Origin of the sequence: uncultured Roseibium sp. (assembly GCF_963675095.2) — a bacterium.
GTDB lineage: Bacteria > Pseudomonadota > Alphaproteobacteria > Rhizobiales > Stappiaceae > Roseibium.
On the sequence record NZ_CAXXSJ010000057.1, the window covers coordinates 1 to 57,671 of the forward strand.

Genomic DNA, 57,671 nt, shown 5'->3' on the forward strand with positions numbered 1-57,671 from the left:
ATTGCAAATCCGTCACGAACACCGCTTAAATCTCTCCGTTGCTTTTTCAGTATCCTTGACGGGAGATTTCGTTTGCTTTCCTCTTCAGCCTCGATTTCCGGCAGCCAGCCGGGCCGGTCTCAGAAACCCCGCACGCACGTTTCCCGCTACGCGGCAGCAGCTTGGATGGGTGTCGCCCTCGCCCTGCCGGCCACATCCGCTTACGCCCAAAGCGCAGCCGAAGAAGCGTACCAGGCTTATCCTGACAGCCTGAAAAAGCTCGGCATCGAGGTCACCAGCGACCCGATTCAATACGACAGTGCTACGATACGGTGACCGTTCCAAATTTCCGGATGAGCTTCTCCGGCTCCGCTGACTTCGCCATTCCGAGAAAGACCGGAACGACCGAACCGGGATCCCCGGAGGACAGCGGTAAGCAGCATCTGGAGTATTCGCTGGCGATGTCCAGTCCCGCCATGGCTTTTACCGGCCTGTCGCAAACCGGCGACGGCATTCACGCGGACACCGTGCGCTATCCTGACGGCGCCGGTTTATCGGTCAATGTGACGCTTAACGGTGAAAGCCTCATCCAATCGAACTCACCATGACCGGCGTTCGGGCAAACAATTATACCATCGTCCTGCCTGAGCTGCCCGCCGAGGATCCGCAACACCCGGCAAGCCGTTGGCTGCCGGTTCTTTCTTTCTTAAAGCGGTTCCTATGACAGCATCGAAACGGATGAGATCAACGGGATTGTTTCGGTCACATTGCACACTGGCATGGTAGTACCCCGATTACAGGAAACAATACGATCAAGGTGACAGGGTACCGTGCCCTCAATTTCAAAGATGGCGTCATCGGCGAGTATTCCACCGAAGGCGTTACATACGACATTGAAGTCACGGTCGCCGGCGAAAGCGCGGGAAAGAGATCTCCCGTCAGGGCCTCACGGTCTATAAGGACATCAACCTCGGCAATTTCCTGGCGCTTCTCGACCCAAGTGTTCCGGAAACCGGAGATCCGATGCCGCTTATGAGCTCCGCGCATGCCCAAGACTACGAGATCCATCGGAACTTAGCTCCGGCTCAGCCGTATGACATGACTGTCGCAGTGTCGATGTCTCGGGTTTGACAGCCACGAAGCGCAACTTCGATTTCCTCGGCCTTCTTGACGGCCTGTTTTCCGGCAAGAAGCCGACCACTGAGGAGTTCGTTACCGCCGCGTTCCAGGCCTACCGGTCCTTTGGCATGTCGGATGCCGCTATACGTGATATCGAGGTCGCCCTGCCGGATATGGAAGGCCAGGGGCAGCCGGTCACCTTTTCGATAGGCGAGATCGGTTTGGCCGACATGAGCTCCGACAAGATTGGCGAGATCCGCGTCTCCGACATGAAAGCACCCTCTCTTCCCAACGGCGGGTCTTTCAGCCTCGGACGGGCTCACCTCGGCAATATCGAGTTCGCGCCCTATGGCCCGATGACCGATCTCATTCCGACCCTCATCAAGGAGGCCGGCAAATCCAAACCGGATCCGATGCGGATCGCCCGGGTGTTTACGCCCCGGTCGATCTCCTACGGCCTGGAAAACCTGCATGTCGTCGCGCCGGATGAAGGCGAAATCACCATCGGCAAGGCCGAACAGGCGTTCTCGACCACCGTCGCCCCGATCCCGACGAACATTTCCACCAAGACCGAGAATGCGTCGATCCCCGTGGATGGCCTGGATAATCCGCAAGCCATTGCGTTCCTGAAAAGCCTCGGCCTGACGAATGTCACCTGGTCTGACGAAACGCGGCTTCACTGGGACGAAAATACGCTCGAACTGACGCTGGAAAAGCTGATGATCGACGTTCAGGGGATCGGCCGCGCGGAAGCCACCATGAAGTTCGCCAATGTGCCGAAGGCCCTGTTTGAGGATCCGCAGACCCAGGCGCAGATCGCACTGGTTTCCTCCGCCTTCGTCGGTGCCGAGATCAGCTTTGCCGATGCCGGTGTGACAACGAAAGCCGTTCAGAAGATGGCGCAGGATGCCGGCGTTCCCGAGGAAGCCTTTGCCCAGGCGCTTGTGGCCCAGGCGGAAGCCGCGCTGCGGCCGGTCAACGATCCTGCCTTTACCAAGACGGTGACCGATGCGGTGGCGGATTTCCTCGGCGACCCCGGCACACTCCGGGTCGTCCTGGCACCTGTGAAGCCGGTCCCGGTCGCCCAGATCGTCGGCAGCATGGTCACGCCGCAGGTCCTGCCGGGGCTGCTGAATGTCCAGGTGACCTCGTCGCACTGACCACCGAACGGCAGGCGGAGCGCTTCCGTCTGCCGCCCTCGCGTTCCAGATCGCAACGCCCGTCTGACACGACGGAGCGACCCGTTTCCCGAAAGAGAGTTCCCGCTTGCCCGTTTCATCACTCTCAGGTTCCAGCAGGCTGAAAGATCGGGTTGATACGGGGATATCGCACCTCCTGCGCCCTGTTGCGGCACTGGTGGCCTGTGCCTGTGTTCTCCTCCCGGCCGGGTCCGCGAGCGGCCAAAGCGTGGCGGGGGATGCCTTTCAAGTGATCGTTCAGCGCCTCGAAGACCTTGGCGCAAAAGTATCCTACGGCCCCCTGGCCTTTGACGCGGCAACGGACACGCTCACAATTCCCAATCTGGTCGTCCGTTTTTCCGGATCGCTCGGGAGTATTACGCCCGGCTTCCTGGCGTATACCGAAACGCCTGCGTCATCGACACCGCGTGAACTGTCCTATTCCGCCGACATCTCCTTCGGAACGGAAACCGTCAAAGGCCTGCACATAGAAAACGGAGATGTCGTAGCGCAATCCATGGCGTTTTCCGGCACATCCAGCTTTACCTTCGACGTCAAACTCGAAGGTGTCGGCAGCCTCCGGACGAACGGCACATTCGAAAACATATCGTCACGTGACTTCAAAGGCCCTCTGCCGGCGCTGACCAGGGCCGACCCGGAACACCTGTTCACCGGCAGATGGCTCCCGTTTCTGAAGTCGTTGGCGGGAATGTCCGTGCAAGAATGGACCGCGGACAAGGCTTCCCTTTCCTATCATGTGTACCGGCAGGACCGTGACCGCATCTCCATCGTCACGACCGATACCAATGAAATGAACGGCTTCTACATAGAAGACCTGAAAGACGGCCGCATCGGACAAACCGGGTGGCTTTCCCGCCGGGAAACTGCTGCTACGCGGGATGGCGAAAAATGGGACATGATCCCAACAAGCGAGCAGGAAGGAACAGCCGTTTGGAAGGCGCTTAATCTCACGTCTCTTATCGCCCTGATAGATCCCGACGTTCCTGAAACCGGGAATGAAATCGCGATCCTGGGTTCAACCAATGCTGTGGACATAACGACTTCCTATCCGTTCCTTTTCGGAAAACGCATCTACTTGACGATCGGGGAAGAAACCGTCTCCGATATCGGCGCCGTCAAAAGAAAAAACGATCTTGCGACGCTTCTCGATCAAGCCTTTTCAAAGCGGCTCCCTGATACGAAGGAACTCATCGACAATGTCGCTCAACTGATCCGTTCGTTCCGAATCGGAAGTGCCACAAATTCCGACTGGCAGGCGATATACATCGCTCCGATACGGGACATGACTTGCAAGGTCGAGGACCTTCGTTACACGGACATAAGTGCTGACGGGATCGGTGAAATTTTGAGTTCCGGAATTAGCTGTCCGTATTTCCTCGACGGTACGGATATCCAACTCGGCCAGTTGAAAATCCATAATGTGACCTTCGCCGATTTCGACTATCTGAAGCCGATACTGCCTTCCCTGTTTGCCGAAACCCCAGCCTCGATTCCGGAGCCATTGGAGTTGGCACGCGCATTCATGCCGCAAGCAATTTCAATTGCCTTGGAGGATCTCAAGATCGGCCTGGACGGGCAATGCGTGATCACGGTCCGGCAGGCAGAACATATCCATTCCACCTCAACCGCTCCGACACCAACCAGCCTTTTCTCCAGGATCAACAATGTTGCGATTACGGCGGCTTCGCCGAAAGATGAAGAGACCAAAACTTTCCTGAAAGACATCGGTCTCGAAGCTATCATATGGACCGAGGAAACGAGGCTTCACTGGGACAAGGATACGCTCGAGCTGACGCTTGAAAAGCTGATGGTCGACGTTCCGGGCCTTGGCCGCGCCGAAGCCACGATGAGGCTCGCCAATGTTCAGAAGACGTTATTCGAAGATCCCCTCAATCAGTGGCAAACCGCGCTTGTCTCAGCGTCCTTCATCAATGGCGACATCCGTTTTGTCGATGCCGGGATGACGACGAAGGCGATTCAGTGGGTGGCTAAGGATGCCGGCTATCCGGAAGCGACCTTGGCCGAAGCGCTGGTGGCCCACGCGGAGGCAACTCTTCAACCCGTCGTCCAACCGGCCTTTGCCAAGACGGTCAGCGATGCGGTGGCGGACTTCCTCGCCAATCCGGGCATCCTTCGGGTCGTGCTGGCCCCGCAGAAACCGGTGCCGGTCGCCCAGATCGTCGGCAGCATGGTCACGCCGCAGGTGCTGCCGGAGCTTTTGAACGTCCAGGTGACGTCGTCCCATTGACGATCAGACGGCAGGCGGAGCGGTTCCGCCTGCCTCTCGTCCACCCGCCCTATTCGGCTGCTTCCGCCATCGCCGGTCTGATCCGGGCCGCGCAGAACTTGAACTCCGGGATCTTGCCGAAGGGATCGAGTTGCGGGTTGGTCAGCATGTTGGCCGGGGCTTCCGTGTAGCAGAAGGGAATGAACAGCATTCCAGACGACACGTCCCGGTCAGCGCGCAGGGTCAGGGTGATCGCACCGCGCCGGGTTTCCACCGTGACCTGCTGGCCAATCGCGAGCCCAGCGCGCCCGATATCCTTCGGATGCATGGAGACGACCGGTTCCGGCTCGATGGCGTCGAGCACGGTGGCCCGCCGGGTCATGGCACCGGTATGCCAGTGTTCCAGCATGCGGCCGGTGGTCAGCACCAGCGGGAAGTCGTCGTCGGGCAGTTCGTCCGGCGGCACGAGATCGGTCGGAACGAGCCGGCCGCGGCCGTCGGCGGTCGGGAAAGACTGGCCGAACAGGATCTCGTTGCCCGGTGTGTCGTCGCCGTCGGCCGGATAGGTGACCGTGCCGTCGCGCTCCAGCCGGTCCCAGGAGATGTGATCCAGCGAGGCCATGTGCGAGCACATTTCCTCGTAGATTTCCGGCACGCCGCCATAGGACCAGCCGAGGCCGAGCCGGTTGGCAAGCTCCACGATCAGTTCCCAGTCCGCCCTTGCCTCTCCGGGCATGGGCACGCAGGGGCGGCCGATCTGGACCTGGCGATTGGTGTTGGTGTAGGTGCCGAGCTTTTCCGCGTGGGCCGAGGCCGGAAGGACCACGTCCGCGTGCCAGGCGGTTTCGGTCAGGAAGATGTCCTGCACGACGAGATGCTTCAGGGTGGCCAGCGCCTTGCGGGCATGGGCCTGATCCGGATCGGACATGGCCGGGTTCTCGCCCAGGATATACATGGCCTCGATACCGCCGGCGAGGATGTCGTCGATGATCTCGACCACGGTCAGGCCGCGCACCGGATCGAGCGTCCGCCCCCAGGCATCCTCGAACTCTGCACGAATGTCCGGATTTTCCACCGAACGGTAATCGGGGAAGAGCATCGGGATCAGGCCGGCATCGGAGGCGCCCTGAACGTTGTTCTGGCCGCGCAAGGGGTGCAGGCCGGTGCCCGGACGGCCGATCTGGCCGGTGGTCAGCGCCATGGCGATCAGGGCGCGGACATTGTCCGTGCCGTGGACGTGCTGGGAAACGCCCATGCCCCAGAAGATGATCGACTTGGCCGAGGTGGCGTAAAGCCTTGCGACCTCGCGCAGGGTGTCCGCGTCGATGCCGCAGACCGGCGCCATGGCTTCCGGCGTGAACTCCGCGATCTTCGCCTTCAGCGCCTCGAAGCCGTCGACGTGGGCGGCGATATACTGCCGGTCGTAAAGCTCTTCGGAGATGATCACGTTGAGGATGGCGTTCAGCATCGCCACGTCGGTGCCGGGCTTGAACACAAGACCGTAGTCCGCGTGACGCATCAGGCCCTGGCGGCGCGGGTCCATGACGATCAGCTTCACGCCGTTCTTCGCCGCCTGCTTGATGTAGGTGGCGGCGACCGGATGGTTCTGTTCCGGCCGGGCGCCGATCACGATCATGCAATCCGCATCGAGCGCCGCGTTGAAGGGCGCGGTCACCGCGCCGGAGCCGATGCCTTCCATCAGGGCGGCCACGGAGGAGGCGTGGCAGAGGCGGGTGCAGTGGTCGACGTTGTTGGTGGCAAAGCCCTGGCGGATCAGCTTCTGGAACAGATAGGCTTCCTCATTGGAGCCCTTGGCCGAGCCGAATCCGGCGATGCCGGCACCGCCTTTTACGTCAAAGCTGGCCTTCAGGCCGGAAGCCGCCCGGTCCAGCGCTTCATCCCAGGTCGCCTCGCGGAACACCTCACGCCAGTCCTTCGGATAGAGCGCCATGTCGCCGTACTTGGGAGCATCGTCGCGGCGGATGAGCGGTTTCGTCAGGCGCTCGGGGCTGGAGACATAATCGAAGCCGAAGCGGCCCTTCACGCAGAGCCGGTTCTCGTTGGCCGGGCCGTCGCGGCCCTCGACCTTGACGATCCGGCCGTCCTTGACCGAAACGGAGGTCAGGCAGCCGACGCCGCAGAAGGGGCAGACGCTGTCGATGGTCTCGTCCGGATAGACGGCCCGTGTCTTCGCCGTCTCATCGAGCAGGCTCTTTTCGAACAGCGCGCCGGTCGGGCAGGCGGAGACGCACTCGCCGCAGGCGACGCAGGTGGACAGGCCCATGGGGTCGGCCAGGTCGAACACCGGGGCCGCATGGTGGCCGCGCCAGCCCATGCCGATCACGTCGTTGACCTGAACCTCCCTGCAGGCCCGTTCGCACAGGTTACAGGCGATACAGGCGTCGAGATTGACCGCAATCGCCGGATGGGAAATGTCCTGGGCGGGCTTTTCGCCCGGCGCGTAGCGGCTCGAGGTCACCCCGACCGTTTCCGACCAGTGCCAGAAATCGCTTTCCGGATCCGGATGGCTCTCCCGTGGCGGCTGGTCGGCGACCAGCAGCTCGAACACCATCTCCCGGGCCTTGACCGCCCGTTCCGAAGCCGTCTTGACCACCATGCCGTCGGCAGGTTCGCGGACGCAGGAGGCGGTCAGCGTCCGCTCGCCCTCGATGTCGACCATGCAGGCGCGGCAGTTGCCGTCGGAGCGGTAGCCGGGCGCATCCTTGTGGCACAGATGGGGGATGGCAACGCCTTCGCGCTTGGCAACCTGCCAGATGGTTTCGCCCACATCCGCGATGACTTCGCGTCCGTCAAGGGTAAAGGTAACCGTCTTCGTCATACCCGATCCTCCTCGGCAAAGAACTTCAGGACCGAGGCGACCGGATTGGCTGCCGCCTGTCCCAGACCGCAGATGGAGGCGGTGCGCATGACCGCGTCCAGGTCGGCGATCTTGTCCGTGTCCCAGGTCTTCTCCTGAAGCAGCGCGACCATCTTTTCCGTGCCGGACCGGCACGGCGTGCACTGGCCGCAGCTTTCGTGCCTGAAGAAGCGCATCAGGTTGAGTGCCACGTCGCGCATGTCGTCTTGATCGGAAAAGACGACCACGGCATGGCTGCCGATGAAACAGCCGTGCTTTTCCAACGTGCCGAAATCGAGCGGTTCATCTGCGAGCGTGGCCGGCAGGATGCCGCCGGAGGCCCCGCCCGGCAGATAGGCCTTGAAGCTATGGCCGTCCTCCATGCCGCCGCAAAATTCGGCGATCAGCTCGTTCATGGTGATGCCGGCCGGCGCCAGTTTCACGCCCGGTTCCTTCACCCTTCCGGAAACGGAGAACGAGCGGAAGCCCTTGTGGCCGCGCCGGCCCTGGCTGGCAAACCACTCCGGTCCCTTTTCGACGATGTCGCGGATCCAGTAGAGCGTCTCGATATTGTGATTGAGCGTCGGACGGTTAAACAGGCCGACCTGGGCGATATAGGGCGGGCGGTGGCGCGGCAGGCCACGCTTGCCTTCGATCGACTCGATCATCGCGCTTTCCTCGCCGCAGATATAGGCCCCGGCGCCGCGGCGCAGTTCGATGTCGATGGTTGTGATGATGCCCGCGTCGCGCAGGGCTGCGATTTCCCGGCGCAGGATTTCCAGGACAGCCGGATACTCGTCGCGCATGTAGAGATAGATCCGCTCCGCCTCAATGGCGTGGGCGGCGATCAGCGCCCCTTCCAGCATCCGGTGCGGATCGCGTTCCAGATGGAAGCGGTCCTTGAACGTGCCCGGCTCGCCCTCGTCGCCATTGACCGTCAGATATTTCGGGCCGGGCAGGTCGTGAACGATCTTCCACTTGGAGCCGGTCGGGAACCCGGCGCCACCGAGGCCGCGCAGGCCCGCTTCCAGCGCATGATCGGCAATCCCGGCCACATCGAGATCACCGGTGCGAACCCGCTCAAGCACCTTGTACCCGCCGTCGGCGCGATAGGCGTCCAGACCGATGTAGTCCGGGATCTGCGGTTCGGTTTCGCCTTCGAAGATCGCGGCACGGACGGAGAGTTCGCTTGCCCCATCCACCGCCCGCTTGCCGACCTGCACGGCCGGGGCGGCGGCGCAGCGGCCGATGCAGGGTACTTTCTGGACCCGGACCTTCGCCGGGTCGAGCCCGGTCTGAAGCGCTGCCGCCAATGCGTCGGCCCCTTTCAGGGAACAGGCAATGCTGTCGCAGACGCGCACGGTCAGGGGCGCAGGAGCCGCCTCGCCTTCGCGTACGATATCGAAATGGTGATAGAAGCTGGCGACCTCGAACACCTCCGCCTGGGAGAGGCGCATTTCCTCGGCCAGGGCGCGCAGGTGTTTCGCCTGAAGGCAACCGAAGGCATCCTGGATCTTGTGCAGATGCTCGATCAGGAGATCGCGGCGGCGCGGTTCGTCACCGAGCAGGCCCCGCACCTCCTCAAGCGCGGTTTCCTCGATCTGCCGGCCTTTTGGCTGGGACGGCTTTCTGGAAAGCCCCTTGCCGAATGTCATGATGATTGCGTTCCTGACTGACGTTGTTCCGGCCAGAAAACGCCGAAGCTTCAATCAACGCAAATTGCATTTTTCGATTGTTTGATCAGCTGGGGCTATCAAACTTGCCGTAGAGTGATTTCGACAGGTTCCACAGGGCAGCCGTCACCGGCAACATCGGCTCACGGTGCGGCACCACCAGCCCAACCAGGGAACGAACTTCCGGCTCGACGAGGTTCAGGACGACAAGACCCTCCGTGTGGCCGACGCCGGCCTGTTCCTTCGGCAACACCGCGGCATAGGCCCCTTCCCTCAAGAGCGACAGGATCGCGTTGAAGCTGTTGGTCTCGAAGCGCGGCCCGGGCCGTTTTCCCGTCGCCGCGAAGGTTTCGTCGATGATCCGCCGGTTCTGCATGTCCGGTGTCAGCAGGCAAAGGGGCAGGTCCGCCGCGTCATGCCAGGACAGGCTCTCGTTCTTGCGACCGCCTTTCAGAAGGATCGGATCGGCGACCAGGCAATATTGCTCCCCAAAGAGCGGCAGGACCCCAAACGCCTTTTCCATGTCAGGCGCCAGATAGGTGATACCCGCATCGATGGTAAATGCCTGCAGGCCCTTTTCGATGGCCGTGGACGACATCGACAAGGCCTGGGGTTTGAGATGCGGGAAGCGGCTTGCCAGAGCCCCGCACAGCCGCCCCGCGAACGGCGTTGCCGAGGGGACGACGCCAATGCGCAGGGTGCCCTGCGGCCCCTCGCCGTCGCCGCTGAGATCCTGAAAGAAGCCGCTGCAGTCGGTGAGGATCAGCCTCGCCCAGCCAAGGGCCCGCTCGCCTTCCGGCGTGAAGCCTTCGAACCGCTTGCTGCGAAAAACCAATGGCGTGCCGAGCGCCGTCTCGAGTTTTCGGATCCGTCCGGACAGGGCCGGCTGGGACAGATTGCAGGCCCGGGCCGCGTGGGCGAAATGCCGGTGTTCGGCCAGCGCAAGAAGCAGCCGCAGGTCGATCAGATCAAAAGGGGGCAGCTTCTCCATAACCCTTTGTCCTTGCAAGAAGACAGCGCGGTTTCGATCCGGTTGGCCGATGGCCCATTTCCACCGGGCCTGGGGAAAGGCGCCCGTGCAAGCAGTCTACCTGAATAACGCGGCGCGGGAAAAACCAGTCAAGTCAGAGCGACGACACCAGATGACCGCCGTCGACCGGGATCACCGCGCCGGTCATGTAGCGCGAGGCATCGCTCGCCAGAAGCAGGAACGGTCCGTCGAGTTCGGACAGGTCGCCGATCCGGCGCATGGGTACCCGGCCGACCATCTTTTCTCCTGCCGGCGTGTCGAAGAAACCTTCATTGATTTCCGTTTCGAAATAGCCGGGCGCAAGCGCATTGACCCTGACATCATGACGGGCGAACTCGAGCGCCAGCGCCTTGGTCATCTGCACGACCCCAGCCTTGGAAACCGCATAAGAAGCGACGCCCGACCCGACCCGCAGGCCGAGGATGGAAGCGATATTGACGATTACGCCGGGTTGCCCGCTGTCCCGCCAGTGACGGCCGCAGGAAATCGCCATCAGCCAGACGCCACGCAGGTTGACGTCCATGACAGCGTCGAAATCTTCCGCGGTCTGGTCGAGGGCGGCCCCTTCGCGGGCGATGCCGGCATTGTTGACCAGGATATCCAGGCCGCCGAAGGCCTCGACCGCCTGTGCCCGGCAATGGTGGATGGACGCACCGTCGCTAACGTCAAGCTCGCACGGCTTCGCACTTTGGGCACCCATTTCAACCAGTTCACCGGCAAGCTGTTGCAGCCGGTCGGTCCGGCGGGCGGCGAGCGCCACATGGGCGCCCTGCCTGGCGGCCACTTTCGCGAAATGCGCACCAAGCCCGCTCGATGCCCCGGTGATCAGGATTCTTTTACCAGTCAGTCCCTTGCCGAGGTCCATCTCTCTCCCCTGTCATTTTTGACGTGCTGCGCCGTTTGGTTCCAAGGCACTGCACCGACAGGAGAAAGTCAAGCAGTCAAACCGGAAAAAGCATCCACGACGCCTTGATACACCTGGCGCTTGAAGGGAACGATCAGATCCGGCAGCCGGGCAGCCTCCTCCCAGCGCCAGTCGCAGAACTCCACATCGTGGCCGTCGGGCAGGTTGAGAACGTCGATCTCGTCTTCGGATCCTTCGAAGCGGAGCGCGAACCAGCGCTGCGCCTGGCCTCCGAACTTGCCCTTGCGCGTGTTCTGCTGAACGTCTTCAGGATAATCATAGGTGAACCAGACCGGCGCCTCGGCCAGGACGCGGACAGACCGGACCGAGGTTTCCTCGTAGAGTTCCCTTAGAGCCGCCGCACGTGGGGTTTCCCCCTTGTCGATGCCACCCTGGGGCATCTGCCAGGCGTATTCATACTCCGACTTGCCGTTGCCGTCGTCCCGCTTGCCGATCCACACCTTGCCTTGCGCATTCAAGAGCATGATCCCCACACACGGGCGATAGGGCAGGTCGTTGCGGGCGGGCGGAAAATCCGGTCCGAGGGGTGAGGCACTCATGAAGGAAACTCGTTTCGCTTTATCTGTCGATTGTGGCGCTGACCGGCACGAGCTGAAGCCCGCGTTCCTCGAGATCCCGCGACCAGATCTCCAGCTGGCGGACGGTAACCGGCAGGGCGGAGCCGGATGCAACGGCAACCCCCCGGGCCCGCGCAATGCCTTCGAGGCGGAGGAGGTTCGCGTTGATCTCGTCTTCCCGGGGAACGCCATCCAGGATCACGTCGACCGAGCTGAACGGCACCTTCACTTCCGATGAAACCTCCGCGGACAGGCTGCGTGAGGATTCGCCGTTGTCAACGAACATCAGGCCCCGGTCGCGCAGCTTCTCCAGGAGCAACTGCATCGACGGCTTGGTCGTGGTGAAGCGGGCACCCATTTCGTTGATTGTGCCGACATAATTGGTCACCCGGGTCATCAGCCAGGCAAGCCGGTCCAGCATTTCGTCCGGCCGCAAGCTGACGAGAAGGGTGTGGGGACCCGGGTCGTTATCGGGAAAATCAAACGGTTCGAGCGGCAGCTGCAGCAGCAGCTCGTGCCCCCTTGCCCGCGCCTTCTGCATCCACCGGTCCAGATCCGTGCCGTAAGGCGCCATGGCGAAGGTCACATCGGCCGGAAGGCTGTCGATGGCATTGTCGGTTCCCGTTTCGCTCAGGCCCAGTCCCTGGATGATGATGGCGATTTTCGGGATCGAGGTGAATTCGGTCGAAAACGGCCGGGCATAAGAATCCAGCGGACGGACGCCGTCGGATCCGATCTTCGGCAGGAAGCCATAGCCGGACCGTTCGCTGATGCGGGGATCCGGCTTGACCGACAAACCGCCCGGTCGTCCGCCGCCCTCTTCCGCGATCTGCAGATCGTAGCGGGGGCCCTGTTTTTCGCGATTGTCTTCCGGGCGCAGGTTCGGCCCCAGTTCACCGTCCAGCGCCGGACGGATCTCGACCACCTCGATATCCTTTGAGGACAGGCCCTCGACCGTGGCATCCAGAGGGATCACCGCCGTCGGTTCGCCGCCGAACGGGTCATCGACGACCCCCATCCAGATCAGGGCGGTGGTAAACACAACGCTCAAGATGCCGACGCCGATCAAACCGAATGGCAGGCGGAGAAGCCTGCGCTTCCCCATTCCTAAAGGGGCAGTAAGATCGTCGGTCGCCATGGCGTCCTGTTTTCAAAGTGTCGCCCGAACGGGCAGTCGGATCAGACGAAAACCGCGCCGGGGTCTCCGGCGCGGCCTGTTTGCTTAGTTCGGCACCGGCGCCGAGCCGTCGCCGGCCGGCGGGAACGCCCCGTTCACCTGAACGCCGCGCAGAAGATCCAGCGCCAGCTTCAGCTGAACGTCATCCTTGGCATCCGGCGGCACATAGGCCTGGCTGCCGGATTCTTCCTTGCCTTCCTTGTCTTCGGATTCCAGGTGGCCGCGCAGACCGGCCTCACCTTTCGTCGTCGCCCGGCCCTTCATGTCATCGGGCAGAACCTGGAGCGCCTCGATGTCCGGCGTGATGCCCTTGGCCTGAATGGAGGTGCCTGACGGCGTGTAGTAACGTGCCGTGGTCAGGCGGATCGCACCGTTGGCGCCGAGCGGAATGATCGTCTGCACCGAGCCCTTGCCGAAGGACCGGGTGCCGAGGATAGTCGCCCGGCGGTGATCCTGAAGCGCGCCAGCCACGATTTCCGAAGCCGAAGCCGAGCCGCCGTTCACTAGCACGATGACCGGCTTACCGCCGGTCAGATCGCCGGCGCGGGCATTGTAGCGCTGGGTTTCGTCGGCGTTGCGGCCGCGGGTGGAAACGATCTCGCCACGATCCAGGAACGCATCGGAAACGGCAATCGCCTGATCCAGAAGACCGCCCGGATTGTTCCGCAGATCGATGATGTAGCCCTTCAGCTTGTCTTCGCCGATGTCCTTGGTGATTTCATCGATACCGCTCTTCAGGCCGTCGGAGGTCTGTTCGTTGAACTGGGTAATGCGGATGTAGCCGACATCGTCCTCTTCCCGCCAGCGGACCGAACGGATGCGGATGACGTCGCGGGTGATGGTGACATCGAAAGGCTCGTCCGCGCCTTCGCGGCGGATAGTCACGACGATATCGGTATTCACCGGGCCGCGCATCTTCTCGACCGCCTCGTTCAGGGTGAGGCCCTGGACCTGCTCGCCATCGATCTGCGTGATCAGGTCGCCGGCCAGGATGCCGGCCTTGGCTGCCGGGGTGTCATCAATCGGAGAGACCACCTTGACCAGGCCGTCTTCCATGGTGACCTCGATGCCGAGACCGCCGAATTCACCGCGGGTCTGGACCTGCATGTCACGGAAGCTCTTCGGCGACATGTAGCTGGAGTGCGGATCCAGAGAGGTCAACATGCCGTTGATAGCGCTCTCGATGAGCTGCGCGTCGTCCGGGACCTCGACATAGTCAGACCGGACCCGCTCAAAGACATCGCCGAAGAGATTGAGCTGGCGGTAGGTGTCCGATGCCGCCGCATTCGCCGTGTCGGAGACACGGATGGGGAGTTGAGACAGTGTCGTGATCGCCGCCGCCCCCATCAGGGCGCCAACGAGCAGCAGAGAAGATTTCCGAATCATCCGCGTGCCTTTTCTTCTTCGGTGCCGGCCCACCACGGGGTGGGATCGATTGCACGTCCGTCTTTTCTAAATTCAACATACAGAACGGGCTGGGTCGAGCCCAGACCCAAGGTTGCCGCACTCGCCAACTTGGTTGTCCCCATAACACCCACCGGTTCTCCGGCGAGAACGAACTGCCCGAGATCCGCATCGATTCTGTCCATGCCGGCCAGAAGCACATGGTAGCCGTCGCCGGTGTTCAGGATCAAGAGCTGTCCGAAGGACCGAAACGTCCCGGCATAGACCACCCAGCCGTCCGCCGGAGCGGTGACCCGCGACCCCGGCCGGGTCGTGATCGACTGGCCCTCGGTCGTGCTGCCGAACTCGTCCTCCTGGCCGAAATCCCTGATCATCTCGCCCGCAACCGGCCACGGCAACTGGCCTTTCGCCTCGATGAAGGGCAATGCCGGAGACAACCGGCCCGGATCGGTGAAGGGGTCCCAGCGTCCGTCCGGTCCCGGTTTTGCGGAGGCGGACGCCTGGCGCGATTTTTCCGAAGCCTCGCGCGCGCTTTCGATTTCGGTCTCCAGCCGTGCGATCAATTCCTTGAGAGATTTGGATTTCTCGGCCAGTTCTTCCGAACGGCGCTTCTCCTGCGCCAGTTTCTGCTCGCTCCTGTCGCGTTCCTGGCGCTTTGCGCTCAAAAGCAGTTCCAGGCGGGATTTTTCCTCCGCCAGCCGCATGGCGTCGCCAAGAAGCGTCTTCTTTTCCTTGGCGATCACTTCCTTCAGCCGGCTGAGTTCCGACAGATCGGAGGCGAGCGCTTCCGTCTCGACCCGCAATTCCGGCATCACCGCGTTGAGCAGAATGGCGCTACGGACCGCGGCCAGCGCGTCGCTCGGCCGGACCGCCAGGGCGGGCGGCGGGCGGCGGCCGATCCGTTGCAGGGCGGCCAGCACTTCCGCCAGCACATCGCGCCGGCCAGCAAGCGAGGCGCGGACCGCATCCTCGTTCTCGCCGAGCTTGCGCAGCCGCCGCTCGGTATCGGAGATCTCGGTCTCCAGTATCTTGATGTTGTCGGCCGACGACAGGATCTTGGAATTGAGCGTTTCCCGGTCGCGGTCGATGGAGCGGATTTCCTTTTCGATCGCGCTCTGACGATCCGTGGAGACATTGATATCCTGCGTCAGCGAGGCAAGCTCTTCCTCGCGCTTCTGCTTGCGGGCCTGGGCCTCTTCCACTTTGGGATCGACAGCATCCTTCGGCGTGACCGCCGTCTGTTCGGATAAAGCTGTGGTTTCGGTGGCCGACAGCGAGGCAAAGGGCATGGTCAGGACGCCAGCGACCAGGCCGGCCTGCAGGGCAAGATGCGTCCCCAGACGCCGTCCTTGCCGGGAGACAGGAACCTGATCCGGTTTTCCGCATTCCATCTTCAATAGGGCGCCCAATGTCATAAGGTGTCGTACCCGGCCCACCGTAAAGGAATCGTTTACCAAACGGGTTTTGCACCGTTCGCACGCATCCCGACAGACTATTCAGCTATCCTCTGAATGCGGCGATAAACGGGCAATATCGCCGTGTACCTACTTTATACCTACTCGCGATGATAGGGATGGCCTGCCTGAATGGTCAAAGCACGGTAAATCTGCTCAGACAACAGAATACGCACCAGCTGGTGCGGCCAGGTCATGGTGCCGAAGGCGATCTTCAGATCGGCCCGGGCAAGCAGCTCAGCCCCATGGCCATCCGCACCGCCGATGGCGAACACCACATCCTGAACACCTTCGTCCTTCCAGCCTTCCAGCTTGCGGCTGAAGTGCAGACTGGAGAGCGATTTGCCGTGTTCGTCGAGGACAACGAGCTTTGCCCCGGACGGCAATGCTGTTCAGGAGGACAGAGGCTTCTTCCGCTTTGCGCTCGTCGGATTTCTGCGCCCGGCTTTCGGGGAAATTCAGCAAGCGCCACGGCCGTGACGCCGAGCCCGCGGCCGATCTTGCGGGCCCTGTCGACATAGCGGTCGAACAGATCCTTATCGGCACCGGCCTTCATCCGTCCGATGCAGGATATCGTGAAGCGCATAACGTCCTTATCCGGGCAAACGCCCGGATACCTTCAGAGACGCCCTCGGCTGAAAAAATCAGCCGATATACTGGGGTGCCGTATCCGTTTCCGGGGCCCACATCTTTTCAAGATTGTAGAAACCGCGGACTTCCGGACGGAAGATGTGAACGATCACATCGCCGGCGTCGATGAGAACCCAGTCACAGGTGCTCTGGCCTTCAACCGCTGCAGTACCGTGGCCGGCGTCTTTCAGGTCACGCAGGAGATGGTCGGCGATCGCACCGACATGACGGTGCGAACGTCCGGACGCAATCACCATGTGATCGGCCAGGGAGCTCTTTTCTGCGATGTCGAGAGTGACAATGTCCTCTGCCTTGGAGTCTTCGAGACTGGCGAGAACCGTATCGATCAGCTCACCCGCAAGTTCAGCGCTCACGGGAGACTGGAGTGGAGTGGACTTCACAGTCCCCTCGCTTTCAAAGGTCATGGTCAGATGGTGTGCCTTTCGCCTTGTTGCCGTCCCGCACTTTTACGCTTTACGCAGGACTGGTTGACCTTGCCTCGGCCATCCGGTCCGGATGACCATGCTTATAGAATACTCCCTCCACCTTGGCATTTTCAAGACGGAGTTCCTGACTGCCCTAACGGCAAGCCGTTCAGGTGTGGGGTTTTCGCCTCAAAAAAGTCGAGGACGTCTCATCGAGAGGCGCGTGAAGAAACGTCCACACCGGCGGCTCCAGATCGGCCAGAAGCGCCGCATTCTCTTCGGGAAGTCTATGTTTTTCATAGGCTTTCGCCATCGGAGATGCCATCGCCGGCAGAAATGCTCCAGGCCGGTCGACAACGGCGATCGGGACGAGCCCGGCGATCGCACGCCAGTCCTGCCACCGGTGGAAACCCGCCATATTATCCGCGCCCATCACCCAGACGAATCGCAGGGATGGCCGGCGCAGGCGCAACATTTCGATGGTCCGTGCCGTATAGGGCGATCCTAGAACCGCCTCGTAAGCCGTCACCTTCATCCTCGGATGATCGGCCAGCGCACTGGTCATATGGATGCGCATTTCCAGCGGCGCTAGGTCACCGTGTTCCTTGAGCGGATTGCCCGGCGTGACGAACCACCACACCTGATCCAGCTCCAGCCGTTTCAGAACCGTCTGCGCCACCAGCCGGTGGCCGGAATGGGGCGGATTGAAGGAGCCGCCGAAAATCCCGATCCGGTTTCCCGGTTCGGCATGGGGCAGCTTCATCCACTCGGCATGGGCATACCCGCTGGCCATGCTGAAATTCATGGACGGGTCTGTCCCTCGCCATGAACGCAGTATTTGAAGCTGGTGAGCTGTTCGACACCGACCGGACCGCGCGCATGCATGCGTCCCGTCGCAATGCCGATTTCCGCACCCATGCCGAATTCGCCGCCGTCGGCGAACTGGGTGGAGGCGTTGTGCAGCACGATCGCGGAATCGACCCGCTTGAAGAATTCCGCGGCCGCCGCATCGTCCTCGGTGAGGATGCAGTCAGTGTGGTTGGAGCCCCAGCGGGCGATGTGCTCGATGGCCGCGTCCAGACCGGACACCACCTTTACCGCAAGGATCGGCTCAAGATATTCCGTCGACCAGTCGTCCTCGGTCGCAGGCACAACGTTGTCGCACAGCTCGACAACCCGGGCATCGCCGCGGATCTCGCAGCCCTTGTCCTGAAGCGCCTTGACGATTGCCGGCAGGTGGGATGCGGCCACGGCCTCATCGACCAGCAGCGTTTCCAGCGCGCCGCAGATGCCGGTGCGGCGCAGCTTGGAATTGACGACGATGTCGACCGCCTTCTCAAGATCCGCCGCCTTGTCGACGAAGATGTGCACCAGCCCTTCCAGGTGGGCGAAGACCGGGACGCGGGCTTCTTCCTGCACGCGGGCGACGAGGCTCTTGCCGCCGCGGGGCACGATCACGTCGAGATTGCCGTCCAGGCCTTTCAGCATTTCGCCGACGGCGGCCCGGTCGGTGACCGGCACCATCTGGATGGCGTCCTCCAGCAGACCGGCGGCCTTCAGGCCCTTCTGCAGGGCGGCATGGATCGCCTTGTTGGAATGGATCGTTTCGGAGCCACCGCGCAGGATGACCGCATTGCCGGCCTTGAGGCACAGGGCGCCGGCATCGGCGGTCACGTTCGGGCGGCTTTCATAGATGACGCCGATGACGCCGAGCGGCGTGCGCACGCGCTCGATCTGAAGACCGTTCGGCCGGTCCCAGGCGGCGATGACGGAGCCGACCGGATCTTGCAGCGCGACAATGTCTTCCAGCGCTTTGGCGACAGCCTCGATCCGCTCTTCCGACAGCGTGCCGCGGTCCAGGAAGGCGGCCGTCTGGCCGTTGGCCTTCATGGCCTCGATGTCCTGCGCATTGCCTGCGAGGATCTCCGGCGTCGCGGCGCGGACGGCCTTGGCCATTTCGGCAAGGGCCTGGTTCTTGGCTTCGGTTGGCGCCGTTGCCAGCACGCGTCCGGCGGCACGGGCCCGCCGGCCGATATCCGCCATCAGGGCCTGAACGTCGCTCATCTCAACCTTATCCAACATCTTTCCGTCCCAACTCTCTTACGCGCAAGGCGTGTGTCACCTTACCGGTTTTCGTTTCCGTGTGCATCGTCCAGCACGAGATCGTCGCGATGGATCATTTCCGCGCGGCCCGGATAGCCGACGATGGCCTCGATCTCGCGGCTGTTACGCCCCGCGATCAGCCGCGCCTCGTCATAGTCATAGGCCACCAGGCCACGGCCGATGATGCGGCCGTCCGGATCGAGCATGATCACCGCGTCGCCGCGCGAGAAACTTCCCTGAACTTCGGTTACGCCGGCGGGAAGCAGGCTCTTGCCGGAGTGCAGCGCCTTCACCGCGCCCTTGTCGAGGCGGATCTCACCACGCGGTTCCAGGTGACCGCCGATCCAGGCCTTGCGCGCGCTCGATGTCGAGGCGATGGCCGGGAACCAGGTGCAGCGGGCGCCCTCGTCCAGCTTCTTCAAAGGGTGCATCGCCTTTCCGGAGGTGATCACCATGGTAGTGCCGGCAGCGGTCGCGATTTTACCCGCATCGATCTTGGTCTTCATACCGCCGCGCGACAGTTCCGACCCGGCGCTGCCGGCCATGGCCTCGACCTCGGGCGTGATCCTGGGCACCTCGGGCAGGAACACCGCATCCGGATCGGTTGCCGGCGGGGCGGTGTAAAGGCCGTCGATGTCGGAGAGCAGCACCAGGCAATCGGCGCTTGCCATGGTCGCCACCCGGGCCGCCAGCCGGTCGTTGTCGCCGTAGCGGATCTCGGAGGTGGCCACGGAGTCGTTTTCGTTGATGATCGGGATCGCGCCGAGCTTCAACAGCGTGCCTATGGTGGCGCGCGCATTGAGATAACGGCGTCGTTCTTCCGTGTCACCCAGGGTCAGGAGGATCTGGCCGGCCTGCCTGCCATGAGCGCCGAGCGCCTCCGCATAGGCCTTGGCCAAGGCGATCTGACCGGCGGCGGCCGCCGCCTGGCTTTCCTCAAGCTTCAGCGGTCCGGAGGGCAGACCCAGGATACCGCGGCCAAGGGCGATAGAGCCGGAGGACACGATCAGCATCTCCGCCCCGCCACGGGCGAGATCGACCACGTCGGAGATCAGCGCATCCAGCCAGTCCTTCTTCAGCTCGCCCTTTTCGACGAGCAAGGCAGACCCGATCTTGACGACGATACGGTTGTGGCCGGCGAGACGGCGTTTGTCGGAAGACATCAGGCCAGAAGACATCAGGGATGCCAGCCTTCCTGCTGTTTGGACGGCACCGCGTTGGCCTCGTCTTCCTTGTCCTTGTCGATCGCGCGCACGATCATCCGAAGCGCCCGGTCCACGTTCAACCCGCTTTGCGAGGACAGGATCAAGGGCTTCTGGCCGCAGGCGGCTTCCAGCGATGCGGACCGTTCCGCGATCAGCTCGTCGTTGAGCGCATCGCACTTGGACAGGGCCACGATTTCCGGCTTGTCGACCAGACCGTGACCGTAGGCTTCCAGTTCACCGCGCACGACCTTGTAGGCTTCGCCCGGATCTTCCTCGCCGGACCCATCGACCAGATGCAACAGAACGCGGGTGCGCTCGACATGGCCGAGGAAACGGTCGCCGAGGCCAGTGCCCTCATGAGCACCCTCGATCAGTCCGGGAATATCGGCGATGGCGAAGCTGCGGCTGTCGATCTGGACAATGCCGAGGTTCGGGTGCAGCGTCGTGAACGGATAGTCGGCGATCTTCGGCTTGGCGGCGGAGACGGTCGCCAGGAAGGTGGACTTGCCCGCATTCGGCAGGCCGACCAGACCCGCATCGGCAATCAGCTTCAGCCGCAGCCAGATCCATTTCTCCTCGCCTTCGAGGCCCGGATTGGCCCGGCGCGGCGCCTGGTTCACCGACGACTTGAAATGGGCATTGCCAAAACCGCCGTTGCCGCCCTTCAGGAGCAGCACCTTCTGGCCGACCTCGGTCAGGTCGGCGATGATGGTCTCGTTGTCCTCTTCCAGGATCTGGGTGCCGACAGGAACCTTCAGCGTCACGTCACCACCATCGGCGCCGGTGCGGTTCTTGCCCATGCCGTGGATGCCGGTCTCGGCCTTGAAATGCTGCTTGTAGCGGTAGTCGATCAGCGTGTTCAGGCCATCGACGCATTCGACATAGACGTTGCCGCCCTTGCCGCCGTCGCCGCCATCCGGTCCGCCATATTCGATATATTTCTCGCGCCGGAACGACACACAGCCTGCCCCGCCGTTGCCGGAGCGCACATAGATCTTGGCCTGATCGAGGAATTTCATTTCTTTTGTCTTTCTGTCCGTATCTCAGACCGTGACCGTCTAATTAAAAGCATTCCGTTTTATCCGCAGCACAGTTGACGGCCGGCCCTCACCACGCGCCAGGCTCTCGCACGTCCCCTTGCTGTCATCCGAAAAGCCGAGCTTGCGCAGGACTTTAAGCGATGCGGGATTTTCATCCATTGCCTGACTGGTCAGCTCATCAATCGGATGATTGGCGAACAACCAGGCCAACGCGGCGCCGGCTGCCTCGCTCATGTAGCCCCTGCCCCAATAGGGTCGCCCCAGCCAATAGCCTAAAGTGGGGTCGTTCGGCAACTTGCCGAGCGAAACGCAGCCAATCAAACCGTCGCCGGCATCCAGTGCGAAGACCGTTTCGCAGCCCGGCTTTCCGGTATTCGCCTGCGACAGCCAGTCGATGCCGTGATCCCGCGTATAGGGATGAGGAACGAGGGCAAGCATCTTGGAGACGTCGTAGTCGCCAATCAGATCCACGATCCGTTCCAGGTCGCTTTCCGCCGGCGGACGGAGCATCAGCCGTTCCGTCCTGATCACCGGTGTCATGCCGCCGCCCTCCGGCTTTCGAACTCGGACCGCTCGAGTCGGACGACGATGTTCGACACCTTCCGGTCCAGCGCCTTGGCGAAACGCACCGTCTTGCCGACCGGGCGGAAACCCTGCTTGCGCAGCACCGCCCGCGAGGCCGTGTTGTCCTCATAGGCCCGCGCGGCGATCGCCTGGCAATGAAAGGCTGTAAACGCCCATTCAAGGACGGCTTCCGCCGCCTCGGTCGCGTAACCGAAACCATGGAACGGACGGCCGAGCCAATAGCCGAGCGTCGGGCAATCCGGCTGCTCTTCCAGATCGCCCGGCGCCTGAACGGCGACGGTGCCGATGAAGATGCCGCCGAGGGTGATCGCGAACACCGCCTCTCCGGTCATGCGGTCCAGATCTAGGGCGCCCTGGTGCAGAACCTTGGCGACGAAGGCTTCCGCCGCCCCGTCCTCGTAAGGCCAGGTGCAGCCGGTGAGCCAGCGGGCGACTTCGAAATCGCGGCCGCCGAGATTGGCGATCGCCTCCGCATCCCCTTCGTTGAAGGGGCGCAGAACCAGGCGGCGGGTCTTCAGAACGGGAAGTGTCATGCCGACCTCCCCCACTGCTTCAGGGAAGACCAGACCGCCCGTTCCAGCGAATAGCGCTCGATCGGCACGGCCCCGCCGGCACCCACCGAGCGGATCATCGACTGATCCCGGTACTGGAAGCCGGACTTGACCAGAACCCGGCGCGAGGCGGGGTTGGTCACCCGGCAGGCGCCCGAGAGTTCTCCCATCGTCCCGTGGGAAAAGGCATGGTCGACCAGAGCATGGACCGCTTCGGTCGCAAACCCCTGCCCCCAGAAGGCCTCGCCCAGCCAGTAGCCGATGTGAACCGGGCTGCCGGCTTCCATCTCGCCGTATTTGGCCATGCCGATGAAGCGGCCGGTGGTGTTCATCCGGATGGCGAAGGTGGCGTTGTTGCCGTCGGAGCTCTGCGCGCGGGCGACCAGCGCCTTGGCGTTTTCCAGGGAAAACGGGTGGGGCATCTTCGCCAGGTTCGCGGCGATCTTGTGGTTGTTGGCCAGGAACACGATATCGGCCAGATCATCCGTTCGCGGCGTATCGAGCCGGATCCGGACAGCTTCCTGCGGCTCGGGGGCCGCACCGAGACAGCTTTCGTCTAAGAGACCATCACTTTCGACAACCATTTCATTCTCCAGTCAAAGTTCAAAAGAAAAGGGGAGATGGCGGCCCATCTCCCCTTGTGTCTTTGACCGGTTTTGTCTCAAACCGCCGGGGCTTAATGGGCGCCGGCGGGTTTGGAACTCACGTCGGCTTTACTCCGCTGCTTCCGCTACCGGAAGCACATTGATGTAGGTTCGCTTGTTGGCTTTCGCCTGGAACTCTACCTTGCCTTCCACGGTCGCAAAAATGGTATGGTCCTTGCCCATACCGACACCGTTACCCGGATGCCACTTGGTACCGCGCTGACGTGCAATGATGTTGCCCGGGACGACAGCTTCGCCGCCGTACTTCTTGATGCCGAGACGGCGACCTGCGGAATCGCGACCGTTACGGGACGAACCGCCTGCTTTTTTATGTGCCATGAGGATGCTCCTCGCTGCTTGTTCTTCAGATCAGGGTGAGATACGGCGGCTTACTTGCCGGCCAGTTCCTTGGCCTGTTCGATCCAGTTGTCGCGTTCGAAGCGGCCCTTGAAGTTCAGGACCTCGTCGACGCGGGCGATATCTTCCGCAGAGAAGTTCACGATCTGCGCGTAGGTGGTGATGCCCAGCGCGTTCAGTTTCTTCTCCAGAACCGGGCCGACGCCGGAGATCTTCTTCAGATCGTCCTTTTCGCCGTCCGGGGCGGTGAACAGCGGCGCGACAGCGTCTTCCGCGGCAGCAGCCGGTGCTTCTTCCTCAGCCTCGGCCTTCGGAGCGGCGGCCTTCTTCGGCGCCGCGGTCTTGGCGGGCTTGGCGCCACCGGTCAGGATGTCGGTCACCTTGACGAGGGTGAATGCCTGACGATGGCCGTTGCGGCGCCGGGAATTCTGACGGCGGCGCTTCTTGAAAACGATGATCTTGCGGTTGCGGCCCTGATCGACCACTTCCGCAACGACGCTGGCTCCGTCAACGAGCGGCGCGCCGATGGTGGTGTCCGTGCCGTTTCCGACCATGAGCACTTCGTCGAAGGTGACGGTGCTGCCGGCTTCGGCATCGAGTTTTTCGACCTTCAGGAGGTCGTCTGCGGCAACGGTGTACTGCTTGCCGCCGGTCTTGATCACTGCGAACATGTCTCGCACGTCCTTCTTTTCGTTTTTGCTGCGGGCGCCCCGTTCACCGGAAAGCCCACTTGTCTATGTTGTTTTCGGCGCCCGCCCTGCCGGAAACCGGCGGTCCGGGTCTTTGCGATCTGAAGGCTTTTTTGAAGTCTCGGATCAGGCCTGAAACAACGGGAAAGGCGGAATCTTGACAAAGACTCCGCCGTTCAGGATCGGCAATATAGTCAGGACGCCCCTCAAGTCAATCGATAAGTGGCGGAATAATGCGCCATTTCTGCCACTTCGCGGCGTTATCTCAGCCGCGCATAAAAATAGCCGAAACAGCCAAACTGCCTCTTGCGGCCCGGGAACGCCTTGTCTATGTTCCGCGCCACTTGAGACCACATACGATCCCAAGTACCGCGGAGAGGTGCCGGAGTGGTTGAACGGGGCGGTCTCGAAAACCGTTGTGCCCGCAAGGGTACCCAGGGTTCGAATCCCTGTCTCTCCGCCATTTTTTTTCTGTTTATTCCCGACACATTATTTTCATTTTATTCTGCGGACATAAGCAGCTCTTTCGCTGTCCCGCGTCCGGTCCCGAACATCATTCGGGTGTCTCACCAAGCCCCGTCGCCTTTGCGACCTGCGCCCGGACATTCTGGAAAACCTCCGGGGTGCAGAACAGGGCCGCGAGGACCCGGTATTTGCTTTTCAGGAAAACGGTATGCCTGCGTTCGTCCACGCTGATGCGGCGGACATCCTTCCAGCGCGCGAAGCAGATCGACCCGGATTTTGCCAATAGGCCCGAGCCTGCGATTCCCGGTTTGAGGGCGAGCAATCCGATGGCAATCGCCAGCTTGCTTCCTGTCCGTGCCGTTGCATCGATGACGGCCGACTCTACGCCGTCATCGTTGAGGCGAAACCGCATGCGCATGCGATTACGGAAGATCAACAGCGAGACCAGCGCAAAAAGAAACATCAGCCCGGCGCCGATCACCAGCAATCCGACGATGACATCCGGGATCTGATCGGTATAGCCATCCCACCAGGCAAGCCCGCCCACAAAGGCGATCAGAATGACAATCGGGATCAGTATGGCAAATGCAGTCTGTCGCACGACGATGGGCGTTGTCAGAAGCGGCACGTCGATTTCCCACGTCAGGCTGTCAGCCGCACCGGCTTCGTGTTCGCAGGTTGCATCAATTGCCATTGGCCTCACCCAGTTGATTTCGCGCCGTAAATTCTATCCGCCAAATCCGCCGTCCGGCTTGATCGACATCAATAGTCTTCCGAATTGGATGTGCTTGGTTGCTGCCTGTGTTCGAAAGTCTTATCCCGTTGATCGAAGGGGCGATTGATGTCGCGACGGAAATTCTCCAATTGGCTGCCGGCAATCCTTGCCGGGGTCCTGACCGCGCTTCAAACGGCAATCCTATCGCCCGTCCTCGCCCAGGAAAATCCGGCCGAAGAAAAGGTCTATCAACAGGCTTACGGCGAGATCAAACAGACCTTCGACACGGTCAAGGGGCACTTCGACGAGGTCAAGAATACCGCCCAGTCCTTCCAGGGCGCCGTCACCACATGGCGCAACGCCACGACCTACGCGACCCAGAACAAGGCGATCAAGTCTGTCAACGATCTCTATAAATCCACCATCGACAAGGCCGCAGAAGGCGTGCTCACGCGCCTGTTCGGCGAAGATGCCGTTAAGGAACTCAAGAAAATCCAGGAAATTACCGGCGTGGAACTGCCGATCCCGCCGCTGGAAAAGATTCTGCGTGACCCGAAATCGCGCAAGGACGCGCTGGACTACATGTACAAGCTCAGCGCCATCGAGCGGGACCTGCGCAACAAGGGCTATTTCCAGAAGCTCAAAAAGGCGGAAGCCTTGTTCGAAACGGCCGGGGATTACATAGGCAAGGCCGGCGACCTTGTCGACTTCGTCGCCCTGTTCGACCCGAACAATGTCGATCCGAACTCCCCGATCAGCACGCTCAATGCCATTGACGGCGTGATTGGCAAAATCCAGGACGTCAGCACCGCCATACCGGGTTTCGGGCATCTGCTTGGCTTCTATCGGGAAGCCATCAAGGTTTTCAGCACGGAACTCACCAAGCTGGACAAACAGATCGCCGAAGCACGTGCCGGATCCCTTTGCGGGCAGCGCGGCCGGTTGCGGCCCCATCAGGCTGCTTTCGAACAGCATTTCGGCAAGGCTGAATGTCTCAGTTTCCTGCCGCTGATAGCTGCCGAAGGTGAACTGAAGCCGGCACGGATCTGGCGCAATACGTCCCGCAGGGCAGCGCTCGATTCCGTTTTTGTTTTCGTCGATGCCTCTCAGCACGCGGGCCTGACCGGCGCCGCTTTCGACCAGCTTTACGGGTCCTACAATGCGCTGAAATACAGTGATTTTCCCGAAAACCGCGGACTCGTCGGAAAAGACCGGTTTCTCGATATTCTGATCCGCGCCAGCGGCCGGGACTTCTCGGCCCGCGATCGCGAATGCACGGCGCTGTTCCGGAAATTTTCCGACCGCCAGTTCCGCAAGGTGGTCGAAACCAGCGGTGTGGTCGACCGCTCCAAGCGCATCCGCAGCGCTCGCGGATCCGTTTTCAATCTGAACCGAACCGGCGAGCGGGAATTCCACGCCCTATGCCTGTTCGACAGCAGCCTGTTCGCCGCCCTGAGCGACCTGGTGAAGAAGCAGGGCCGGCAGCTGGTCGTGCGGCTGGATATTGTCGCCCGCGACGGCCGCAGCACCCCGGATGTCACCGCGATCCGGCTCAACGGCACCGCGCTGGATTTTACGTCCGACCCGCGCACCCTGCGCGGCAACGGCCGTGTCACGGTTTACGCGCTGGCGGAAGCCGAAAGACCCATTGCGGTCGAGATCTCGGCGCCCGGCTTTGAAAGCTACAGCCGGGACATCACCTTCGAAGCAGGAAGAAAACTGTCCCATACGGCTTTTCTGAAACGTCTCCCGGAACCCCCGGTCGAAGAAAAGGAAAAACAGCCGAAAACCACCGAAACGCCTGCACAGGAGACACCGGTTTCGGACAAGGGAAGCTCCGATGACCCGAAGGCTTCGGGCTCTGCCAAGGAGGCCGAAAGCACTGCCGGCAAGACCGCCGGCACGGCCGGTGCCAAACCTGAAACAGAGCAGACCCCGGACACCACAGAAGCCGGGAAGCCGGCCACTGCGGAGACCGGTAAAAAGGAGACCTCCACCGAGACAGACACCGCGCGTGACTTCCCGGATAGCGGGAACGGCAACGGATCCGATACCGGCAAGACGAGCGCGGAAGCAGAAACGGCCCCTCCCCAACCGGACCCATCGCTGCCAACCGTTGAACTGAGCGGACCGACGGGCACTGTCTTTCTCGGCAGCACCGCCCGGATCGGGGCGAACCTGTCGGGCCTGGATACGGCCGCTTCAGACGCGGATTGCATTCCCGGCTCCGGTCCGTTCGACGACTGCCGAAAGGTCACCATTCCCGGAGCCCGGCCAGACCAGGTCATCATCACCGATGCGGGAGACACGGAAGACCTGTTCGGTGATCCGGAGCCTCAGCGCACCGCCTACCGGGTCCTGTGGCACGCCACTCCGAACCTTACCTTCGATCCGGTGGAATCCGGCGGCGACACCACCGTCACGTTCGACCGGCTCGGCACAGTCAAGGTCTGGGCTCAGATCGTTACGACCGAGGACGGCGGCACGAAAACCGTCGCAGAAACGGAAGTGCAGACCGTGGAGGTGCTTCCACCGGCACTGTCGCTCTTATTCGATCCGCCAAGTGGCGCCGGCGCGGGCACGGAGGTCCGCGCAAGGGTCATGACCGAGCCTCACGTCCCCGACGCCCTGATCGACGTTCGCTGGCTGGAGCCGGCAACCGCCAACCGGCGTGAATATGCCGGCAACGGCTCCGAGATCGGTTTCACGGTCGATGGCGGCAAGACCGTCACACTCGAAGCCATCGTCCGACTGCCCGTCCATGGCGACGAAATCGGCAGGATCAGCGGTCAGTATGACACGACGGCCGGTTCCGTTCGGGTGACGGCAAAAGCGCGCGGTCCGAAACCGCAGATCTGGGACGAGAATGTCGGCGGTTTGATCGATGTCCCCGAAGGGCTCTACGCCGCCGGGCAGGCCATTGAGCTGAGCGCGGAACTGGAAGGGGCCAAGAGCGGCGGTGACGTCCGCTGGGACTGGACCGTCAACAGCGGGACCAGCATCTCCAACCCGGCCTCCCGGACCCCGACGGTTTCCCGGGCGGAAGCGGGTACGATCCAGGCGGAAGTCACCGCGAAGGACAAGGACGGCCGCCTTCTCGGCAAGGGGCGCATCTCGCTGGCAGTCGTTATATCCGCCGATGAAACCAAAACGGCGGGCGACCAGCGGCTGGCGGATGAAAAAATGGCCGAGGCCGATGCGGCCTGGCGGGACGGCGACCCGGTCAAGGCGGCGGACCTGGCCACGCAAGCGGCAAAACTGCGCCGCTTCGATCCGGCGCTGCGCAGCAAGCGGGAACGCTACGTGGACGGCAGCATGCGATTCCAGAATGCGGCCGTGCTGACGAGAGAGGCCGAAGAGGCGGTCCGCCGCGACCAGCTTGAATCCGCGGTCAGCCGTCTCACCGAAGCCCAGCGGCTTTGGCCCGATTCGGAACGCGCACGGCGGCTTGCCGAACTCAGCCGCGAAGCCGACCTGGCAAAGGCGAAAATCGAACGTTCGCAGAGACTGACGGTCGAAGCACTCAAGGCGGCCGGACGCAAGGACTTCGACCTGGCGATCGGCCTTGCGGAAGAAAACCGCGCCCTCATGCCCGGACAACAGGCAGAGTCCCTTCTTGCCGATATCCGCAAGCAGCAGGAGACCTGGGAGCAGATACAGGCCGACCTGGAACGGAAGCGGCAGGCGGCTAAAATTCCGGAGCCCTGCACGCCCGGTTCGGTCAGCTACGAGAGCGCCGGGAGCTATTGGAAGCGCGGCCTCGACTACCTGGCCCAGGGCGTTCTGGTGGAGGGGATCAAGTCCCTGGAAAAAAGCATCGAGACCTGCCCGGACGAACGCAGGGCTGCCCAGGTGGCCAAGATGCGCACGCAAGTAGAAGCTGAAATCGCCCGCCGGAAGGCGGCAGCGGAAGCCGAACGCCAGGCTGATCTGGCCGAAAGCCGGCGTGACAAGCAATGCATTCCAGGTGGCGGCAAATTTGCCGCCGCCCACCGCACCTGGGCCAGTGGAGTCGCCAGGATCAAAGCGGGAGATGTCGAGAGGGGCCTGATGGATCTTGAACTGAGCCTCTCCTATTGCCCTGACGACAAACGCGCAGCGCAATTGGCTACCCTGAAGCAACGGCTCGATCAGGTTCGTCAGCCGGGCGGCCAGGAGCCGCCGCAGTCTTCAGCGACCACTCCGCAGGATCAACCGGTCGCGGCCTGTGCGCCGGGTGGCGCGAATCATGCCGGTGCATCGGAATTGTGGCAGTCCGGGCTTGCAAAGATCTCGGCTGGGCGTCTGGCGGCCGCAATCGGTGACATGCAGAAAAGCCTGAAACTCTGTCCGGACGATCAGCGCTCGGCGCAGGTAGCAGAGCTGCGCCGCCGGCTGACCCGCGAACGGGCCGAGACCTCGATGAAACGCGATGAAACGGCACGCGAGAAAATCGCGGCCACCCAACCGCAGACCGTCCAGCCAAAGAATACGAACACATCGCCGACAAGTGGGACCGCGAGCGTCAATATCGAAGGCGTTTGGGTGGTGAACCATCCGGATCGGAAATTCGAACTGACGATCAGCCAGACCGGCAACAAGGTGACTGCCAGCCATCAGCCGCACAACGCGCGCTGGTGGGGCACCCTGTCAGAAAACCGATTTGCCGGCACTTTTGCCAATGACTGGTCTGGCAAAAAATGTAATCGTCTGGTCGACGGCACCCACAGTTGGGGCCGGTTCGAGCTTGTGTTCGAGGGCGACACCTTCCGGGGCTACTATAATTACTGTGAAGACGGACGGCACAAGGTCCTCATCAGCGGTAAGCGAAAGGGCTCCGCCGGGCCTGTCGCGACCGCGCCAACCGTTGATGACAGCGCTTCAGTCCCCGGCAGGCCTTCGAAAACATATGCCGGCGAGCTCATGCAATTGCCTGGAACAACCATCCGCCTGACCTTTGCCGATGGAACCGTCAGCGGTTTCATCAAGGGCGCCTACAACGGCGACAGCATCGAAGCGACCTTCTCCGGGCCGTACAACGAGGTCGGCAGCTTCACGTTACCCCTGATCGGCACTCTGATCGACAGTTCCGGGCAGTTCGGAACGATCAAGTTCAAGGGCGAGATCCACGGGTCAAAACGTTTGAAGAATGAAAACTATTGGGGCGACTGGGAGGCTGGCAATGCCTACGAGAAGGCCCATGGGCGTTGGGAGGCCAAACCGCAATGACACCGACTGCGAAAGCTCAAGCGCAAAGAGGAGCGCGAGACTGATATGGGTATCCTGGCAAAACTGGTCCTGGGCGCCATCGTGATTGCGATGACAACGCCTGTTGCCGCACTGGACCTCGGCAAGAGCGGAGTCTCCATCGACTTTCCCGCCCGCGGCTGGAAGGTGGAAGACCACGACGATGCGGCCATGAAGATCTGGCATTTGCGCGCGGAAACCTGGGATCCGATACCGGAAGAGTCCGGCATGATCGCCATCACCGTCACCTATCTGGACGGCGATCCCTGGCCCGACATCGCCGCTCTTCGGGACAAAGCGGCTGAGGTCATTTCCGACAACATGCTGGTCGACGTCACAGAAAAGGCCCCCTTTGAAACCGGCAGCGGCCGGTATCAGATCGCCGGCGCAGATTTCGCCGGATCGCTCGACATGATGGCAGAGGGGAAGAAACCCGTCAGCGCCCGCCTCGTGGTCATCCGTACCGGGACCTCCTCCCTGCTTGTCACCGCATTCTCCTTGAGGCCCTTGACCGACCAGCCCTTCGCCGCCCTGTTCGGTCCAGGCGCCATTCTGAGCGCGTCCGGCCCGGGAGCAAGCGCCCTCAACACCCTCGGCGCCACGGAAACAACACCCGCGGTATCGCCCGAGGCTGCCCCACCAGCGGAAACCGTGCCCGCGGCAGATGGCACATCACCAAACGTGAACGACCTCCTGAAAGACATGCAGCAGGAATTCTCCCCCGTGCCCGCCGGCTCCGGCAATTGAGGAGGCAGATCATGAGAAAGCTTAAACTGACGACTGCCGCGCTAACCTGCGCGCTGGCCGTTTTCTCCTGGCAGTTACCGGCGCTGGCCGACTACGTCGGCGGCCTCGATCCCTACGGCGACAACTACCTGTCACTCCGTCAATACCCCAGTTCCCGGTCGATGGAATTGAGCCGGATGGGACCAAACACGATGGTCGAAGTCCTCGATCGTGACGGGCCCTGGCTCTATATCCAGACCCGCGACGGACGGATCGGCTGGGCGCATGGCCGGTATATCCGCTCCGGCTATCCCCGGGAAGCCGCACCGCCTCCGCCGCCTCCACCTGGGTTCGGCAGCGGCACCCTGGGTGGAGCCCCTGCGGGCGGTGGCTGGCAGATGCCGGGTGCCCAGCCGGACACCCCGCTTCAGACCGGTCCCGGGGTCGACGGTGCCGCAGAACCCGCAGGCGATGTGAATCCGCCAGCACCGCCGCCCGACGACTCAACACCTCAGAGCGCGGACAGCGGGCCCTACGAGTGGCTTACCGGTCATCTGGAGCGGTTCCATGGCCCGCTCAGATACTATCCGTAGTCAGCGGGAGATTTGATGATGAGACCCTTCACAGCGCTGTTGTTCGCACTGACCGCGTCCATGGTCCCCACGAACACGCAGGCCAACGACAGCTCCGCCCATCTTGCCAGCGGCGGGCTCGAATTCGTCCGTCAGAAAGACGTCGTCATGCAGTCGGAGGACCTTTACCTCTCACCAGACCGCATCGATGTCCGCTACGTTTTCCGTAACACGTCGTCCGAAGACATCACCACGCTGGTCGCCTTTCCTCTGCCCGATATCGAGGCGCTCAACGACTACAACAACCTGATTCTGCCGCAGCAGGACGCCGTTAATTTCATCGATTTCACCACGAAGGTAGACGGTCGAAAAGTCGAGATGGAAATCGACCAGCGCGCGATCGCGCTCGGCGTTGACCGGACTGCCGTGTTGCGAGAGTTCGGTGTCCCGCTGGAACCGTACCTGCTTTCGACCCACGACGCCTTGGCGCAGCTCGCACCCGAGCGACAGGAACAACTCCGCAAACTCGGCCTGTTGCGACGCTTCGACGGAGAAGAACCGGGCTGGCTGATGCGGACAGCCTATTACTGGACGCAAACCTTCCCGGCCGGCCAAGCTGTCGTCATCGAGCATAGCTACAAGCCTGTGGCCGGTCGCAGTTTGTCCCCGCCACTGGCTCGAAAAGGTCAGCATGACGACTATTCCCTTCGGGCAAAGCAGGACTATTGTATTTCCGACGATCAGGAAAAGGCCATTGCCAGCCACCGTCTGGATGCCGCCGGCAAGGCGCGCTTCACCTATTTCAGCGCAACCGTCGAATACATTCTGAAGACCGGGGGAAACTGGTCCGGGCCAATTCGGAATTTTCACCTCGTCGTCGAAGCCGCAAAACCGGACGATTTCGCCCTGCTCTGCCTCGACGGCGCGCAACGCGTTTCCCGGTCGCGCCTGGAATTCTCCGAGGAGAACTTCTGGCCGCGCGACAATCTCAATGTCCTCTTTATCGATGCTGTGGAGCTTCACTGATGCCTATGGAAAAATTTCTGATCGCCGTTTCCGCTTCACTCTTTCTGACCGGTTCGGTGTTGGCGGGCGAATGGCAGACCTATCAGAACCCGCGTTTCGGCACGGCCGCCGAAGTTCCGGCTGATTTCATCGCAGGGGATGAGCCGCAGAACGGCGATGGCCTGAAGTTTTTCGATATCGACAGCGATGGCGAGATCAACGTTTATGGCGCCTTCAACGTCATGGGCGACGATCTCGCCAGCTATCGGGACTTTCTGGTTCAGATCTACAAGGATGGCGGCTGGACCGTCGGCCAGGAAGACTTCGGTGATACATGGTTCATGGTCAGCGCCGAGCGGGAAGACAGGCGGTTGTTTCTACGGGTGGAACATGGCGCCGGCTGTGCCACCGAACTGCTTCATCACATCGAGTTCCGCTATCCGGCCGACTTACAGGAGCGCTGGCAGCCTTTCATTGCGCATGGCTCAGAGACCCTTGACGGCCCCTGCCCTTGAACCGCCGTGTTGTATAGGTCCGAAGTAGCCGGGGGAAAGATCCTGTAGCACTCACAACTGCTGTGCCCCGTCTTAACCCGCCGTTCCGTGTTCGCGTTATCCGCAAAAACTATTCCGGCCCGGATGGCGCGGACGCCTGCGATTGGGTGTTCGCTCCAAGCCGGGGGATCGGTTTACCTCTGCGAACATCCCTCTCCAGCGACCACCCTGATTCACCCGCCTGAACCCTACATTCATTCCCTCGTCATTGGTTTCCAGCCCCAGCCCGTAAGACTGGCGCGGGAGAACCGTAGGTCTATAACTCCTCCTTTCCCGCCACTGCATCGCACGTTAAGTTTCGGCAATGGCAACAAGGGACCATAGATGAAACAACTGCCTTCGACGGCCGGGCTGCTCGCGTTCGAGGCCGTTGCCCGGCATTTGAGCTTTCGGCGTGCGGCGACGGAATTGAACATTACGCAAGGCGCTGTCAGCCAGCGGATCAAGACGCTGGAGACGGTGCTGTGCCAGCCGCTGTTTCATCGCAACGGCAATGTGGTGGCGCTGACCTCGGAAGGTCTGGAGTTTCTTCCCAATGCGCGCGCGATCCTGCGCGATATCTTCAATGCCACCGACCGGCTCGTCCACAAGGACAGCACCAGCGTCTTGACGATCGGCTGCATCAGCACCTTCGCGATCAAATGCCTGATCCCCGCGATCGGGGACTTCACGGACGAAAACCCGGAGATCGAGGTTCGTATCCGCACGCCGGTGCCGTTCGAAAAGTCCAACTTTTTCGACTATGACCTGACGATCCAGTACGGCTTCGCGGACCGGTGGCCTTCCATGATCGTGACCGGTCTGGGCGAGGAGGAACTGTTTCCTGTCTGCAGTCCGGACTACCTGCGCAGGGCCGAACTCGGTTCTGACGTGAAGGCGCTGGCGCAAACCACCATCATCCGCACGTCCTCGCCGCTGCTCTACCAGGATGAGTGGCCGCTGTGGCTGGACAGTGCCGGCCAGCCGCGCCTGACGTTCCAGCGGGAACTGAATTGCGACTTTCTCTATCCGACCTACGAGGCGGCCATTCGCGGCCTGGGCGTCGCGATGGGCAGGACCGCCGTGGTCGAGAACGACATCGCGGCGGGGCTTCTCGTCGAGCCGTTCTCGATCCGGATCGAATCCGCGCTCGGCTATCATCTGGTCGTATCGCCGGAGCGGGCACAGACGGAGAAGGTCCGGCGCTTCTGCGACTGGGCGCGCGTCCGCCTGCACACCGGCCAGCCCCGGTAACCCGGGGAATTCTCTAGAACGCCGAGTGCGGTAACCAGAGCGAGATCGCTGGAAACAGCAGAAGCAGCGCCAGGACGACGATATCCAGAACGAGGAAGGCGCTCGCGCCCTTGAAGATCCGGCCGAGCGTGACCTGGCCCGGCGTGACGGCCTTGATGACGAAGATATTGAGGCCGATCGGCGGGGTGATCAGGCCGATCTCCAGGAGCTTGATGACGATGACGCCGAACCAGATCAGATCGACGCCGTAGCCCATCATGACCGGCACGGTGAACGGCAGGGTCAGGACGAGGATGCCGATGGAGTCGAGGAACATGCCCAGCAGCAGATAGAAGACGACGAAGCCGAGAATGACCACCGTCACCGACGCCTGCTGCGCCTGAAGCCACTCCAGCGCGATCGGCGTGATCCGCGTCAGGGAGATGAAGCTGGTGAACAGCTTCGCCGCGAGCGAGATGAAGAAGATCATCGTCGTCTGACGAACCGTTTCCTCTCCGGCCGCGATCAGGGATTTGAAGGTCAGCCGGCCACGGGCAAAACCGATGATTGTTGCGACGACGGCGCTGACGGCGGCCGCCTCGGTCGGCGTGAAGATGCCGAGATAAATGCCGCCGACAACGACGATCAAAAGCACCAGCGTCGGCCACAGACCGGCGATCGCAGCGCGCCGTTCCTGCGCGGTCACCTCCATCTCCAGCTTGGGCGTATGCTCCGGATGCAGACGCGACCATACGAAAACGGTGATCAGATAGCCGGCAAGCGACAACAACCCCGGGAGTGCACCCGCGAGGAAAAGCATCTTGACCGACTGCTCGGTGAAGATGGCGTAGATCACGAACAACAGGCTCGGCGGGATCAGGGACCCGAGGGTTCCGCCCGCCGCAACGGCGCCGGAGGCGAGCCTCGGATCATAGCCGAACTTCAGCATCTCCGGGACCGCGATCCGGCCCATGGCCGCGGCACAGGCGACACTCGACCCGGTGATGGCGGAAAAGCCGGCGCAGCCGGTGACGGACGCCATTGCGAGCCCGCCCGGCAGACGGCGCAACAGCACGCGCAGGGCGTAATAAAGATCCGTCGTGATGCCGCCCTGATAGGCGATGTGGCCGAGCGCGATGAACAGCGGGATCATGCTCAGCGGATAGTTGTGCACGAAGGAATAGGTGTCGGCGCTGATCAGAGACAGGGTCGGACGCAGGGCGCCCACGAGATCCGGCGCGCTTCCCGGCCGCCAGCCGAAGAAGAGAACAAGCCCGACACAGGCGGACAGGCCAAGGCAATAGCCGATTGGCACGCGGAGCACCAGCAACAGCAAGGCTGCGACCAGGATGACACCGGCGAGCGTTACAGGCTCCATGGTCCGGACCTCCGTCTAGTCAGAAATGAACCGTTGGCGTGCATGTGTCTTTCCATGGACCCGGACAGCGTTAGCCGTTTCAAGGCTTCGATTCGCCGGACTCACCGCGAAGCATCCGGCGTGTGTCGACCGCCAGAAGGACGAGAAGACGAAAGATGAAGAGGCCGATCGCGAATACGAAGATGCCCTGGCCCGGCCACATGCGAATGTGCAGGATGCCGTTGTAGTAGTCCTGGGTTTCCCAGCTATCGAGGAACGAGCGCAGAGCGGCCCAGAACAGGAAAATGCCGAAGGCTATGCCGACCAGATGGGCGAGGATGGCAAGCGCCGCTTTGCTGCGACCGTGCAGGCTGCTGGTGAACAGTTCGACCGCGATGTGCGCGCGAAGCGCCGTGACCACGCCGATGGGAAGCAGGATGACCGGCACCATGAGTTCCTGCACCAGCAGGACGTCGTCGGGAACGATCGACCGGCCGAGCCAGCGGCTCAGCACATTGACCGTGATGAGCACGCCCATCACAAACAGGCACACCACTGCCAGCGATACGAGAAGACGCTCGGCGCGCGGAAGGCGGCTGGCGCCGCCTTCCTCGTTTGCGGTGTCCGTTACCGGGTCCATGGATATCCGGATTCCTTCTGCTCTTTCGCGTACTTGCCGATCAGGTCGCGGTAGTCGGACAGCAGGGCGTCGGAGTCAATACCGTCTTCCTTGGCGGCCGAGACCCAGGCGTCGATGGCCGTGGCGCTGGCTTCAATCAGCGTCTGCTGATCAGCCGGCGACAGGGTCGTGACCGTGATTTTCTTGCCGTCGATACCGTCGACCATCTTGGATTTCGCGGTCGTGTCCGTCTCGATCATCTTCTGCGCGAGATAGTCCTCGAAGTCGGAAGACACCTCGTCCAGCACCTGGCGCTGCTTGTCGGACAGCGAGGCATAGGTGCGGTCGTTGATCGCCACGCCGAAGGACATGTTCTGGCCCCAGTTCAGTTCCAGCACGTGCTGCGCGACTTCGTACTGCTTGTAGGCGAGCATGGAGTAATAGTAGTTCTGGTTACAGTCGATCAGGCCGGAATCGAGTGCCTGATAGACGTCCGCCTGGCTCATGCCGACCACGTCGACACCCAGGCTGCGCAGCGTATCGCCATAGGGACCGGAGGCGCGGACCTTGGCGCTCTTGAGCTGGTCGAGGCTGGTGATCTCCTGATTGCAGATGAGCTGAACCGGACCGGTGCTGTAGTTCGTCAGGTAACGAACGTTCGCCTTCGCAAATTCCTGCTTCATCGTCTCGTTTTCGGTCGAGAGCGCATACATGGCGCGCAGGCCGACCCAGATGTCGCTGTTGTCGACCGGAAGATCGCCGATGTTGTAGGCGCGCATCTCGCGCGGCGTGAAGAAGCCGATGACGGTTCCCAGATCAGCCACCCCGTCGCCGACACCTTTCAGCGTGGCCTTGCCGCCGAGCAGCGATCCGCCCCAGAAAAACTGGATCTCAAGATCGCCGGCAGACCGTTCCTTGATCTGCTCTGCATACCATTCCAGCGCCGCCGCACGCGCGCCGCGGTTCGGCCCGTAGTCGGAAAACCGGAGCGTCGTGGCGCTGGCGGCCGTCATGCCGGCAACCAGGCATCCGCAGGTCAATGCGGCAAGCTTCATCATTCGAGACATTTTCATTCCTCCCATGTTTTGACGCCTCCCGCGCCATATTGAAACTTCCAGTCAGCGGGCGGATCACCCGGCCGCCGGTGCGGCCTCTTTCGAAAGCGACAGCCGCAGGGCGCCGCGCTCGATCTCCAGGCTTGTGATGTCATCCCGCTTCATCAGTTCGCTCGTGAGCGCGGCCACCGGGTGCAACCTGGGCTTCCGCACGATCGGCTTGCGGTTGGCCTTGAAGTCCCTATACGCCGCAGGATGCAGGAACAGGAAGAGCAGCAGGTCCTCATCCGACTCGAACGGGCCATGCTCCGCGCGGATCTTCGGCAGAACAGGCTCGTCGAGCCCCTCGAGCGGATCGATCGGCGGAGCATCGCCGACCAGCCGGTCCTTAATGTCCGGGTCGAGCGGCGCGATCGGTTCGCCGAAGGCCCCGCGCGCATAAAGCTGAAGCGCTTCGGGCGGGCTCGCATAGCGTTCACCCTGCAGGACGTTCATCAGCGACTGGACGCCAACGAACTGCGAAAACGGCGTGGACATGTGCGGAAAGCCGAGTTCCTCACGAACGCGGCGGGCTTCTTCCAGAACCTGCGGCAGAAGATGTCCCATGTCGCGGTCATGCAGCTGTTTCACGAGGTTCGAGATCATCCCGCCGGGGATCTGGTGACCGACATAGCGCTGGTGATAGGCCGGATCGAAGGGCCGTTCCTCGGGCACTTCCTTGCCCTCCTGGTGGGCGACCCAATAGAACCAGTCGTCGATCTCGCGCACACGATCCTCATCGACATCGACCGTGCGGCCTTCCTCGCGCGCCATCTCGATGATGTCGAGCGTGGACGGCAGGGCGGCGCCCCAGGCCAGCGGGCGGGAGGCGGTCCAGAGAACGTCGACGCCGGCACGAATGGCCTCGCGGCAGGAGTCGCGGCCGAGACCCGTTGCGGTATGGCAATGGAAATGCAGTTCGAGGTCGCCGATCGCGGCCCTGACCGCCTGCAACGAACTGCGCGCGCGCTCGGGCAGCATGACGCCGGCTGAATCCGACAGCACAAGCGCGTGCACGCTGCGATCGGCGAACTCCTTCGCCTTTCCCGCGAGATAGGCGTCGGTATGCGCCGGGCTTTCGTTGAAGCCGACAAAGCCCTTGACCTCGAAGCCGAGGCGCAGGCCTTCCGCCAGAAGGTGATCCATGTTCCGCAGGTCGTTGAGGCCGTCGAAAAGCTTGAAGCTGGTCACGCCGTTGCGCTGAAGCACTTCCAGAAACAGCGTCTGGACATCGTATGGCTGCGCGCGCCAGCCCCAGAGGTTGCGCGCGCGCACCAGCACGTCGAAGCCGGTCCGCGGCGCTTCACGGCGCAACAGCCGCATGCGTTCCCACGGATCCTCATAAAGATACATGGCCGCGGTTTCGAAACTGACGCCGGCGGCGACGCAGATCGTGTCAAAGCGCGCTTCGTCCATCACCGATGCGATCGGCAGCATGGATTCGGTGCGCATGCGCGTCGCCCAGAGCGATTGCTGCGCATTGCGCAAGGTTTCGTCGAGGATGCCGAGACGTTTCACCATCAGTTCCCTTGCTTTTCTTCGCTCGTTTCGTCGGCCGGTTCGATCCACAGGATCAGCCCGTCCTTCTCGACCAGCTCCTCGTTGGCCACCGCGATCGCGCGGACGGTGCCGGCGAAGGGCGCGCGGATGGCGGTGAAGAGCTTCATGACTTCCACCGACCCGAGTTGATCGGCCTTGCCGACCGTGGCGCCTACCTCCACAAACGGCGGTGCGCCGGGAGAAGGCGCGGCATAGAACGTGCCCGCCATCGGTGAGCGGACGGCCCAGGCGTCCGGGAAATCTCCGGCCTGTGCCGCATGCGTTTGCCCAACCGCCGGGGCCGGTTTCTCGTCAGCCTGTTTTACCTCCGCCGGCGCCGGTGCGGCGCGGGAGGTGGTCGCCGCACGGGTCACTGCGAGCCTGGTTCCCTCGAACTCGACTTCGAACCGCGAGAACGGCCCGGCATCGATGAGGCGGAGGATCGTCAGGACATCCTGATAGGTCAGTTGTTGCATGAGAGGGCGCCGCATTCTTGATCGTCGAACAGGTCGGATTCGCTCATCAGGGTCTCCACCCAACGGGTAGAGACCGCGCCTGAGCCGAATTCCGGACGTTCGAGCAGTGTTTTCAGGAAGGGAATGGTGGTGTCGACGCCCTCGACCTCGAAGTCCGCGAGCGCATCGAGGGCCCGCCGGATGGCGGCCGGACGATCCGGCCCGCCAACGATCAGTTTGGCGAGAAGGGAGTCATAGAACGGCGGGACATCGGAGCCCTTGAAGCAATGGGTATCGATCCGGATGGTGTCGCCGGACGGCTGCTGCCAGGTGCGGATATGTCCGGGCGACGGCCTGAAGTCCTCGGCCGCATTCTCGGCATTGATCCGGCACTCGATGACATGCCCCGAAAGCCGGATGTCGTTCTGGCTTATGGACAGCGCCTGCCCTCCGGCGACGCGCAGCTGTTCGCGCACGAGATCGACGCCGGTCAGCATCTCGGTGACCGGATGTTCCACCTGGATGCGTGTGTTCATCTCAAGGAAATAAAACTCCCCGGTGTCCTGATCGAAGATGAACTCGACCGTGCCGGCGTTTTCGTAACCGACACTCTGCGCGAGCGCGACGGCCGCATTGTGCATCCGGTCGACGACGTCCGCCGGCACATGGGTGGCCGGACCTTCCTCGACGACCTTCTGATGGCGGCGCTGCAACGTGCAATCGCGCTCGCCGAGATGGATCACATTTCCGACGCCATCGCCCATCACCTGGACCTCGACGTGGCGAGCGTTGCCGATGAAGCGCTCGATGTAGAGCGTGCCGTTTCCAAAGGCTGCGAGCGCTTCGGCGGACGCGGTCTCGAAGGCGGAACGCAGATCGGCGAAGTCACGCACGACCTGCATGCCGCGCCCTCCCCCCACCTGCAGCCGCCTTGAGCAAGACCGGCAGGCCCATCTCCAGGGCGGCCGCCTCGGCACTGCTGTAATCGGCGATGTCGTCGAAACCCGGAACCACGGGAACGCCGGCCGCCTTGGCCCGCGCACGGGCCCGGATCTTGTCGCCCATCTCCAGGATCGTGTCGGCATCGGGGCCGATGAAGCGCACGCCATGTTCCGCGCAGCGCTGTGCCAGGCGGCTGTTTTCGGCAAGGAAGCCGTAGCCCGGATGCACCGCATCGCACTCCGTGCCCAGGGCGGCGGCGACGATGGTGTCGATCTTCAGGTAGCTCTTGTTCGACGGGCTCGGACCGATGCAGACCGCCCGTCCGGCCATTTGTGCGGCCAACGAATTCCGATCCGCTTCCGAGACCGCGACGACGGTCTCGATCCCTTCCGCCTCGCAGGCACGGATGATGCGCACGGCAATCTCGCCGCGGTTGGCAACAAGGACGCGACGCAGGCTCATAGCGACCTCCGCATCTGATCCGCCTCATCCAGCCTCAGGCGAAGCAGCGGCTGGCGATATTCCACGAAGGCACCGTCTTCGACATCGACGTGGCTCACGGTGCCGCAGGCTCCGGCCTTCACCTCAACACGTTCATCGAGCACCGTGATCGTGCCGATCACCGTTTCCGGCTTGAGGTGTGCCGATGCGATCAATGCCGCGGATGATCCCTCGGCAAAGCGAAACGTGCCGAGAAGGTCCGCAGACACGACGGCCGTGCAGCTCTCATCGATCTCGGTCGTAACCGGCTCAGCCACGCGCTCCACCTCGCCGTTCTGAATTGCGAGGCGCACCGTTCCGTAGCGAAGATCGAGACGGGTGAAGCGGGAGGCGCGGAAGCCCGCCACGATCTCGGCCAGATCCGCTTCTCCAAATTCCGGTTGCATGAGCGGCGGCCCCCTAGACGAGAATTTCGCCGTCGCGGGCGACCGTGTGCTTGCCGTCGACCACCATGGTCACGCGGTCGGCAATGCCTTCCAGACGCAACTTGCTGGTCACCAGACCGCGATCGGCGCCATGGCCGATGCCGAAATGCATGGCGCCGTAGCGTTTCTTTTCGCTGCGCATGTTGCCGGTGAAAGGCGGGCACTGCTTGTTCGTGCCGATCGAGATTTCACCGCCGGTGACCCACGAGTTGTCGTCGCCGTAACGCTTCAGGTAATCGCGGATCATGCGTGCCTCATGGCCGCCGGTGATATCGACCACGCGTCCGTTCTCGATATGCACGCTGACAGGTTCGGACCAGCGGCCGGCCGGGTATTGCCCCGTTTCGTCCCAGACAACGACGCCGTTCGCCGTTCCGGGCGCCGGCTCGACATGGAACTCGCCGAACGGCCAGGTGCCCGGGCTTAGCCCGAAGCGGCCAGTCTGCGGGTCGCGCTCGAAGGGCACCGCCCCCCAGCGCTTGGCCAGGGCACCTTCCGGATATCCGGTGATGTCCGCGGTCAGGTCCGTGCCGGCCTTGGTGGTGACGCGCACCTCCTTGCCGGCATCGAAGACCTCACCGATCCGGCGCTGGAGATCGCACATCTCAAGCACGTCCTCCTCGGTCGAGGACCCGCCGCCGTCGATCAGGATCTCCTGGTTCATTTCTTCCCAGAGCCAGATCGGCGTCTTGCCCTTCGCTCCGCCTTCGGAACGGATGGCGCGCAGGCCGGGCGTGCCGCTGTTGAGGGCTGTGGTCGTCAGCGCGATCACGACATCCGCTTCCTTGGCCGCGCCAACGGCAAGCGGAGACGGGTCGGCGCAGTGATAGGCGCGCTTGGGATAGAGGCACAGGCACGGCTCGGCATCGCGGGCGTGGAGGAAACCCATCATCGCCTGCCAGATCAGCGGATCCATCTGATCGTCGGTGAAGATCGCGAACTTGTCGCCCGCCTGAACATTGCGGAACGGATATTCCAGCGACTTCATCAACGATACGAGACGCGTTGCCGGCGTCCCGTAGCGAGAGATCATTTCCATTCGTGCCTTCCTCCCATCGTGGCCACTGACGGCTTCTCCAGATTGGGGGAGACGTTAAGCGGCGCTCGGGAGAGCGACAAACCAGAAATAAAAATGGGGTGATTAGAAAAATTCATCGCTGCAATCTGCGCGATGCGGTGCCGTTCGTTGCACAACCATGCGCGATGACAACCGAGACGACCAGGCGCCCCGATTTACATTCGCAATGCCTGCCGGGCATTCCTGCCCGGCAGGCATCCCATCAGCCGTTGTAGTCTTCGTCGGAAACCTTTTCCATCCAGGTCACCGGCGTGCCGTTGATGCTTTCCTGAATGGCGATGTGGCTCATGGCGGTGTCGGGGGATGCCCCGTGCCAGTGCTTTTCCTCGGCCGGGAACCAGACGATGTCGCCCTGTGAGATTTCCTCGATCGGACCGCCTTCCCGCTGAACGCGGCCGCGGCCGAAGGTAACGATCAGCGTCTGGCCGGCCGGGTGCGTGTGCCACGCGGTCCGTGCGCCCGGTTCGAAAGTCACATGGGAGCCCCCGGTGCGGCCGGGTTCCTCTGCGGCAAAGAGCGGGTCGATGCGAACGGTGCCGGTGAACCAGTCTTCGGGACCGGGCATAGATGGCGTGGTGCCGGATCGAATGATTTTCATGGCATTTCCTTTCCTAGGGTATTCAGTTGAGTTTCTCGAAACGGTAGGTGAGCGCCGGGCCGCCGGGTTGGCCGTAAGCCAGTTCCGCGGTGACCATGGCGAAGGGTTCGACGAAGCGCCCGGTCCGGAGCGATCCGGCCTCGAGCGGTTCGAAGCCGATGTCGCGGATCAGTGTACCTGCGACGTCCTTTGCTCCGGCATCGTTGCCGTAGACGAGCACCTGCGGGTGCGGTGTTTGATCCTTGCGGGCAGAGACGGGCGCGAAGGCCTCCGACGGCACCGTGTTGAAGCAGGAAACCCATCGCGCCTTCGGACGCAGCGCCGCGAGTTCCTCCGCACCGGAGGTGGTCGTGCCGACGACGAGGTCGGTGTTGGTCGGATCCAGCGGCACGCAGCAGTTCAAAACGATCTGACCGGCGAGGTCTCCGGCCTGGGCCAGGACATCCTCGATCCGGGACCAATGGACGGCGAGAAGGATCGCATCGGCTTCCTCGACGGCCTCGGCGACGGAACCATGGGACGCCCCGCAGTCGCGGGCCAGACGCTCCAGTTTTGAGGACCTGCGGGAATAGGCAAAGGTGACATCATGCCCGCATTGGGCCCAGAGCCGTCCAAGCTTGGAGCCCATCAGTCCGGATCCCAGAATGCCGATCTTCATGTCTTGCTCCTGTCTGGAGCCGGCGGGGCTTCCCCCCACCGGAGTTTTTTATTGGGCGCGTTTTTCAAAAACGTCCTTGGCCACCGGAAGGGCGGAGAAGACTTTCGGCCACCCCGCGTAGAACGCAAGATGCGACAACATCGCACCGGCTTGTTCCTGAGTCAGGCCGTTGTCCATCGCCTTGTTCAAATGAAAGGTCATCTGTTCCGGCTGACCGGCGGCAATCAGGGCCGCGACCGTCACCAGGCTCCGATCGCGCGGCGCAAGGGCCGGACGCAGCCACAGGTCGCGGAAGAGCAATTCACGAGTGTTGTCCACGACGCCCTTGCTGACGTTGCCATAGGTCCCGCTGACGAAGGTCTCACGGGCGGCTTCGGCCTTCTCGTCGAGCGGAAGCAGGTCGGGATCGATGGCCGGCAGGTCTGCTGCGGCGACACCCCGCTCCTCGAAAACCGGCGCGGCGGCAACGGCTGCGGCGGTCGCATTGCCCCAGCCGGTGTAGAAGGCGAGGTGCGTGATCGTTTCCGAAATCTCGGCCGGGGTAACGCCCGCATCCAGAGCCAGGGCGATATGGCTGGTGAGAGTGTCGATCTCGTGGCGCGTCATCAGGGCCGCGAAGGTGACGAGTGCCCGGTCCCGCATGGAGAGTTCGGCGCCGGCCCATTCGGAGCCGAAGAGATTGCCCTTGGCATAGGCTTCCAGCGCGGGAGCGACCTGCCCGACAGCACCGCCGGCAAGGTGCTTGTCGCATCCTGGGCGGCGGCGGCTGTTGTCATAAGGGCAAAGGCTGCGGCGGCGAAATGCGTTTTCATCGGGAGCTCCTGAAAAAGGTGTGCTTGTTACCCGCAAGATATGGAGCGCCGGACGCAAAGCTTAATGACCGGCATTCTCAAGCCAATCATGATCCTGTCTCATGAATGCTCAGCCGCGTTCGCGCAGCGCCTTCAGGACAACGTCGAAGGCGGAGGAGGGGCGCTGGCGGCTCGGATAATAAAGGTGAAATCCCGGAAAATACGGCGAATAGGCCTCGAGGCAGACCTTTAGAGCTCCGGAAGCGATATGGTCGGCGGCGAGACGCTCGGGAACCAGTGCCAGACCATTGCAGTCAATTGCCGCGCGCATCACCGGGTTGATCGTGTTGAAACAGGCCTGGCCGCGCACCTTGACCCGGATCTCGTTGCCGTCCCTTGTCCTCGAATTCCCAGGCGTAAAGAGCCCCATGGGTGGACAGGCGCAGGTTGACGCAGCGGTGTTCCGAAAGGTCGTGCGGTTCCTCCGGCACGCCGGCTTCCGCGAAATAGTCAGGAGCACCGACACAGATCATGCGTTCATCCGGCCCGATCCGCATCGAGATCATGCCGTCGCTGACCTGGTCGCCATAACGAACGCCCGCATCGCACTGGGAATCGGCCAGGTCCGTGTAGCCATAGTCCATGACGAACTCGACATTGACTGACGGGTTTTCCTTCAGGACCGGCGCGAGCTTTGGCCACAATAGGGATTCGATCGCATATTCCACGGCGACGATCCGAACGGTTCCGGTGGGCTCGTCGCGGATGTCGTTGAGCGCCTGAAGGCGTGCCTCGATCATTTCGAAACAAGGGTTCAGGGTCGCGAGAAGGTCCTCGCCTTCCAGCGTCGGCGCGACGGATCGGGTGGTTCTGGTCAGAAGCCGCAGGCCCAGGCGCTGCTCCAGGCCCTTGATCGTGTGGCTCAGGGCGGATTGCGACACGTTCAGCCGGGCGGCGGCGCGGGTGAAACTGCGTTCCTCGGCAACCGCGGCAAGGGCGATCAGGTCGTTGATATTTTCTCGGAGCATGAGGGAGGCCCTGATCTCTTCGTCCAGCAGCATGAAAGGTCACCTTCAGAATATATGATCTGGGCTCATGGAGTCGAATGATTGCCATTTTTCGATGCAGTCACCCATTCATGAACCCGGCTCATGAGAGGCAGTGCGCGACAGGGGCTAATCGTTTTCGCTCCTGTCTATACATTAGGGGAGGCCGAACGGAGGGGCTTGGCGATGCCGGAAATGAAGTTCATCCCGATTGCACCGGTCGTCGCGCTCTTTCTTTTCGGACTGGTTTCGACCGCAAACGCAACCGACCAACGCAGTGAGGCTGACATGATCAGGATCCAGGTCGTCGTGGGAGACGAGGTGCTTTCCGCGACGCTCGACGACACGCCGGCAGTCCGTGACTTAGCAGCCCTGCTGCCGCTCGACCTGACCCTGACCGACTACCACGGGATCGAGAAGGTCGCGGACCTGCCGCGCAAGCTCGACACCACGGACGCACCGGCGAGCTACACCCCGAAGACGGGGGACATCACGCTCTACGCGCCCTGGGGCAACCTGGCGATCTTCCTGAAGCCGTTCCAGACGTCCCGGGGCCTGGTTCGCCTCGGCGCCTTCGACGGCCCGATCGACGCACTGGCAAAGAGCGGCGGAATTCCGGTCCGTTTTCAGGCGGCCGACTGACACGAACACGAAATCCGGATCAGCAGGCACGTGCGGTCTTTCCGGACCGGGCGAACGGCCTGTTTTATTTAAACAAAGGAGAAAATCATGTCTGACAACATCAAGGGAAAAGTCATCGTCATTACCGGCGCATCGTCCGGCATCGGTGAAGCGACCGCGAAACTGCTGGCCAGCAGGGGGGCGAAAGTCGTCCTCGGCGCACGCCGCACCGACAAGCTGGAAAAGATCGCGGAAGACATCAAAAAGGCCGGCGGCGAAGCCGTCTATCAGGCGCTCGATGTCACCGTCACGGAAGAAAACGAAGCCATCGTCAAACTCGCCAAGGACACGTTCGGAAAGCTGGACGTGATCTTCCTGAATGCCGGTCTTATGCCGTCTTCGCCGGTCTCCGCGCTCAAGACGGATGAGTGGGACCAGATGGTGGATGTGAACGTCAAGGGCGTGCTGAATGGTGTCGCTGCCGTCATGCCAACCTTTACAGCGCAGAAATCCGGCCATGTCATCGCGACCTCCTCGGTCGCCGGCCTCAAGGCCTATCTGGGCGGTGGGGTCTATTGCGGAACCAAGTGGTTCGTCCGCTCCTTCATGGAAGTGCTCAGGATGGAATCCGCGATGGAAGGCACCAACATCCGCACCGCCACCATCTACCCGGCGGCGATCAACACCGAGCTTTTGACCACGATCACCGACAAGAACACGGCCGAAGCGTTCAATGCGCTCTACGACCAGTACGGCATCTCGCCGGACCGGATCGCATCAGTCGTCGAGTTCGCGGTCTCGCTGCCCGAAGACACCACGGTCAACGAATTCACCGTGGGCCCGGCCAACCAGCCCTGGTGAGGTGAAACCCGGATGTCCCGCGCTTCGGCAGGATGGATCGCACCGATTGCTGCCGAGGTCCGGCCCCGGGCCATCTTTCAGCGGTTTACGAACAAAAAATGGGATCTAGTGTGGCTGCCGTTGCCCTGTTCAAAGAATGTATGACCCAGGCAAAAAGCATCCGGACATAAGCCAATGGGAATCTCGAGACCCAAATCGCAGCGCAGTTTTATATTTCGCCCATTAATCTGGGGATGATCGAACTTTTCTTCCGCGCCAAGGAATTGCCGCACCAGTAAACTCATAGTATTTTTTATACTTCTTGTAATACCCCTGACATTTCCGACAAGTATAACTTATCAAACCAGTCAAGGATCCAATTTGATGCACTTCAAAAACCTCTCCCTCTGCGTCATCTCTGCGGCTCTGGTTTGTCTTGAAACCGAAGCCGGCTTCGCACAGGAAGCCGATCTGCCGGTGGCGCCGGAGCCTGTCGATTACGTGCGCCTCTGTGACGCCTATGGACTTCGCTTCTACTATGTTCCGGGAACCGAAACATGTCTGCGTGTTGGTGGCCGCCTGCGGGTCGACTACAGGCTCAACAACTTCGGCAGCTCGCCCAATGACTGGGACAGCAACGAGGATAACGCCACGTCCTTTCTGGCGCGCGCCTACATTTATCTGGATGCGCGCACCCAGACCGAATTCGGCCTGCTGAGGACCTACACAAGCGTCTATTTCAGCAATATCAACGGCGCCCAAACGCCGGAAGTCGAATATGCCTTCATCGAACTCGGCGGTTTCACCTTCGGCGAGGCGCAATCCTTCTACGATTTCTGGACGGGCTACAGCTTCGGTGTCCAGCTGACGGATTACTCAGACGTCAAGAACAGGCTTCTGGCCTACACCGCCGGTTTCGGGAACGGACTGTCGGCGACCCTGTCGATCGAGGAGTCGATGACGCGGCAGTCCCTGCTGATTGCGCCAGCCACACCGGCGACGTCCGCAAACGGCAATGCGGGCATGAGACTGCCGGACCTGGTTGGCAACCTGCGGATCGAGCAGGGCTGGGGGAGTGCGCAGATCATGGGTGCGCTTCATCATGTCAAATTTGCCGACACGACCGCAAAGGGCACGCTTGGCTGGGCGCTCGGCGGCGGCGTGGAAGTCAATGTTCCCGCTCTCGGCCAGGGAGACGCCATTGCCCTCCAGATCGGCTATGCGGATGGGGCAAACGGTTATCCGATGGACAGCTGGGATAGCCAGATTACCGATGCGATCAATACCGGTGGCGTGACCCGGACGACGCGATCCTGGAACATCGGCGGCGGCTGGAACCACAATTTCACCGACATGCTGGAAGCAAATCTGGAAGGCGGCTATCACGTTGCCGATGCGGCGACCAATGCGCGCGACTTTTCCCAGTGGGGCCTGACCGGCAACCTGGTCTGGCATCCCGTCGGCGGCCTCGATATCGGCACGGAACTTCAGTATCGCCGGGTCGATTACAAGGCCGCTTCCGGTCTGGCCGACAAGGACGAACTCTACGCCACCTTCCGGGTTCAGCGCACCTTCTAGGCGTCCGATCAGATGAAGCGGAAGCCGAAGACTTCCTTCACGCCAGACAGGGCCAGTGTCGGCAGGGCGGCAATGCCGCAACATCCGATCAGCGCCTTCAGGGACAGACTTTCCGTGCCCAGCACGAAATGTCCGAACGGCGTGTAGACGGCGATCGCCGACAGACCCAGTGACAACGCGATCGCCATCAGCAGCTTCGGATTGCCCAGGGGGGATTTGCGGAACAGGGTCGTCGTCGAACGGGCATCGAAGATATGCCAGATCTGGGCGAACATGATGGTGACGAAGGCCATCGTCTGTGCCGTCGTCAGATCGAGGTCGCGGCCGAGCGCATTCTGGAAGACGTAGTAGCTGACGCCGCCGACCGCGAGGCCGCGGATCAGGATGCGCTCTTTCAGGCCGCCTGCGAAAATGTCCTCGTTCCGGGCGCGCGGCGCGCGTTTCATGACATCGTCCTCGGCCTCTTCAAAGCCAAGCGCCAGAGCCGGAATACCGTCGGACACCAGATTGACCCACAGGATCATCAAAGGGGTCAGCGGCATCAGAGGATCCGCCCCCATCAGCACGAAGGCGAGCAGGATGGTCGAGACCTCCGCCACGTTCGCGGTCAGGGCCTGGCGGATGAATTTCAGAAGATTGTCGTAGATCCGGCGCCCCTCGCGCACCGCATGCACGATGGTGGAGAAATTGTCGTCCAGCAACACGAGCGCGGCGCTGTCCTTGGCAACCGACGTTCCGGTAATGCCCATGGCGACGCCGATATCGGCGGTGCGCAGCGCAGGCGCATCGTTGACGCCGTCGCCGGTCATGGCGGCGACTTCGCCGGTGTTCTGCAGCGCCTTGACGATGCGCAGCTTGTGCTCCGGCGTGACCCTTGCAAAGACGGCCGCATGCGGCACGATCTGCTCCAGTTCCCTGTCGTCGAGCTTGTCGAGTTCTGCGCCCGTATGAACGGTCTGGTCCTCGGATGTGCGAATGCCGATTTGCTCGGCGATGGCCTGCGCCGTCACCGCATGGTCGCCGGTGATCATCACCGTCCGGATTCCGGCACTGGTGGCATCGCTCACGGCGGCCTTCACCTGGGGACGCGGCGGATCCATGATGCCGTGAATGCCGATCAGGGTGATGTCCTGTTCGGGATTATTGGGGTCGAAGGTTCCGTCTTCCGCCGAGCGGTAGGCGATAGCCAGGGTGCGCAACGCGCGCTCGCCGAAATCCTCGATCACCGTCTCGATCTCGGCGCGGCGCTCGTCGGTAAGCGGCACCAGTTCGCCGTTGATCTGGATTTCCTTTGCTCGAGACAGAATGACGTCGGGCGCACCCTTGGCGACGAGGTACTTTCCCCCGCTCGGCAGCTTGATATGAACGCTCATCATCTTGCGGGTGGAATCGAACGGGAACATCTGCAGGGTTTCGACATTCTCGTCGTGAAGCCGCTGACGGGTCAGCCCGACCTTTGCCCCTGCGACGACGAGCGCGCCTTCGGTCGGGTTCCCCTGGACCGCCGGCCGTCCGTCGACCTCGATCAGTTCGGCATCGTTGCAATAGACCGAGATGTTCAGCATCCGCTTGAGATCGATTTCCTGCTCGATGTCGGCGGCGTTGCCCTGCCCGTCGAGAAACTGTCCGTTCGGATCGAAGCCCTCGCCGGTAACCTCCCAGACCTTGCCCCCGGCCCAGGTGCGCATGACCTGCATCTGGTTCTGGGTCAGGGTGCCGGTCTTGTCGGAACAGATGACCGAAGTGGTGCCAAGCGTTTCGACGGAGGACAGTTTCCGCGCGAGCGCGTTGTTTCGCACCATCTGCTGCGACCCGAGCGTGAGCACGATGGTAACGACAGTCGGCAGGCCTTCCGGGATTGCGGCGACGGACAACGAGATGCCGGAGTTGAGCATCTCCGTCAGGTCCATTCCATGGAAGACCCCGATCCCGATGACGACGGCGACAACGGCCAGGGCCGCACCGATCAGGATATGGGACAGCGTTTCGATGCGCTGCTGCAGCGGGGTTTTCGGCTCCTCGGCATTGGCCATCAGGTTGGCGATATGGCCGACCTCGGTCGCCATGCCGGTGGCAACGGCGATGCCTTCGCCGGTGCCGTTGGCCACCTTGGTGCTCATGAAGCCCATGTTCAGGCGGTCGGCCAGGACGGTGTCGTCAGAAGTGATCGCCAGGGTGTGTTTGTCGACCGGCTCGGATTCGCCGGTCAGGGCCGCTTCATCAATGGCAAGACGCGCGGCCTGGGACAAACGCACATCGGCCGCAATGATGTCGCCGGCCTTGAAGCGGAGCAGGTCTCCAGGGACGATATCGGCTGCAGGAATTTCGGACCACTTCCCATCCCGCTTCACAAAGGCCTTGGGCGCGGCCATGTCCTTGAGGGCGGCGAGCGACTTGGCCGCGTGGAATTCCTGCATGAAACTGATGACAGCGTTGAGGACAACGATGACGCCAATTGCGATCGCGTCGACCAGATGGCCGGTGTAGGCGGAGATGAGCGCGCCGGCCATCAGGATGATCAGCAGCGGGTTCTTGAACTGGCTAAGGAACAGGATGACCGGCGAAACGGCAGCGGCCTCGGAAAGCCGGTTCGGGCCGATCTCAGCCAGCTTTGCTTTCGCGGCTTCGCTGGAAAGGCCATTTGCCAGATCGCCCTGCAGGCTCTCGCCAACGGCCTCGGCCGTCTGGACCCAGGGACCGGCTTCGACCGTTTGCGCAACTGACTTTGCACCTTCAGTCATTCCATCACCTCAATGCATGCACTGACCGGAAGTCAGCAAAATGTCTTGGGTTTGCAGATTTATTGACGCGCCGGCGCCGCCGCGCAAAGCGGCAGGATTGTCTTTCGTTATTGGCCGAGGATATTATGGAATTCGCGATTTTCCAGCTGTAATTCCCCTGACTACCGATGAAAATCCGGGAATGAGTATTTCAGCCCTTACTGACATTCGTGTAAAAGTATTATTCTCTCAAGGTACTTGGGATTCCTGATTGTCGACGCGGGGTCATGTGATTCATTTCGTTGAAAAAATCGCAAACTTGATCGACTTCCTCGTCATCGGTCTTCTGGTGACCGGCCTGGTCGTTTCCATATCGCTGGCGGCACGTACGTTCTTTTCCTCCGAAGGCAATTGGGCGGAGAGGCTGTCAGGGCCGGTCCTGATCAAATTCCGAATTACCCTGGGGCGCTGGCTGCTGGCCGGATTGGAAGCGCTCATTGTCTCCGACATTCTGCATTCCATCATTCACCGGACTTTGAGCGAAGTCGGCATTGTCGCCGCGGTCGTCGCGATCCGGACGGCGCTGGCGTATTTCCTGGATCATGAAATTGCGCGCGTCGAACAACGGAGCGTGACGAGCCCGCAAAACGCGGTGCCGGATAAATCCGGCAACCCGAAATAAAGGAACAGAACTGCGGTCCTGATCCGGGCGTTATTCCTGCGCGTCAATCGCCCTGAAGGAAGAACACCATCTTCCAACCTGCGGGGCCCCGTTCGAACCGGGCGCGATAGTCGATCGCGCTGCGCAGTTGGGTCTTGTCGATGAAGCCGGTCTCGCCGGTTTGAAGGCGGACCTTCAGGAAACCGGTCCCCTCGCCGCCGTCGATCGCCTGCACGACGTCATAGGCAAGGGTCCGGATCACCGCGCCATGGCGGTTGGGCCGGTCGCGCATGGGAACTTCACGGTCGACGACGAAATAGATGGTGAACGGGTCGTCGGTCTCGCTCAGTTCCACCGTCCATGTGTACGGGGCATCGAATGCATCCGGACCGTCGGCCTTGCCACCCAGGCGAAGCACCTCTTCCATAGCGTCCCAGTAGCCCTCGCGCATGACGGCCGCCTGATCCTTGTATTCGTCGGCCAGATCGTCTTCCGACAGGGTCAGGAACTTCCGCAGGGCATCGTGACCGGCATCGCCGCCGAAACTGAGTTCGATGTCCGGCGCCGCACTGGCGACGACCGCTTCCACGTCACGCCGCGCGATGGCCGCCAGCAGGTCGTTTCTGTAGGCTTCGAACCCTTGCACCTGGGCCGCCTCGTCCACCGGCATTGCCTTGCGCTCGGCCGCATCGGCAAGAGACCCTGTCAGAGACAGGGATCCCAAAATCAGCAAAGCGGCTATTTGTTGTCTCGTCGGGATCACGGCATTCCTCGCGCAATTGCCATCAGGATAACACGAAATCGAGCCAGCACCGGCGTGGCCGTCCGAATCCCGAGATCTACGTCGGCAGCATCGAGCCGGTCTCGACATAGCGCTGATGCCAGGACAGCGCTTCGCTCAGGATGTTCGGCGCGTGTTGTCCGAAGGACGTCTGCCGGGCGCGGTCGTAATAGTCCTGGAGCATGGGACGGTAGGCCGGATGGGCGCAATTGGCGATGATCGCTTCCGCCCGCTGTTTCGGGCTGAGACCGCGAAGATCGGCCAGCCCCTGTTCGGTCACGACCACCTGCACATCCTGGCTGGCGTGATCGACGTAGGAGGCCTGGGGCACGATGGCGGAGATCTTGCCGCCCTTGGCGGTGGACGGCGTCATGAAGATCGAGACATAGGCATTGCGCGCGAAGTCCCCCGAACCGCCGATCCCGTTCTGGATCCGCGAGCCCATGACATGGGTGGAGTTCACATTGCCATAGATATCGGCCTCGATCAGGCCGTTCATGGCGAGGCAGCCGAGCCGGCGGACGAGTTCGGGATGGTTGGAGATCTCTTGCGGGCGCAGGATCAGCTTGTCCCGAAAGCGCGCTGCCTCCCGGTTGAAGCGTTCCGCCGCATCGGGGCTGAGCGAGAAGGCGGTCGCGGAGGCCATGCGAAGTTTGCCGGCTTCCAGCAGATCGAGCATCCCGTCCTGGATCACCTCGGTATAGGCGGTCATGTTGCTGAAGGGCGCATCCATCAGGCCGGCCAACACCGCATTGGTGACATTGCCGACGCCCGATTGCAGCGGCAGAAGGTCTGCCGGCAGCCGGCCGACCTTCACCTCGTGGACGAAGAATTCCAGCAGATGTCCGGCAATGGCGGTGGCCACGTCGTCGGGCTCGGCGAAGGGCAGGTTCCGGTCCGGCGCGTCGGTCTCGACGATGGCGACGATCTTGTCGGGATCGACCTGGAAGTGCGCCTGGCCGATCCGGTCGTCCGGGCGCTCCAGCGGGATCGGCTTGCGGTGCGGCGGCAGGGCGGTGCCGTAATAGATGTCGTGCATCCCGTTGAGCGCTTCGCTCTGCCAGCTGTTCACTTCCAGGATGATCTGCTTCGCCTGGTCCAGCCACGTCTTGTTGTTGCCGATCGAGGAGGACGGGATCAGCGTCCCGTCCGGGGTAATGCCGGAAATCTCGACGACCGCGGTGTCGAGCGGGCCGAGGAAGCCCTGCCAGGCCATCGGCGCGACCTGGCTCAGATGCATGTCGAAATAGTGCATTTCGCCGGCATTGATCTTTTCACGGGCAACCGGATCGGAATTGTAAGGCAGGCGGAATTCGATGCCGTCCGCCTTGGCCAGCGCCCCGTCGAGTTCCGGCCCGGTCGAGGCCCCCGTCCAGATCTTCACGCGAAACGGATTGCCCGCCGCATGTTCGTCCTCGATCCGCTGCGCCAGAGCCAACGGCACCGATTTCGGATAGCCGGAACCGGTAAATCCGCTCATCCCGATCGTCGTGGAAGGTTGGATGAGGGCGGCGGCATCCTCTGCACTCATGATCCGCGCGCGCAGGCTCTGATTCTGAATTCGGGTACTCGTCACGGTCCTTTTGCCTCTGCAATGTAGCGTTGACTGGCCGGTTGAAACGGCGCTGATGACGCCGACCTTATCACTGCGGAAATGTCCGGTGACATCTGCCAAGCTGACACAGGCAACCAGAGCGGAGCCGAACGGAGATCCGTCAGACTTCCACTTCCACCTTGCCGATCGGATGGGAACAGCAGGCCAGAACGTAGCCTGCCTCGATATCCTCATCGGTGATGCCGCCATTGTGCACCATATGCACCTGGCCCGAGACCTTCTTGATCTTGCAGGTACCACAGACGCCGAAGGTACAGCCGGAGGGAATGTTCAATCCGGCCGTTCGCGCGGTGGCGAGGATGGTGTCGGTCTCGGCGCAGGTCTGGGTCACCCCTGAGAGCGCGAACGCAACCTCCGCAGGCGCCGCCTCGTCGGGAACAACATCGCCTTCGACCGGGTTGGCGGCTTCTTCGGCCAACGAGGGGTGGAAGCTTTCCTGATGATAACGCTCCATGGGGAAGCCGAGGCCCGTCAAGGCTTCCCGTACTGCCTGCATGAAAGGTTCCGGCCCGCAACAGAAGACCTCACGCTCCAGATAGTCGGGCGCCATCAGGCCCAGCATTAACTGGTTGAACGTGCCCTGATAGCCGGTCCAGGGCTGGTAGCGGTCGGTCTCCTCGACCACGAATTTCAGGTCGATTTCCGGGAACCGGCTCGCCATGTGCTCCAGCCGCTGGCGAAAGATGATTTCCGACGGACGGCGCGCGCAGTTGACGAAGACCACGTCTGCGGGACGACCCAGGTCGAACATCCAGGTGGTCATCGATATCATCGGCGTGATGCCGGAGCCGGCGGAAATGAAGAGGTATTTTTCCGACGGGTGGTGATGGCTGGAAAAGGTTCCCGCCGGAGCCGAGGCGCGGATCCGCATCCCCGGCTGCAGATTGTCCAGCATCCAGCGGGTGCCGATGCTGCCCTTCTGTGCCTTTACCGTGACCGAGACGGACATCGGCCGCGACGGAGAGGAGGAAATCGTATAGGTCCGGTAGAGCGGTCCGCCCGGCACCGGCAATTCCAGCGTCAGGAACTGACCCGGCACATAGGAAAACAGGGCGCCGGTGGGCGACTGGAAGCAGAAGCTCGCGACATCGGGCGCCTCCGGAATGATCGAGACGCACTCAAGCATCTCGGTCCCGTCCCACACCTGAACCGGATGGGAGATGGTCGGCTGCGGCACCCTCATTCCGCTGCTACCTGCAGCGGCGACAGACGCGTGCCGAGAGTATCGCAATACCAGTCCACGAACTGGCTGACCCCGCTTTCCTGAAGAACGGAATAGGGACCGGGCTCATAGGCGGGCGAATTGATGCCGATCTGGTTGTCCTCGACCACGCGGCGATCCTCGTCATTGGTTTCGATCCAGACCTCGGTGAGGGTCTTGAGGTCGTAGTCCACGCCTTCGACCGCATCCTTGTTCACCAGCCAAGTGGTCTGCACCTCGGTGTGGGTGGCGTCGATGGGCGTCACTCGGAAGGTGATGGAATGATCCGGCAGAAAGTGGTTCCAGGTGGTGGGATAATGGAACTTCATGAGCGTCCCGGCATCGTCGAACGGGACGCGTCCCAGCCAGCGCCGGACCGCGATGTCACCGCTCATGGTGTAGCTTTTGGCGCCGACCTTCAGCGGCGCGCGCGACAGCCTGTAGCGGCCGTCCATCGACAGGTGGAACCGCGAGGGCAGGCCGGCGGCTTCACACCGGTCGAAATGCGCTGCCAGACCTGCAGGCATGTCCCCCTCCTCGATCCCCGTCACGGCAGGATCGTCGGGGAAGGTGCGGCAGAGCGCCGGGTGGTTACCGCCGCAATGATAGCATTCGCGGTTGTTCTCCCAGACCAGCTTCCAGTTGCCGTTCTCGATGATCGTGCTCTGATGGGCGATCTTCGCGTTACCCAGATCATGCGGAGCCAGATAGGGGGTGGCAAGGTCGGCGAACGTGTCGAAATCCGGAGCCTGATCGGCCAGGCAGATGTAAACCAGGCCTGCGAGGTCACGGCAGTGGATCGGCTTGAGCCCGTGGGCGGCCGGATCGAAATCGCCGCCCATGTCCCGCGCCCAAAGCAGGCGCCCGTCCAGTTCGTAGGTCCACTGGTGATAGGGACAGACCAGCTTCGGCACATGCCCCGAGGCGCCCTTGCAGATGATCGACCCCCGATGCCGACAGGTGTTGTGGAAGGCGCGAATCTGCCCGTCCTGACCGCGCACGATCATCAGGCCGTAGGCGCCGACGCGATGGGTGACGTAACTGCCGGGCTTTGGAACCGCGCAAGCCGGAATGGCATAGAGCCAGTCGCGATAATGGATCCGCTCAAGATCCAGCGCGAAAAGGTCCGGATCGACATAAAATGCCTGATCGAGGGAATAGCCCGGCCTTTGCCGGGTCAGAAGGTCACGTGCTCTGGCCTCTGCGTCCATGGCCCTGTCTCCGTTGCCGGGCGGGTGCTGCCGGCAGCTCTTGAAAACGGGGGAAGGAACAGGGGAGAGCACGCCCGAGCCCAGGAAACAGGCACGACGCATGATCGCCCCCACCGCCACCCGCGGTTTGACGTCATGACAGGCTGGTTTCCGGGCTTGGGACCCGCCCCTTGCGGGGCTTTCACGCGACACCTTCCCAGGGGCTCCTCCCTAGTGGTCTGTTGCCGCGCGTATGCCGTCCTTTACCGTTGCGGGGGCAGCGCCGGAGTTGCACCGGCTTCCCAATTCTCGGCCCCGAGGGGCCGCACCCGACATGTTGGCTCCATTTTAGCCGCAACGGACTGCGTCCAAGCGCCGATTGCGACATGGAGAAGCCTGAAACGGACGCGTGGGTGTGAATGCTGGGCTCGATCGGATTCATAGCCTTCCACCCTTGACAGCACCCCGCCTAAATCGGACACAAACACCTGCTTCCGGTGCCAGGGCCACGCGTCCCGGCGAATAGGGAACTGCGGCGCGGTGCCTCCCCCCAAACCGCGACTGCCCCCGCAACTGAGAGCGGTGAGCGAAACCGACGAACCACTGGCCTGGAACCGGGCCGGGAAGGACGGTTTTCGCGCTGAGCCGCAAGTCAGGAAACCTGCCGGAAGCACACCTGTTCCGGACGCGGCGCACGCTCCGGGAAAGGGATTGCCTCAACCGGCACCCCCCTTGAAGGTGATGTCCGAAACCGCCCGCGCGATTTGCGGGCATTCCGCTGACCTGTACAGGCCGGCGAGAGGAGAAAACCAAGATGACAGACGTCAAAAAAGAGACCGGATCCCTGAAGCCGCCGTTTCGCGCAGACCATGTGGGCAGCCTACTGCGGCCCGCAGCCATTGCCGAAGCCCGTGCGGCCGGCACCACCGGCGCGGCCCTGAAGGAGATCGAGGATCGTGAAATCCCCGCCGTGATCCGGATGCAGGAAGAGGTCGGGCTCAAGGTCGTGACAGATGGCGAGGCCCGCCGCGCCTACTGGCACTACGATTTCATGGA

At 62.2% G+C, this 57,671-nt stretch carries 50 protein-coding genes, 1 tRNA gene, 2 pseudogenes and 2 riboswitches (1 of these 55 running past the window's edge); of the genes and pseudogenes, 16 read left to right on the plus strand and 37 right to left on the minus strand.

Features of this window, described 5'->3' with window-relative positions; translation table 11 throughout:
- The 4 genes from ABIN98_RS22520 to ABIN98_RS22535 all read left to right on the plus strand — a co-directional run.
- Nucleotides 1–315 (plus strand): hypothetical protein (locus tag ABIN98_RS22520; protein ID WP_346913342.1); only part of this gene is annotated, 315 nt, incomplete at its 5' end.
- A gap of 17 nt (nucleotides 316–332) precedes the next feature.
- The gene (locus ABIN98_RS22525; RefSeq protein ID WP_346913344.1) at nucleotides 333–587 is read left to right on the plus strand and encodes a hypothetical protein; all 255 of its coding nucleotides are present in this window, start codon (nucleotides 333–335) and stop codon (nucleotides 585–587) included.
- Between the two features lie 519 nt (nucleotides 588–1,106).
- Nucleotides 1,107–2,258: a hypothetical protein gene (locus ABIN98_RS22530; RefSeq protein ID WP_346913346.1), complete on the plus strand. Its 1,152-nt coding sequence runs from the start codon at nucleotides 1,107–1,109 to the stop codon at nucleotides 2,256–2,258.
- A gap of 775 nt (nucleotides 2,259–3,033) precedes the next feature.
- Nucleotides 3,034–4,545, plus strand: coding sequence for a hypothetical protein (locus tag ABIN98_RS22535; RefSeq protein WP_394701590.1), 1,512 nt, complete (start codon nucleotides 3,034–3,036; stop codon nucleotides 4,543–4,545).
- A gap of 49 nt (nucleotides 4,546–4,594) precedes the next feature.
- On the opposite strand, the gene fdhF is transcribed toward ABIN98_RS22535, so the two are convergent.
- From fdhF to ABIN98_RS22630, 19 genes are all read right to left on the minus strand, one after another.
- A complete protein-coding gene (gene fdhF, locus ABIN98_RS22540) occupies nucleotides 4,595–7,363 on the minus strand; it encodes a formate dehydrogenase subunit alpha (protein ID WP_346913350.1) in 2,769 nt (922 codons plus the stop codon).
- Complete coding sequence (locus ABIN98_RS22545) at nucleotides 7,360–9,036, minus strand: NAD(P)H-dependent oxidoreductase subunit E (RefSeq protein ID WP_346913352.1); 1,677 nt, start codon at nucleotides 9,034–9,036, stop codon at nucleotides 7,360–7,362. The genes fdhF and ABIN98_RS22545 overlap by 4 nt, the downstream gene beginning before the upstream one ends.
- An 85-nt stretch (nucleotides 9,037–9,121) precedes the next feature.
- Complete coding sequence (locus ABIN98_RS22550; RefSeq protein WP_346913354.1) at nucleotides 9,122–10,045, minus strand: LysR family transcriptional regulator; 924 nt, start codon at nucleotides 10,043–10,045, stop codon at nucleotides 9,122–9,124.
- A gap of 133 nt (nucleotides 10,046–10,178) precedes the next feature.
- Entirely contained in the window at nucleotides 10,179–10,949 is a 771-nt protein-coding gene (locus ABIN98_RS22555; RefSeq protein WP_346913356.1) for a glucose 1-dehydrogenase, read from the minus strand.
- 68 nt (nucleotides 10,950–11,017) lie between these two features.
- Nucleotides 11,018–11,548: an RNA pyrophosphohydrolase gene (locus ABIN98_RS22560; RefSeq protein ID WP_346913358.1), complete on the minus strand. Its 531-nt coding sequence runs from the start codon at nucleotides 11,546–11,548 to the stop codon at nucleotides 11,018–11,020.
- Between the two features lie 19 nt (nucleotides 11,549–11,567).
- A complete protein-coding gene (locus ABIN98_RS22565; RefSeq protein ID WP_346913654.1) occupies nucleotides 11,568–12,608 on the minus strand; it encodes a divergent polysaccharide deacetylase family protein in 1,041 nt (346 codons plus the stop codon).
- A 180-nt stretch (nucleotides 12,609–12,788) separates the two neighbouring features.
- Nucleotides 12,789–14,129, minus strand: coding sequence for a S41 family peptidase (locus ABIN98_RS22570; RefSeq protein ID WP_346913360.1), 1,341 nt, complete (start codon nucleotides 14,127–14,129; stop codon nucleotides 12,789–12,791).
- Nucleotides 14,126–15,562, minus strand: coding sequence for a murein hydrolase activator EnvC (locus ABIN98_RS22575; RefSeq protein ID WP_346913362.1), 1,437 nt, complete (start codon nucleotides 15,560–15,562; stop codon nucleotides 14,126–14,128). Before ABIN98_RS22575 ends, ABIN98_RS22570 begins: the two co-directional genes overlap by 4 nt.
- Nucleotides 15,563–15,702: 140 nt before the next feature.
- Nucleotides 15,703–15,987 carry a 23S rRNA (pseudouridine(1915)-N(3))-methyltransferase RlmH gene (locus ABIN98_RS22580; RefSeq protein ID WP_346913364.1) on the minus strand — a complete coding sequence of 95 codons (285 nt, stop codon included), beginning with the start codon at nucleotides 15,985–15,987 and terminating at the stop codon, nucleotides 15,703–15,705.
- Between the two features lie 258 nt (nucleotides 15,988–16,245).
- Nucleotides 16,246–16,656, minus strand: a complete 411-nt coding sequence (gene rsfS, locus ABIN98_RS22585) for a ribosome silencing factor (RefSeq protein ID WP_346913366.1) — start codon at nucleotides 16,654–16,656, stop codon at nucleotides 16,246–16,248.
- A gap of 169 nt (nucleotides 16,657–16,825) precedes the next feature.
- Complete coding sequence (locus ABIN98_RS22590) at nucleotides 16,826–17,461, minus strand: nicotinate-nucleotide adenylyltransferase (RefSeq protein ID WP_346913368.1); 636 nt, start codon at nucleotides 17,459–17,461, stop codon at nucleotides 16,826–16,828.
- Nucleotides 17,458–18,738 carry a glutamate-5-semialdehyde dehydrogenase gene (locus tag ABIN98_RS22595; RefSeq protein WP_346913370.1) on the minus strand — a complete coding sequence of 427 codons (1,281 nt, stop codon included), beginning with the start codon at nucleotides 18,736–18,738 and terminating at the stop codon, nucleotides 17,458–17,460. The genes ABIN98_RS22590 and ABIN98_RS22595 overlap by 4 nt, the downstream gene beginning before the upstream one ends.
- A 41-nt stretch (nucleotides 18,739–18,779) precedes the next feature.
- Entirely contained in the window at nucleotides 18,780–19,922 is a 1,143-nt protein-coding gene (gene proB / locus ABIN98_RS22600) for a glutamate 5-kinase (protein ID WP_346913656.1), read from the minus strand.
- A 14-nt stretch (nucleotides 19,923–19,936) separates the two neighbouring features.
- Nucleotides 19,937–20,983, minus strand: a complete 1,047-nt coding sequence (obgE, locus tag ABIN98_RS22605) for a GTPase ObgE (RefSeq protein WP_346913372.1) — start codon at nucleotides 20,981–20,983, stop codon at nucleotides 19,937–19,939.
- Nucleotides 20,984–21,022: 39 nt separating this feature from the next.
- Nucleotides 21,023–21,544 (minus strand): GNAT family N-acetyltransferase, encoded by a 522-nt coding sequence (locus tag ABIN98_RS22610; protein ID WP_346913373.1) that lies wholly within the window; start codon nucleotides 21,542–21,544, stop codon nucleotides 21,023–21,025.
- Nucleotides 21,541–22,122: a GNAT family N-acetyltransferase gene (locus tag ABIN98_RS22615; RefSeq protein WP_346913374.1), complete on the minus strand. Its 582-nt coding sequence runs from the start codon at nucleotides 22,120–22,122 to the stop codon at nucleotides 21,541–21,543. The genes ABIN98_RS22610 and ABIN98_RS22615 overlap by 4 nt, the downstream gene beginning before the upstream one ends.
- Nucleotides 22,119–22,724: a GNAT family N-acetyltransferase gene (locus ABIN98_RS22620; RefSeq protein ID WP_346913376.1), complete on the minus strand. Its 606-nt coding sequence runs from the start codon at nucleotides 22,722–22,724 to the stop codon at nucleotides 22,119–22,121. The genes ABIN98_RS22615 and ABIN98_RS22620 overlap by 4 nt, the downstream gene beginning before the upstream one ends.
- Before the next feature lie 129 nt (nucleotides 22,725–22,853).
- Complete coding sequence (rpmA, locus tag ABIN98_RS22625) at nucleotides 22,854–23,123, minus strand: 50S ribosomal protein L27 (RefSeq protein WP_190293707.1); 270 nt, start codon at nucleotides 23,121–23,123, stop codon at nucleotides 22,854–22,856.
- A gap of 50 nt (nucleotides 23,124–23,173) precedes the next feature.
- Entirely contained in the window at nucleotides 23,174–23,812 is a 639-nt protein-coding gene (locus ABIN98_RS22630; RefSeq protein ID WP_346913378.1) for a 50S ribosomal protein L21, read from the minus strand.
- A gap of 391 nt (nucleotides 23,813–24,203) precedes the next feature.
- Between ABIN98_RS22630 and ABIN98_RS22635 the strand changes: the two genes are divergently transcribed.
- Nucleotides 24,204–24,293, plus strand: a tRNA-Ser gene (locus tag ABIN98_RS22635).
- Between the two features lie 90 nt (nucleotides 24,294–24,383).
- Here the strand turns inward: ABIN98_RS22635 and ABIN98_RS22640 are convergent.
- On the minus strand, nucleotides 24,384–24,989 hold the full coding sequence (locus ABIN98_RS22640; RefSeq protein ID WP_346913380.1) for a hypothetical protein: 606 nt from the start codon (nucleotides 24,987–24,989) through the stop codon (nucleotides 24,384–24,386).
- Nucleotides 24,990–25,136: 147 nt separating this feature from the next.
- Between ABIN98_RS22640 and ABIN98_RS22645 the strand changes: the two genes are divergently transcribed.
- The 6 genes from ABIN98_RS22645 to ABIN98_RS22670 all read left to right on the plus strand — a co-directional run bounded on the left by ABIN98_RS22645 (nucleotide 25,137) and on the right by ABIN98_RS22670 (nucleotide 34,326).
- Nucleotides 25,137–30,218: a PKD domain-containing protein gene (locus ABIN98_RS22645; RefSeq protein ID WP_346913382.1), complete on the plus strand. Its 5,082-nt coding sequence runs from the start codon at nucleotides 25,137–25,139 to the stop codon at nucleotides 30,216–30,218.
- Nucleotides 30,219–30,263: 45 nt separating this feature from the next.
- A complete protein-coding gene (locus ABIN98_RS22650) occupies nucleotides 30,264–30,983 on the plus strand; it encodes a hypothetical protein (RefSeq protein ID WP_346913384.1) in 720 nt (239 codons plus the stop codon).
- 11 nt (nucleotides 30,984–30,994) lie between these two features.
- Nucleotides 30,995–31,555, plus strand: coding sequence for an SH3 domain-containing protein (locus ABIN98_RS22655; RefSeq protein WP_346913386.1), 561 nt, complete (start codon nucleotides 30,995–30,997; stop codon nucleotides 31,553–31,555).
- 15 nt (nucleotides 31,556–31,570) lie between these two features.
- Entirely contained in the window at nucleotides 31,571–32,560 is a 990-nt protein-coding gene (locus ABIN98_RS22660; RefSeq protein WP_346913388.1) for a DUF4424 domain-containing protein, read from the plus strand.
- On the plus strand, nucleotides 32,560–33,054 hold the full coding sequence (locus tag ABIN98_RS22665) for a hypothetical protein (protein WP_346913390.1): 495 nt from the start codon (nucleotides 32,560–32,562) through the stop codon (nucleotides 33,052–33,054). The genes ABIN98_RS22660 and ABIN98_RS22665 overlap by 1 nt, the downstream gene beginning before the upstream one ends.
- 363 nt (nucleotides 33,055–33,417) lie before the next feature.
- Entirely contained in the window at nucleotides 33,418–34,326 is a 909-nt protein-coding gene (locus ABIN98_RS22670; RefSeq protein WP_346913392.1) for a LysR substrate-binding domain-containing protein, read from the plus strand.
- A gap of 13 nt (nucleotides 34,327–34,339) precedes the next feature.
- Here the strand turns inward: ABIN98_RS22670 and ABIN98_RS22675 are convergent, their stop codons facing one another.
- From ABIN98_RS22675 to ABIN98_RS22730, 12 genes and pseudogenes are all read right to left on the minus strand, one after another.
- On the minus strand, nucleotides 34,340–35,683 hold the full coding sequence (locus ABIN98_RS22675) for a TRAP transporter large permease (protein ID WP_346913394.1): 1,344 nt from the start codon (nucleotides 35,681–35,683) through the stop codon (nucleotides 34,340–34,342).
- Between the two features lie 79 nt (nucleotides 35,684–35,762).
- Entirely contained in the window at nucleotides 35,763–36,302 is a 540-nt protein-coding gene (locus tag ABIN98_RS22680) for a TRAP transporter small permease (protein WP_346913396.1), read from the minus strand.
- Nucleotides 36,290–37,348: a C4-dicarboxylate TRAP transporter substrate-binding protein gene (locus tag ABIN98_RS22685; RefSeq protein ID WP_346913398.1), complete on the minus strand. Its 1,059-nt coding sequence runs from the start codon at nucleotides 37,346–37,348 to the stop codon at nucleotides 36,290–36,292. The genes ABIN98_RS22680 and ABIN98_RS22685 overlap by 13 nt, the downstream gene beginning before the upstream one ends.
- Before the next feature lie 63 nt (nucleotides 37,349–37,411).
- Nucleotides 37,412–38,896: a hypothetical protein gene (locus ABIN98_RS22690; RefSeq protein ID WP_346913400.1), complete on the minus strand. Its 1,485-nt coding sequence runs from the start codon at nucleotides 38,894–38,896 to the stop codon at nucleotides 37,412–37,414.
- Entirely contained in the window at nucleotides 38,896–39,390 is a 495-nt protein-coding gene (locus ABIN98_RS22695) for a biotin/lipoyl-containing protein (protein ID WP_346913402.1), read from the minus strand. The genes ABIN98_RS22690 and ABIN98_RS22695 overlap by 1 nt, the downstream gene beginning before the upstream one ends.
- Nucleotides 39,378–40,773: pseudogene (locus tag ABIN98_RS22700) on the minus strand (acetyl/propionyl/methylcrotonyl-CoA carboxylase subunit alpha). Before ABIN98_RS22700 ends, ABIN98_RS22695 begins: the two are co-directional and overlap by 13 nt.
- Nucleotides 40,770–41,198 carry a hypothetical protein gene (locus ABIN98_RS22705; protein ID WP_346913408.1) on the minus strand — a complete coding sequence of 143 codons (429 nt, stop codon included), beginning with the start codon at nucleotides 41,196–41,198 and terminating at the stop codon, nucleotides 40,770–40,772. Before ABIN98_RS22705 ends, ABIN98_RS22700 begins: the two are co-directional and overlap by 4 nt.
- 13 nt (nucleotides 41,199–41,211) lie before the next feature.
- Nucleotides 41,212–42,276 (minus strand): hypothetical protein, encoded by a 1,065-nt coding sequence (locus ABIN98_RS22710; protein ID WP_346913410.1) that lies wholly within the window; start codon nucleotides 42,274–42,276, stop codon nucleotides 41,212–41,214.
- 241 nt (nucleotides 42,277–42,517) lie between these two features.
- Entirely contained in the window at nucleotides 42,518–42,913 is a 396-nt protein-coding gene (locus ABIN98_RS22715; protein WP_346913412.1) for a cupin domain-containing protein, read from the minus strand.
- Nucleotides 42,914–42,935: 22 nt separating this feature from the next.
- Nucleotides 42,936–43,571 carry an NADPH-dependent F420 reductase gene (locus ABIN98_RS22720; RefSeq protein ID WP_346913414.1) on the minus strand — a complete coding sequence of 212 codons (636 nt, stop codon included), beginning with the start codon at nucleotides 43,569–43,571 and terminating at the stop codon, nucleotides 42,936–42,938.
- Between the two features lie 48 nt (nucleotides 43,572–43,619).
- Nucleotides 43,620–44,420 (minus strand): carboxymuconolactone decarboxylase family protein, encoded by an 801-nt coding sequence (locus ABIN98_RS22725; RefSeq protein WP_346913416.1) that lies wholly within the window; start codon nucleotides 44,418–44,420, stop codon nucleotides 43,620–43,622.
- Between the two features lie 72 nt (nucleotides 44,421–44,492).
- Nucleotides 44,493–45,390, minus strand: a pseudogene (locus ABIN98_RS22730) (LysR family transcriptional regulator).
- Nucleotides 45,391–45,594: 204 nt separating this feature from the next.
- Here ABIN98_RS22730 and ABIN98_RS22735 point away from each other — a divergent pair.
- From ABIN98_RS22735 to ABIN98_RS22745, 3 genes are all read left to right on the plus strand, one after another.
- On the plus strand, nucleotides 45,595–46,050 hold the full coding sequence (locus tag ABIN98_RS22735; RefSeq protein WP_346913422.1) for a cyclophilin-like fold protein: 456 nt from the start codon (nucleotides 45,595–45,597) through the stop codon (nucleotides 46,048–46,050).
- 87 nt (nucleotides 46,051–46,137) lie between these two features.
- Complete coding sequence (locus ABIN98_RS22740; RefSeq protein ID WP_346913424.1) at nucleotides 46,138–46,890, plus strand: SDR family oxidoreductase; 753 nt, start codon at nucleotides 46,138–46,140, stop codon at nucleotides 46,888–46,890.
- A 363-nt stretch (nucleotides 46,891–47,253) separates the two neighbouring features.
- Nucleotides 47,254–48,447 carry a porin gene (locus tag ABIN98_RS22745; RefSeq protein ID WP_346913426.1) on the plus strand — a complete coding sequence of 398 codons (1,194 nt, stop codon included), beginning with the start codon at nucleotides 47,254–47,256 and terminating at the stop codon, nucleotides 48,445–48,447.
- A gap of 8 nt (nucleotides 48,448–48,455) precedes the next feature.
- Here the strand turns inward: ABIN98_RS22745 and ABIN98_RS22750 are convergent, their stop codons facing one another.
- Nucleotides 48,456–51,188, minus strand: a complete 2,733-nt coding sequence (locus tag ABIN98_RS22750; protein ID WP_346913428.1) for a cation-translocating P-type ATPase — start codon at nucleotides 51,186–51,188, stop codon at nucleotides 48,456–48,458.
- A gap of 250 nt (nucleotides 51,189–51,438) precedes the next feature.
- Between ABIN98_RS22750 and ABIN98_RS22755 the strand changes: the two genes are divergently transcribed.
- Entirely contained in the window at nucleotides 51,439–51,849 is a 411-nt protein-coding gene (locus ABIN98_RS22755; protein WP_346913430.1) for a DUF1622 domain-containing protein, read from the plus strand.
- A 43-nt stretch (nucleotides 51,850–51,892) separates the two neighbouring features.
- Here the strand turns inward: ABIN98_RS22755 and ABIN98_RS22760 are convergent, their stop codons facing one another.
- The 4 genes from ABIN98_RS22760 to ABIN98_RS22775 form a co-directional block, all read right to left on the minus strand.
- A complete protein-coding gene (locus tag ABIN98_RS22760) occupies nucleotides 51,893–52,591 on the minus strand; it encodes a hypothetical protein (protein ID WP_346913432.1) in 699 nt (232 codons plus the stop codon).
- A gap of 76 nt (nucleotides 52,592–52,667) precedes the next feature.
- A complete protein-coding gene (locus ABIN98_RS22765; protein WP_346913434.1) occupies nucleotides 52,668–54,185 on the minus strand; it encodes an acetyl-CoA hydrolase/transferase family protein in 1,518 nt (505 codons plus the stop codon).
- A 139-nt stretch (nucleotides 54,186–54,324) separates the two neighbouring features.
- On the minus strand, nucleotides 54,325–55,407 hold the full coding sequence (locus ABIN98_RS22770; protein WP_346913436.1) for a hybrid-cluster NAD(P)-dependent oxidoreductase: 1,083 nt from the start codon (nucleotides 55,405–55,407) through the stop codon (nucleotides 54,325–54,327).
- Complete coding sequence (locus ABIN98_RS22775) at nucleotides 55,404–56,636, minus strand: aromatic ring-hydroxylating dioxygenase subunit alpha (protein WP_346913438.1); 1,233 nt, start codon at nucleotides 56,634–56,636, stop codon at nucleotides 55,404–55,406. The genes ABIN98_RS22770 and ABIN98_RS22775 overlap by 4 nt, the downstream gene beginning before the upstream one ends.
- Before the next feature lie 123 nt (nucleotides 56,637–56,759).
- Nucleotides 56,760–56,963: riboswitch (cobalamin riboswitch) on the minus strand.
- A gap of 130 nt (nucleotides 56,964–57,093) precedes the next feature.
- A riboswitch (cobalamin riboswitch) is annotated at nucleotides 57,094–57,299 on the plus strand.
- 130 nt (nucleotides 57,300–57,429) lie between these two features.
- On the opposite strand from ABIN98_RS22775, the gene ABIN98_RS22780 reads away from it, so the two are divergent.
- Nucleotides 57,430–57,671: the beginning of a 5-methyltetrahydropteroyltriglutamate--homocysteine S-methyltransferase gene (locus tag ABIN98_RS22780; RefSeq protein ID WP_346913440.1), read on the plus strand. 880 nt of this gene lie beyond the right edge of the window; the window shows 242 of its 1,122 coding nt (coding positions 1–242); its start codon is at nucleotides 57,430–57,432; the stop codon falls past the right edge of the window.

Bases quoted from the DNA above. Each gene is read 5' to 3' on its own strand.
- ABIN98_RS22705 (WP_346913408.1), bottom strand. From the start codon at position 41,198: ATGCAACCGGAATTTGGAGAAGCGGATCTGGCCGAGATCGTGGCGGGC.
- ABIN98_RS22575 (WP_346913362.1), bottom strand. From the start codon at position 15,562: ATGACATTGGGCGCCCTATTGAAGATGGAATGCGGAAAACCGGATCAG.
- proB (WP_346913656.1), bottom strand. From the start codon at position 19,922: ATGTCTTCCGACAAACGCCGTCTCGCCGGCCACAACCGTATCGTCGTC.
- ABIN98_RS22525 (WP_346913344.1), top strand. From the start codon at position 333: ATGAGCTTCTCCGGCTCCGCTGACTTCGCCATTCCGAGAAAGACCGGA.
- ABIN98_RS22620 (WP_346913376.1), bottom strand. From the start codon at position 22,724: ATGGTTGTCGAAAGTGATGGTCTCTTAGACGAAAGCTGTCTCGGTGCG.
- ABIN98_RS22710 (WP_346913410.1), bottom strand. From the start codon at position 42,276: ATGGAAATGATCTCTCGCTACGGGACGCCGGCAACGCGTCTCGTATCG.
- rpmA (WP_190293707.1), bottom strand. From the start codon at position 23,123: ATGGCACATAAAAAAGCAGGCGGTTCGTCCCGTAACGGTCGCGATTCC.
- ABIN98_RS22685 (WP_346913398.1), bottom strand. From the start codon at position 37,348: ATGTCTCGAATGATGAAGCTTGCCGCATTGACCTGCGGATGCCTGGTT.
- ABIN98_RS22675 (WP_346913394.1), bottom strand. From the start codon at position 35,683: ATGGAGCCTGTAACGCTCGCCGGTGTCATCCTGGTCGCAGCCTTGCTG.
- ABIN98_RS22695 (WP_346913402.1), bottom strand. From the start codon at position 39,390: ATGCAACAACTGACCTATCAGGATGTCCTGACGATCCTCCGCCTCATC.
- ABIN98_RS22660 (WP_346913388.1), top strand. From the start codon at position 31,571: ATGATGAGACCCTTCACAGCGCTGTTGTTCGCACTGACCGCGTCCATG.
- obgE (WP_346913372.1), bottom strand. From the start codon at position 20,983: ATGAAATTCCTCGATCAGGCCAAGATCTATGTGCGCTCCGGCAACGGC.
- ABIN98_RS22640 (WP_346913380.1), bottom strand. From the start codon at position 24,989: ATGGCAATTGATGCAACCTGCGAACACGAAGCCGGTGCGGCTGACAGC.
- ABIN98_RS22775 (WP_346913438.1), bottom strand. From the start codon at position 56,636: ATGGACGCAGAGGCCAGAGCACGTGACCTTCTGACCCGGCAAAGGCCG.
- ABIN98_RS22570 (WP_346913360.1), bottom strand. From the start codon at position 14,129: ATGATTCGGAAATCTTCTCTGCTGCTCGTTGGCGCCCTGATGGGGGCG.
- ABIN98_RS22680 (WP_346913396.1), bottom strand. From the start codon at position 36,302: ATGGACCCGGTAACGGACACCGCAAACGAGGAAGGCGGCGCCAGCCGC.
- ABIN98_RS22650 (WP_346913384.1), top strand. From the start codon at position 30,264: ATGGGTATCCTGGCAAAACTGGTCCTGGGCGCCATCGTGATTGCGATG.
- ABIN98_RS22610 (WP_346913373.1), bottom strand. From the start codon at position 21,544: ATGACACCGGTGATCAGGACGGAACGGCTGATGCTCCGTCCGCCGGCG.
- ABIN98_RS22720 (WP_346913414.1), bottom strand. From the start codon at position 43,571: ATGAAGATCGGCATTCTGGGATCCGGACTGATGGGCTCCAAGCTTGGA.
- ABIN98_RS22630 (WP_346913378.1), bottom strand. From the start codon at position 23,812: ATGTTCGCAGTGATCAAGACCGGCGGCAAGCAGTACACCGTTGCCGCA.
- ABIN98_RS22665 (WP_346913390.1), top strand. From the start codon at position 32,560: ATGCCTATGGAAAAATTTCTGATCGCCGTTTCCGCTTCACTCTTTCTG.
- rsfS (WP_346913366.1), bottom strand. From the start codon at position 16,656: ATGACCTTTGAAAGCGAGGGGACTGTGAAGTCCACTCCACTCCAGTCT.
- ABIN98_RS22750 (WP_346913428.1), bottom strand. From the start codon at position 51,188: ATGACTGAAGGTGCAAAGTCAGTTGCGCAAACGGTCGAAGCCGGTCCC.
- ABIN98_RS22645 (WP_346913382.1), top strand. From the start codon at position 25,137: ATGTCGCGACGGAAATTCTCCAATTGGCTGCCGGCAATCCTTGCCGGG.
- ABIN98_RS22590 (WP_346913368.1), bottom strand. From the start codon at position 17,461: ATGAATTTCAGCATGGCCAGCGGGTATGCCCATGCCGAGTGGATGAAG.
- ABIN98_RS22715 (WP_346913412.1), bottom strand. From the start codon at position 42,913: ATGAAAATCATTCGATCCGGCACCACGCCATCTATGCCCGGTCCCGAA.
- ABIN98_RS22740 (WP_346913424.1), top strand. From the start codon at position 46,138: ATGTCTGACAACATCAAGGGAAAAGTCATCGTCATTACCGGCGCATCG.
- ABIN98_RS22550 (WP_346913354.1), bottom strand. From the start codon at position 10,045: ATGGAGAAGCTGCCCCCTTTTGATCTGATCGACCTGCGGCTGCTTCTT.
- ABIN98_RS22545 (WP_346913352.1), bottom strand. From the start codon at position 9,036: ATGACATTCGGCAAGGGGCTTTCCAGAAAGCCGTCCCAGCCAAAAGGC.
- ABIN98_RS22735 (WP_346913422.1), top strand. From the start codon at position 45,595: ATGCCGGAAATGAAGTTCATCCCGATTGCACCGGTCGTCGCGCTCTTT.
- ABIN98_RS22770 (WP_346913436.1), bottom strand. From the start codon at position 55,407: ATGAGGGTGCCGCAGCCGACCATCTCCCATCCGGTTCAGGTGTGGGAC.
- ABIN98_RS22670 (WP_346913392.1), top strand. From the start codon at position 33,418: ATGAAACAACTGCCTTCGACGGCCGGGCTGCTCGCGTTCGAGGCCGTT.
- ABIN98_RS22745 (WP_346913426.1), top strand. From the start codon at position 47,254: ATGCACTTCAAAAACCTCTCCCTCTGCGTCATCTCTGCGGCTCTGGTT.
- ABIN98_RS22560 (WP_346913358.1), bottom strand. From the start codon at position 11,548: ATGAGTGCCTCACCCCTCGGACCGGATTTTCCGCCCGCCCGCAACGAC.
- ABIN98_RS22555 (WP_346913356.1), bottom strand. From the start codon at position 10,949: ATGGACCTCGGCAAGGGACTGACTGGTAAAAGAATCCTGATCACCGGG.
- ABIN98_RS22615 (WP_346913374.1), bottom strand. From the start codon at position 22,122: ATGACACTTCCCGTTCTGAAGACCCGCCGCCTGGTTCTGCGCCCCTTC.
- fdhF (WP_346913350.1), bottom strand. From the start codon at position 7,363: ATGACGAAGACGGTTACCTTTACCCTTGACGGACGCGAAGTCATCGCG.
- ABIN98_RS22595 (WP_346913370.1), bottom strand. From the start codon at position 18,738: ATGTTGGATAAGGTTGAGATGAGCGACGTTCAGGCCCTGATGGCGGAT.
- ABIN98_RS22655 (WP_346913386.1), top strand. From the start codon at position 30,995: ATGAGAAAGCTTAAACTGACGACTGCCGCGCTAACCTGCGCGCTGGCC.
- ABIN98_RS22690 (WP_346913400.1), bottom strand. From the start codon at position 38,896: ATGGTGAAACGTCTCGGCATCCTCGACGAAACCTTGCGCAATGCGCAG.